The sequence below is a fragment of the Janthinobacterium pasteuri genome, assembly GCF_051380775.1.
GTDB lineage: Bacteria > Pseudomonadota > Gammaproteobacteria > Burkholderiales > Burkholderiaceae_D > Janthinobacterium.
Genome location: NZ_JBNYXS010000002.1, coordinates 167,100 through 224,770, shown reverse-complemented (window position 1 = coordinate 224,770; position 57,671 = coordinate 167,100). Strand labels below are relative to the sequence as shown.

At 62.6% G+C, this 57,671-nt stretch carries 49 protein-coding genes (2 of these 49 cut by a window edge); 11 read left to right on the top strand and 38 right to left on the bottom strand.

Annotated features, from left to right (window positions below; all coding sequences use genetic code 11):
* The 15 genes from ACQ4WN_RS03405 to ACQ4WN_RS03335 form a co-directional block, all read right to left on the bottom strand.
* Window positions 1–623: the 5' end (the start) of a tetratricopeptide repeat protein gene (locus ACQ4WN_RS03405; RefSeq protein WP_436550265.1), read on the bottom strand. Its footprint begins 970 nt before the window's first position; 623 of the gene's 1,593 nt are visible here — the first part of the coding sequence; the start codon lies at window positions 621–623; its stop codon lies beyond the left edge, outside the window.
* A gap of 2 nt (window positions 624–625) precedes the next feature.
* Window positions 626–2,683 (bottom strand): phospholipase D-like domain-containing protein, encoded by a 2,058-nt coding sequence (locus tag ACQ4WN_RS03400; protein ID WP_436550264.1) that lies wholly within the window; start codon window positions 2,681–2,683, stop codon window positions 626–628.
* Window positions 2,684–2,775: 92 nt separating this feature from the next.
* The gene (locus ACQ4WN_RS03395) at window positions 2,776–5,484 is read right to left on the bottom strand and encodes a type VI secretion system Vgr family protein (RefSeq protein ID WP_436550263.1); all 2,709 of its coding nucleotides are present in this window, start codon (window positions 5,482–5,484) and stop codon (window positions 2,776–2,778) included.
* A gap of 145 nt (window positions 5,485–5,629) precedes the next feature.
* Window positions 5,630–7,786, bottom strand: a complete 2,157-nt coding sequence (locus ACQ4WN_RS03390) for a S46 family peptidase (protein WP_436550262.1) — start codon at window positions 7,784–7,786, stop codon at window positions 5,630–5,632.
* 88 nt (window positions 7,787–7,874) lie between these two features.
* On the bottom strand, window positions 7,875–9,983 hold the full coding sequence (locus ACQ4WN_RS03385) for a sensor histidine kinase (RefSeq protein ID WP_436550261.1): 2,109 nt from the start codon (window positions 9,981–9,983) through the stop codon (window positions 7,875–7,877).
* Between the two features lie 306 nt (window positions 9,984–10,289).
* On the bottom strand, window positions 10,290–11,702 hold the full coding sequence (locus ACQ4WN_RS03380; RefSeq protein ID WP_436550260.1) for an efflux transporter outer membrane subunit: 1,413 nt from the start codon (window positions 11,700–11,702) through the stop codon (window positions 10,290–10,292).
* Window positions 11,699–14,950 (bottom strand): efflux RND transporter permease subunit, encoded by a 3,252-nt coding sequence (locus ACQ4WN_RS03375; RefSeq protein ID WP_436550259.1) that lies wholly within the window; start codon window positions 14,948–14,950, stop codon window positions 11,699–11,701. The genes ACQ4WN_RS03380 and ACQ4WN_RS03375 overlap by 4 nt, the downstream gene beginning before the upstream one ends.
* Complete coding sequence (locus ACQ4WN_RS03370) at window positions 14,947–18,072, bottom strand: efflux RND transporter permease subunit (RefSeq protein WP_436550258.1); 3,126 nt, start codon at window positions 18,070–18,072, stop codon at window positions 14,947–14,949. The genes ACQ4WN_RS03375 and ACQ4WN_RS03370 overlap by 4 nt, the downstream gene beginning before the upstream one ends.
* Window positions 18,069–19,472, bottom strand: a complete 1,404-nt coding sequence (locus ACQ4WN_RS03365; protein WP_436550257.1) for an efflux RND transporter periplasmic adaptor subunit — start codon at window positions 19,470–19,472, stop codon at window positions 18,069–18,071. The genes ACQ4WN_RS03370 and ACQ4WN_RS03365 overlap by 4 nt, the downstream gene beginning before the upstream one ends.
* Before the next feature lie 428 nt (window positions 19,473–19,900).
* Window positions 19,901–20,440 carry a GNAT family N-acetyltransferase gene (locus tag ACQ4WN_RS03360; protein ID WP_436550256.1) on the bottom strand — a complete coding sequence of 180 codons (540 nt, stop codon included), beginning with the start codon at window positions 20,438–20,440 and terminating at the stop codon, window positions 19,901–19,903.
* A 75-nt stretch (window positions 20,441–20,515) separates the two neighbouring features.
* Window positions 20,516–22,390 carry a signal peptide peptidase SppA gene (gene sppA, locus ACQ4WN_RS03355; protein WP_436550255.1) on the bottom strand — a complete coding sequence of 625 codons (1,875 nt, stop codon included), beginning with the start codon at window positions 22,388–22,390 and terminating at the stop codon, window positions 20,516–20,518.
* Window positions 22,391–22,480: 90 nt separating this feature from the next.
* Window positions 22,481–23,944 (bottom strand): sodium:solute symporter, encoded by a 1,464-nt coding sequence (locus tag ACQ4WN_RS03350; protein WP_436550254.1) that lies wholly within the window; start codon window positions 23,942–23,944, stop codon window positions 22,481–22,483.
* A gap of 69 nt (window positions 23,945–24,013) precedes the next feature.
* A complete protein-coding gene (locus ACQ4WN_RS03345) occupies window positions 24,014–25,231 on the bottom strand; it encodes a YeeE/YedE family protein (protein ID WP_436550253.1) in 1,218 nt (405 codons plus the stop codon).
* A 178-nt stretch (window positions 25,232–25,409) separates the two neighbouring features.
* A complete protein-coding gene (locus ACQ4WN_RS03340) occupies window positions 25,410–27,353 on the bottom strand; it encodes a PhoX family protein (RefSeq protein WP_436550252.1) in 1,944 nt (647 codons plus the stop codon).
* 199 nt (window positions 27,354–27,552) lie between these two features.
* Complete coding sequence (locus ACQ4WN_RS03335; protein WP_436550251.1) at window positions 27,553–28,764, bottom strand: MFS transporter; 1,212 nt, start codon at window positions 28,762–28,764, stop codon at window positions 27,553–27,555.
* Between the two features lie 144 nt (window positions 28,765–28,908).
* Here ACQ4WN_RS03335 and ACQ4WN_RS03330 point away from each other — a divergent pair, with 144 nt between their 5' ends.
* Window positions 28,909–29,145 carry a DUF3820 family protein gene (locus ACQ4WN_RS03330; RefSeq protein ID WP_436550250.1) on the top strand — a complete coding sequence of 79 codons (237 nt, stop codon included), beginning with the start codon at window positions 28,909–28,911 and terminating at the stop codon, window positions 29,143–29,145.
* A 20-nt stretch (window positions 29,146–29,165) separates the two neighbouring features.
* Here ACQ4WN_RS03330 and ACQ4WN_RS03325 read toward each other — a convergent pair whose 3' ends face one another.
* Complete coding sequence (locus ACQ4WN_RS03325) at window positions 29,166–29,549, bottom strand: glutaredoxin domain-containing protein (RefSeq protein WP_436550249.1); 384 nt, start codon at window positions 29,547–29,549, stop codon at window positions 29,166–29,168.
* Window positions 29,550–29,675: 126 nt separating this feature from the next.
* Here ACQ4WN_RS03325 and ACQ4WN_RS03320 point away from each other — a divergent pair, with 126 nt between their 5' ends.
* On the top strand, window positions 29,676–30,209 hold the full coding sequence (locus ACQ4WN_RS03320) for a hypothetical protein (RefSeq protein WP_436550248.1): 534 nt from the start codon (window positions 29,676–29,678) through the stop codon (window positions 30,207–30,209).
* 45 nt (window positions 30,210–30,254) lie between these two features.
* Here the strand turns inward: ACQ4WN_RS03320 and ACQ4WN_RS03315 are convergent, their stop codons facing one another.
* The 3 genes from ACQ4WN_RS03315 to ACQ4WN_RS03305 form a co-directional block, all read right to left on the bottom strand.
* Entirely contained in the window at window positions 30,255–30,545 is a 291-nt protein-coding gene (locus ACQ4WN_RS03315; protein ID WP_436550247.1) for a hypothetical protein, read from the bottom strand.
* A gap of 70 nt (window positions 30,546–30,615) precedes the next feature.
* The gene (locus ACQ4WN_RS03310) at window positions 30,616–31,437 is read right to left on the bottom strand and encodes an APH(3')-I family aminoglycoside O-phosphotransferase (protein WP_436550246.1); all 822 of its coding nucleotides are present in this window, start codon (window positions 31,435–31,437) and stop codon (window positions 30,616–30,618) included.
* 16 nt (window positions 31,438–31,453) lie between these two features.
* Window positions 31,454–31,942, bottom strand: coding sequence for an Lrp/AsnC family transcriptional regulator (locus ACQ4WN_RS03305; protein WP_436550245.1), 489 nt, complete (start codon window positions 31,940–31,942; stop codon window positions 31,454–31,456).
* Between the two features lie 76 nt (window positions 31,943–32,018).
* On the opposite strand from ACQ4WN_RS03305, the gene ACQ4WN_RS03300 reads away from it, so the two are divergent.
* Together ACQ4WN_RS03300 and ACQ4WN_RS03295 are read left to right on the top strand one after the other, a co-directional pair.
* On the top strand, window positions 32,019–32,915 hold the full coding sequence (locus tag ACQ4WN_RS03300) for an EamA family transporter (protein ID WP_436550244.1): 897 nt from the start codon (window positions 32,019–32,021) through the stop codon (window positions 32,913–32,915).
* A gap of 81 nt (window positions 32,916–32,996) precedes the next feature.
* On the top strand, window positions 32,997–33,131 hold the full coding sequence (locus ACQ4WN_RS03295) for a hypothetical protein (RefSeq protein ID WP_436550243.1): 135 nt from the start codon (window positions 32,997–32,999) through the stop codon (window positions 33,129–33,131).
* On the opposite strand, the gene ACQ4WN_RS03290 is transcribed toward ACQ4WN_RS03295, so the two are convergent.
* Together ACQ4WN_RS03290 and ACQ4WN_RS03285 are read right to left on the bottom strand one after the other, a co-directional pair.
* The gene (locus ACQ4WN_RS03290) at window positions 33,128–35,287 is read right to left on the bottom strand and encodes a putative bifunctional diguanylate cyclase/phosphodiesterase (RefSeq protein ID WP_436550242.1); all 2,160 of its coding nucleotides are present in this window, start codon (window positions 35,285–35,287) and stop codon (window positions 33,128–33,130) included. The two genes, ACQ4WN_RS03295 and ACQ4WN_RS03290, sit on opposite strands and share 4 nt — an antisense overlap.
* Window positions 35,288–35,477: 190 nt before the next feature.
* Entirely contained in the window at window positions 35,478–36,401 is a 924-nt protein-coding gene (locus ACQ4WN_RS03285) for a LysR family transcriptional regulator (RefSeq protein ID WP_436550241.1), read from the bottom strand.
* Between the two features lie 166 nt (window positions 36,402–36,567).
* On the opposite strand from ACQ4WN_RS03285, the gene ACQ4WN_RS03280 reads away from it, so the two are divergent.
* The 5 genes from ACQ4WN_RS03280 to ACQ4WN_RS03260 all read left to right on the top strand — a co-directional run bounded on the left by ACQ4WN_RS03280 (window position 36,568) and on the right by ACQ4WN_RS03260 (window position 40,954).
* Complete coding sequence (locus ACQ4WN_RS03280; protein WP_436550240.1) at window positions 36,568–37,269, top strand: pirin family protein; 702 nt, start codon at window positions 36,568–36,570, stop codon at window positions 37,267–37,269.
* A gap of 27 nt (window positions 37,270–37,296) precedes the next feature.
* On the top strand, window positions 37,297–37,698 hold the full coding sequence (locus ACQ4WN_RS03275; protein ID WP_436550239.1) for a DoxX family protein: 402 nt from the start codon (window positions 37,297–37,299) through the stop codon (window positions 37,696–37,698).
* 159 nt (window positions 37,699–37,857) lie between these two features.
* Window positions 37,858–38,511 (top strand): GTP cyclohydrolase II, encoded by a 654-nt coding sequence (gene ribA / locus ACQ4WN_RS03270; protein ID WP_436550238.1) that lies wholly within the window; start codon window positions 37,858–37,860, stop codon window positions 38,509–38,511.
* A 74-nt stretch (window positions 38,512–38,585) separates the two neighbouring features.
* The gene (locus ACQ4WN_RS03265; RefSeq protein ID WP_436550237.1) at window positions 38,586–39,977 is read left to right on the top strand and encodes a S1 family peptidase; all 1,392 of its coding nucleotides are present in this window, start codon (window positions 38,586–38,588) and stop codon (window positions 39,975–39,977) included.
* Window positions 39,974–40,954: an FHA domain-containing protein gene (locus tag ACQ4WN_RS03260; RefSeq protein ID WP_436550236.1), complete on the top strand. Its 981-nt coding sequence runs from the start codon at window positions 39,974–39,976 to the stop codon at window positions 40,952–40,954. Before ACQ4WN_RS03265 ends, ACQ4WN_RS03260 begins: the two co-directional genes overlap by 4 nt.
* Window positions 40,955–41,038: 84 nt before the next feature.
* Here the strand turns inward: ACQ4WN_RS03260 and ACQ4WN_RS03255 are convergent, their stop codons facing one another.
* Entirely contained in the window at window positions 41,039–41,494 is a 456-nt protein-coding gene (locus tag ACQ4WN_RS03255; RefSeq protein ID WP_436550235.1) for a CCXG family PEP-CTERM protein, read from the bottom strand.
* Between the two features lie 528 nt (window positions 41,495–42,022).
* On the opposite strand from ACQ4WN_RS03255, the gene ACQ4WN_RS03250 reads away from it, so the two are divergent.
* The gene (locus ACQ4WN_RS03250; RefSeq protein ID WP_099378307.1) at window positions 42,023–42,361 is read left to right on the top strand and encodes an MmcQ/YjbR family DNA-binding protein; all 339 of its coding nucleotides are present in this window, start codon (window positions 42,023–42,025) and stop codon (window positions 42,359–42,361) included.
* Here ACQ4WN_RS03250 and ACQ4WN_RS03245 read toward each other — a convergent pair whose 3' ends face one another.
* A complete protein-coding gene (locus ACQ4WN_RS03245) occupies window positions 42,362–42,982 on the bottom strand; it encodes a TetR/AcrR family transcriptional regulator (protein WP_436550234.1) in 621 nt (206 codons plus the stop codon).
* Window positions 42,983–43,073: 91 nt separating this feature from the next.
* Between ACQ4WN_RS03245 and ACQ4WN_RS03240 the strand changes: the two genes are divergently transcribed.
* Window positions 43,074–44,291: an MFS transporter gene (locus ACQ4WN_RS03240; protein WP_436550233.1), complete on the top strand. Its 1,218-nt coding sequence runs from the start codon at window positions 43,074–43,076 to the stop codon at window positions 44,289–44,291.
* Between the two features lie 12 nt (window positions 44,292–44,303).
* Here the strand turns inward: ACQ4WN_RS03240 and ACQ4WN_RS03235 are convergent, their stop codons facing one another.
* From ACQ4WN_RS03235 to nuoG, 15 genes are all read right to left on the bottom strand, one after another.
* Window positions 44,304–44,606, bottom strand: a complete 303-nt coding sequence (locus ACQ4WN_RS03235) for a hypothetical protein (RefSeq protein ID WP_436550232.1) — start codon at window positions 44,604–44,606, stop codon at window positions 44,304–44,306.
* A gap of 57 nt (window positions 44,607–44,663) precedes the next feature.
* Window positions 44,664–45,827: a PQQ-dependent sugar dehydrogenase gene (locus ACQ4WN_RS03230; protein WP_436550231.1), complete on the bottom strand. Its 1,164-nt coding sequence runs from the start codon at window positions 45,825–45,827 to the stop codon at window positions 44,664–44,666.
* 36 nt (window positions 45,828–45,863) lie between these two features.
* The gene (gene ispF, locus ACQ4WN_RS03225) at window positions 45,864–46,364 is read right to left on the bottom strand and encodes a 2-C-methyl-D-erythritol 2,4-cyclodiphosphate synthase (protein WP_436550230.1); all 501 of its coding nucleotides are present in this window, start codon (window positions 46,362–46,364) and stop codon (window positions 45,864–45,866) included.
* Window positions 46,365–46,381: 17 nt separating this feature from the next.
* Window positions 46,382–47,107: a 2-C-methyl-D-erythritol 4-phosphate cytidylyltransferase gene (ispD, locus tag ACQ4WN_RS03220; RefSeq protein ID WP_436550229.1), complete on the bottom strand. Its 726-nt coding sequence runs from the start codon at window positions 47,105–47,107 to the stop codon at window positions 46,382–46,384.
* 20 nt (window positions 47,108–47,127) lie between these two features.
* Window positions 47,128–47,823: a hypothetical protein gene (locus ACQ4WN_RS03215; protein WP_436550228.1), complete on the bottom strand. Its 696-nt coding sequence runs from the start codon at window positions 47,821–47,823 to the stop codon at window positions 47,128–47,130.
* 8 nt (window positions 47,824–47,831) lie between these two features.
* Window positions 47,832–48,389: an NUDIX domain-containing protein gene (locus ACQ4WN_RS03210; protein ID WP_436550227.1), complete on the bottom strand. Its 558-nt coding sequence runs from the start codon at window positions 48,387–48,389 to the stop codon at window positions 47,832–47,834.
* Window positions 48,390–48,563: 174 nt separating this feature from the next.
* Complete coding sequence (locus ACQ4WN_RS03205) at window positions 48,564–48,893, bottom strand: DUF2818 family protein (protein WP_436550226.1); 330 nt, start codon at window positions 48,891–48,893, stop codon at window positions 48,564–48,566.
* A gap of 3 nt (window positions 48,894–48,896) precedes the next feature.
* A complete protein-coding gene (gene nuoN / locus ACQ4WN_RS03200; RefSeq protein ID WP_436550225.1) occupies window positions 48,897–50,399 on the bottom strand; it encodes an NADH-quinone oxidoreductase subunit NuoN in 1,503 nt (500 codons plus the stop codon).
* A gap of 16 nt (window positions 50,400–50,415) precedes the next feature.
* On the bottom strand, window positions 50,416–51,915 hold the full coding sequence (locus ACQ4WN_RS03195) for an NADH-quinone oxidoreductase subunit M (RefSeq protein WP_436550224.1): 1,500 nt from the start codon (window positions 51,913–51,915) through the stop codon (window positions 50,416–50,418).
* Between the two features lie 29 nt (window positions 51,916–51,944).
* Window positions 51,945–54,059, bottom strand: a complete 2,115-nt coding sequence (nuoL, locus tag ACQ4WN_RS03190; RefSeq protein WP_436550223.1) for an NADH-quinone oxidoreductase subunit L — start codon at window positions 54,057–54,059, stop codon at window positions 51,945–51,947.
* Between the two features lie 46 nt (window positions 54,060–54,105).
* Window positions 54,106–54,414 carry an NADH-quinone oxidoreductase subunit NuoK gene (gene nuoK / locus ACQ4WN_RS03185; protein ID WP_010399724.1) on the bottom strand — a complete coding sequence of 103 codons (309 nt, stop codon included), beginning with the start codon at window positions 54,412–54,414 and terminating at the stop codon, window positions 54,106–54,108.
* Window positions 54,411–55,043 (bottom strand): NADH-quinone oxidoreductase subunit J, encoded by a 633-nt coding sequence (locus tag ACQ4WN_RS03180; protein ID WP_034779507.1) that lies wholly within the window; start codon window positions 55,041–55,043, stop codon window positions 54,411–54,413. Before ACQ4WN_RS03180 ends, nuoK begins: the two co-directional genes overlap by 4 nt.
* 65 nt (window positions 55,044–55,108) lie before the next feature.
* A complete protein-coding gene (nuoI, locus tag ACQ4WN_RS03175; protein WP_010399726.1) occupies window positions 55,109–55,597 on the bottom strand; it encodes an NADH-quinone oxidoreductase subunit NuoI in 489 nt (162 codons plus the stop codon).
* A 14-nt stretch (window positions 55,598–55,611) separates the two neighbouring features.
* A complete protein-coding gene (gene nuoH / locus ACQ4WN_RS03170) occupies window positions 55,612–56,694 on the bottom strand; it encodes an NADH-quinone oxidoreductase subunit NuoH (protein ID WP_071076363.1) in 1,083 nt (360 codons plus the stop codon).
* Window positions 56,694–57,671, bottom strand: the end of a protein-coding gene (nuoG, locus tag ACQ4WN_RS03165; protein WP_436550222.1) for an NADH-quinone oxidoreductase subunit NuoG. 1,356 nt of this gene lie beyond the right edge of the window; 978 of the gene's 2,334 nt are visible here — the last part of the coding sequence; the start codon falls outside the window, past its right edge; its stop codon occupies window positions 56,694–56,696. The genes nuoH and nuoG overlap by 1 nt, the downstream gene beginning before the upstream one ends.

Below are 57,671 nucleotides of genomic sequence, written 5' to 3'. Positions count from 1 at the left end.
ATCTTGATTGCCACAGGAATATTACCCCACATTTCGGCGCCAGGATAATCTTTTCCTGCGGTTAGTTTTTCTCCTAAAAAACCCAGCGCTTGGGGGTTGCCCATTTGCGCCGCCTTTTGCCAGAAGGCATAAGCGCGAGTGATGTCGCCGTTGACGCCCGTGCTGTTCGCATAATACGTTCCCATCCGGTCATACGCCGCCGGTATGCCCAGCCGCATCGCCTTTTCCACCAGTTGAACCGCCTCTTCCTCACCATGCAAGGGATCGCGTCCTTCCACATACAGGCTGGCCAGATTGAGCATCGCCTTCCAGTGCAATCGCTCTGCCGCTTGATGCGTCAGATCGACTATTTTTTTGTAATCGCGGTCTTCCACGAAAATTTCAGGATCTTCCATGGCGCGCGCTTCGAGGAACCAATCCTCGGCTTGCGCATCGATGGGCGGCACCTTGCTCGCCTCAATTTCGCAAATGAAATCAGGAACATGCGGATTGAAGAGCGGCAAACTTTGGTTACGTGGCAAGACTTTGTCGTTAGGCATTTTGCAGGCAATCAAAGGAACAAAGAGAAGAACTGCCAACGCAAGAAATGGCAGGCGAAAACAGACGGTATTTTTCTTACTCATGATCAACCCAAACGTATGGTGGAGCTGCGTTTGTCTTCCAGAGGCAGCAAGAAACCGGTCATTTTCTTTAAAATTGCATTTTCAGATTTATCGAATTTTTTCCTGCGATTTGCGCCCATCAACTCCACCCACTTCCGATAAGCATCCACAATCTCCCCCTTCGTCCCACCCCCGCCATCGACCAATCCGCCGCTATGCATACGCCACACCCGCTTGCGCAAATCGCTGGCCACGCGGCGGTCGATAGTGGCGATATTGATTTCGCTGTCGACGGCCATGCTGCGCTGGTTCAGGTTGGCGCTGCCCAGCGTCATGAACACGTCGTCGACCAGCATCAATTTGGAATGGATGTAGATTTCACGGTAACGCCAGCGGTCCTTGTCAAACGCGCTGACATTGAGCATGGCCACCGATACCTTCAGCCCGAATTCGCTTTCGAGCGTCATCACGCCGGGTTTGTTGATGCCGTTGGAATGCTGCACCACGTCGGGCAACTTGACTTCCGCCTCGGTGGAAATGCCGAATCCTGCCCTGACACGCCGGGTTTTGGATCGCTTGTTATAGTCGTCGATCATGGTGTTTTGCCCCGTCATGCCAGCGTGCTGCCCCAGTGTCGCCAGCGTATCGTGGGTGCGCGGCACCATCTGCGCGCGCTCCGGTACCGGAATGACGATGAATACGTGCATGACCGGCATATCTTCAAGACTCTTGCCTGCCTTGACACTGCCGGCCTTCCAAGCGGCGACCACCTTCTTGCGCTCGGCCAGCAAGTGCCGGGCCCATTCTTCATACTGGAAATACTGGTTTTCCACATACAGGTAGCCGGCCGCCAGGCTGGCCTGGGTCACCGCGCGAAAATAGGTTTCCTTGATGGTCTTGTCCTGCTCCTCGGGCTGCGTCAGGACGATCTGCACGGTGGAGTCGTCCGGCCCGGCCTCGCGCAACAGCTGGGCCGGCGGGTTTTTACATGACGAATACCAACTCACGCATTCCCCGGCGGCCTGATGCGTGAGGTCGTCGATAGCACGGTCCCATGCCTTCACGAAATTGTTATAGAGCGCGATGAGCGCCTTGCCACCGTCGATGCGGCAGGCATAATCCTGATACGGTTTCAGCGTGGCAAAGCCGCCGTCCGCGGCCATTCCCTGCAAACACTCGCGCCGCTCGTTGACACCGCCCTGTTCGCGGCGCGTATCGTCGAGCAGATGGGCGGTCGTGTCCCAATAATCGGTCACCGAGTTCAGGCCCATTACATAGCCGACGGCCTTGGATCCCTTTTCGTGGGAGAAATCGATCAGGATCGTCTTCTGGTGATGCGTGCCCAAGTAGCTCATGCCAGGCTTTTCAATTTCCCCCATCGTCAAGCCGTGCGGCTGGCTTGTTTCGGTCGCGATACTCTTGCCTATCGCATGGCTGTCGCCGTGCCGCAGGTGAATCGTCAGGCGCCCCAACAAGCCATGGAACGCGGCCGCATACCAGCTGTGGCAATATTCTTCACGCGCCAGCATAGGGATATCCTCGGGCCGGACGATATCGCCCCTGAAAGCACTGCATAAAACAAGTTTTTTCCTGACTGCCTCCTGCAACATCGCCAGGCTGGCTTTTGCACTGATGTCGTCGGCGCGCTGTCCACCGGTTTTCCATGGCGAGGTGCCGTGCGAATAGCCCGGCATGGTGCGCGCTATCGGCGAGCCGATCCGGTCATGCCAGATCAGCAGGCGCACCCTGAGGTGACGCCGCGTGGTGGCGTCGATCAGCAAGTCGCCAAACGTTTCGCCCCGCGGCCAGGTGGCGCTGTTGCCGCGCACCAGTTCCATGCCCGGGTCGAAGCCCCAGCAGCACAGATCGATGGAATCTTTAGCCCTGGCGATCTCGGCGGCGATGTCGGCGAACCCCTCCTGTCCGCAAATGAACAGCGTCAGCTTGTTGTTATGTGTAATCGGGTGGCTGGCCTTGCCTTTCAGGTTACGATTTTCCAGCAGCCACTGGAGCGAACTGGCCGCAGTGCGTCCGACTTCGTCGATGTGGGTGGTTTCGATGCGGCCGCTCGATTCGGGCATGGCGCTCTCCTGTCAGTGTCGTGAATCAATGAACCCCGCGGCCGTCTCTGGTGTCGTCGAACGCGCGCAAACCGCGGTTCGACAGCTTGTGTTCACCGTCCGGCGCCGCGTTCGGGTCGAAGCGCGCACTCGCCTGCAATGAAAACTCTTCGCCATTGCCAAGGACGACACGGTAGCGCGGCGTGCCGTCCTGATGCGCGATCAGGATGCGGCCGAATTCGTCGGTCAGACCTTGCTCGACTTCGGCTTCCCCGTTGTACAGCGTGTACGGTACATTGGCGTACTGGCCGCCATCCGCATGGGCCTGTATCGTATGCTGCAATTGCCCCGCTACCGGCGCGATGGGGGGGTTCCAGCTCCGGTTGCGGCCGGTTCTTGGGCGCCAGCGTTTCCAGGTTTCCATGGAACAGCGTCGGCGACGCGGTAAAAAACTGAACCTTGTCGCTGATTTCAAGCATGCAATCAGCGCCATGCAGGCGCACGCCTTTACGGCCGCGAATATTCACCCAGTCGGCCTGACTGATCAGCTCCAGCACCTTGTTGGCGACGATTTCGACCGCATCGGTTTGCGCCGCGATCTGCACCGGGCCAGCTGCGGCGATCAGTTTCATGCCAGCCTTGTGGACGAACAGGCGCAGCGCTGCGCCGATGCTGGCGAACAGGCCGCCGCCGGCCGCCAGCGACAGGTCGCACCCGGTTGTCAGCGCGGTGTGCTCGGCGCTGGCGATGTGCGTCGATTGCGCGCTCGTCGTTTCGATACCGGCCGGACTGGCCAGCACCAGATGCGGCTTCGATAATTCGGGAAAGGCGTTTTCGCCATTGCCGGCACCACCCTTGATCCCGGCATGCTGGGCTTTCAGCACATCGGCGGCGGCGCCCTGCTGGGCGGCGCTTTCTTGCGCGCCATAATGCTGCGCCAGGGCGGCAAGCGCCTTGTGCCGCTCAGCAGCCTCGGCCAACCGACGCAAGGTTTCATCCATGCTCTTGATATGCGAGGCGGCGCCAGGGCGCGCTTCGGTGGTCAGCAACATGCCGCGGCCGGCGCGCGCCACGCCCCAGGCGTCTGATGCCAGTTCCCAGCCCTCTCCACGCGCATCCTTGCGCCCGCTGGCGTCTTCGATGCGGCTGATACAGCCGAGCGACAATTGGCTGTGCTGATGATCGCTTTTCAGCTGCGCCTGGATGTGCTGGTGCGTATCGTCGAGCACCAACTGGTTGCCGCGCACGCCGTAGCCGCCGCCAGGCATCAGCTCGGCGCTGCGCCAGCCGCCCAGCATGCGTTGCCCCGGCAAATTCCACGGCGGCGCATGGTTGCCGTTGTACACCGCGCCGACAATGACGGGACGGTCGATATTGCCGTCGAGGAACTGGATCAGCACTTCCTGGCCGATGCGCGGCAACGTGATCTGGCCGAAGGCCTGGCCCGCCCATGGCGTCATGACCCTGATCCATGGCGAACTGCCCGCGTCGAACTTGCCCAGCCGGTCCCAGTGGAATTGCACCTTCACCCGGCCCAGCGCGTCGGTATGGATGGTTTCGCCTGCCGGCCCGGTGACAATTGCCGTCTGCACGCCGGGCAAGGCACAAGGCGTGCTGTTGAACTGCCGCCCTGGATACCAGCGGATGCTCTTGCGGATGCAGCTAAAACGGTTTTCATAATGCGACTTCGCGCCCGTCCCTGCCTGGTAATTGTTGCTGGCGATATGATCGACCGACAGGATCAGGTATTCGCGCGAGCCGATGTCAGCGCGCGCCGCTTCACCTCGGGCCGGCATGGCTTGCTTGCCACTGAAGTGTCCGCCCAGCGTGAAACTGCGCCCGGCCTGGGCGCAGCGGTGATTGCCGCCCGCTTCGAAGGTTTGCGCCTGACAGTTATGCTCCTCCAGGCGGCGTTGCGCCAGCGCTTCGCCGTCACCCATGTCGGCATAGCCATAGCCGGTGTTTTGATACAGTTCATGGGCAAACACGTCGCCCTGCTGGTGCAGCGCATAGCCACTGGCGCGACTGGCAAACGGATGCTTGTAGTTGAAGCTGGCCAGCGTGAGCGAGCCGGAAGCGATCTTCCGTATTGCCTGCCAATCGCGTATGCCGTCGCACTCCAGCGAGCCCGCGTCGCTGCGAAACACCATCTCGTCGGCGTCGCTGGCATCGCGGTTGCCTGGGTCGATGCTGTCGCTCAGCCAGGTATTGTCGCCCAAACAGAGGGTATGACCGTCGGCGCGATGCTCATACCAGTAATGGAGTCCCTGGTCTTCCCAGCGCCGGTGCAGATGGTTGTAATCGGTTTCATTATGCTGGTTGGCGCAGCTTAATATCGCCTGTTCCTCATGCAGCCGGTTTTGCCAGTCGCGCTGCACATAATGATCGAAGGTCGTTTCGCTGATGTCGATGACCGTGCGTTCGTGGAACGAGACGTTGTCCATGCGCAGCCTGGAAAACGCCAGCCAGGGTTGCAGCACCATCTGGTAGAACGCGAAACCGCCATCGCTGCGCAACAAGCGAAATTGGCCGACATAACCATTAAAATAGCGCAAACTGCCGTCATCGCGCACCATCGAAATCGTGACCATGCGTCCCATCATCGCTGTCAGGGGAACGTGGAGATTGTCGGACAGCAGTTCGACGTCAAAGCGGAAGTCGCGTGACATTTCCTCGTGTGCCCGCAAACTGTTGACCAGCAGCGCGGTATTGGGCGGACCATCGTCGCGCGGAAAATCCATGCGCAGCAAGCGGCTATTCTGGATGCGCCAGCTCGCTTCGAAAAGGCGCGCCAGATCGGCTGCCAGCTCGCCATCATCCATATCGCCTCCTTCGGATAGTTCCACTAGCCCATGCTAACCATGGTGAACGCTGGCATATTGATGGAACGCAAACTAGTTGCCCATACGTAAAAAAGCCGCATCAGCCCTGCGGCGGATGCGGCTTTGCGCTAGCGCAAATTAACGCTTACTTCTTGGCAGCCTTCACCGCCTTCGGATACTTGATGGTCATTTCCTGCAGCAAGTTATCCGCATGGTCCACTTCCTTCATCACCCACAGCATGTAGCGGATGTCGAGGTGGATGGCGCGCGTGATGGCCGTGTCGAAATACCAGTCCTTGGTGATCGATTCATATGTCGAATCGAAGTTCAGGCCGATCAATTCGCCACGCTTGTTCATCACGGCCGAGCCGGAATTGCCGCCCGTGGTGTCCGCGCTGGTGAGGAAGTTGACGGGCACCGTGCCCAGCACCGGGTCGCGGAACTGGCCGTAGCGTTTTTCCTTGACGGCGTCAATCAAGCCTTGCGGCGCTTCGAACGGGGCCTTGCCCGTGACTTTCTCGACGATGCCTTCCACCGTCGTGAACGGGCCCTTGGTCAGCCCATCGCGCGGCGAGTACGGCGAGACGGTGCCGTAGGTAACGCGCAGGGTCGAGTTGGCGTCAGGATACACCGGCTTGCCTTGCGATTTTTTCCAGGCGATCACGGCTTGCATGTATTGCGGAATCACGCGTTCCAGGTTGCCGTCGATTTCCTTGCGGCGCTCTTCCAGCGCTGCCTCGACCACGTGCAGCTTGATAGCCAGCTGCATGAAGGCGTCGTCGGACTGAGCAACAGCAGCCTGGTCCTTTTCCAGCCAGGCCAGACGCTTGGCCGTGTCAGCCAGTTGCGTCTGCTGGTACAGGGCCGCTACGGCGCCTGGCGCCGGCAGCAGCGCGTCCAGGCCTTGTGGATGGCTCTTCGCCGCCAGCTGCGCATAACGCTTCAGGCCAGCTTCAAAACGCGCCTGGTCGACCTTGTTGACATACGACTGCTCCAGACGGGCCAGACGGGCCTTGATGAAGGCCAGGTCGCGCTGCTGGAAGCCCGATTCGCGCTCGGCGTCCGCTTTCTGGCGCTCCAGCGACAAACGGTAGATGGTGCGCGCGCTTTTCAGCAAGTCGCTGTTGGTGGCCACCGACCAGGCGAACTCTTCTTCGCTCAAGGCCATGTCGCTGGCGATCGCCGCGTCCAGTTCGGCCAGCAGGGTGGCCGGGACGTTCGGCTGCTTCGCGTACCAGGCGCGGAACTCGGCATCTTGCACGTCCTTGATGGCGGCGATGTCCTTGCGGGCAAAACCGTCGAGCAAGCCCTGGGTTTTCTTCAGCACGTTGTTGATGCTTTTCACCACGCTGGCATAGCGTACGGCAGCGGCCGCGTCGCCATTCGTGGCATCGGCCATCACGGCCAAGTCCGCTTGCAGTTCGGATACTTTCAGGGGGAAGGCCGTATCGCGCGCGAAGCGGATTTCCGCCGGCAGCTTGTAGCGGCTGGTGCGGCCGGGATAGCCCGCCAGCAAGATGCCGTCGCCGGCTTTCAAGCCTTCGGCCGAGACCACCAGGAAGTCCTTCGATTTGTACGGCACGTTGTCGGGCGACGGGTCGGCCGGACGGCCATCCTTGCCCACGTAGGCGCGCAGGAACGAGTAATCGCCCGTGTGGCGCGGCCATTCGTAGTTGTCGATGTCGCCGCCAAAGTTGCCGATCTTGTCCGATGGCGCGTACACCAGGCGCACGTCGCGTATCATCATCTGGCGGATGCGGTAGTACTCGAGGCCGCGGTGGAAGGCGGGCACGGAGCAGCGGTACATCTTGTCCGTTTCGCATTCGGCGATCAGGTCCTTGATGCGCTTTTCCACCGCTTCGTGGCGCGCGCGGCCGCTCATGTCGGCCGTCAAACCTTTCAGCACGCGCTCGCTGACGTTCTCCACCTTGTCCGTCACATACACCAGGCTGTTCGGACCGCCCGGCAGCTCGCTAGCGCGCGTCTTGGCCAGGAAGCCGTCGGTGATGTAATTGTGTTCCGGCGTGGAATTGCGCTGCACGGCGCCATACGCGCAATGGTGGTTCGTCACCACCAGGCCAGCGTCGGAAACGAAAGCGGCCGAGCAGCCGCCCAGCGACACGATGGCGCTCATCGGGTGCTTGCTCAGGTCGGCCAGTTTTTCTGCAGGAATGTCGATGCCGACCCGTTTGAGTTCGGCTTTCAGCTGTGGCAGCTGGTGTGGTTGCCACTGCCCTTCGTCGGCGTGTGCGCCGGCGAACGCGCCCAGTAAGGCGACTGGTAAAACGATTGTTTTGAACAAGATATGCCCCTCCATAAATAGCAGGCGAAAGTATAGCCTGTCCAGGGAGCCTGAGTCGGCAAAAAATTAACCCATTGCCATTGCTGCATCAGGCGCCAGGCCGCCCCGCCCCCGGCAAGGGAATCTGCAGGAACAGGCGGCAACCGGCGCCCGACGCCGGCACGCCCACCTCGAAGTGGCCGCCCAGCGTCGTCACCCGCTCGGCAATGCCGATCAGGCCAAAGCACTGCTTTTTGCGCTGCTGCTGCGGCGTGATGCCGATGCCGTTGTCGCTGATGGCCGCATACACGGCGCAGGCATCCGAACTGAGCTCGATCTCGACCTGGCTGGCCTGGGCATGGCGCATGACGTTGCTGAGCGCTTCCTGCACGATGCGGAACAGTACGATCTCGACCTGGCTGCCGATGGCGGAAAACAGGGCCTCGTCGCGTATCAGCAGGCGGCAAGCGACGCCGCTGCGCTTGCGGAAGTCGCCCACCTGCCATTCGATGGCGGCTTGCAAGCCCAGGTCCAGCGCCATCGGGCGCAGCTCGTTCATGATGCCGCGCACGCTCTTGATGGTGGTGTCGACATTGCTGAGCACAGCGCCGACCTTGCGATGCAGGCGCGGATGGGAACTCTCGGTGCGCGCGCTAAGCATGGAAATATCGATGCGCAGCGCCAGCAGGTTTTGCCCCAGTTCATCGTGGATATCGCGCGAGATGCGCTTGCGCTCGTCTTCCTTGGCCGTTTCCATGTGCAGCGCCAGCTGGCGCAGCTGCGCGTGCGACTGGCGCAGTGCGCCATCCATCAGCTTACGTTCGGTAATGTCCGTGTGCGCCACCACCACGCGCAGCGGCCCTTCGCCCAGGAAACGGCTGACCCTGGCCTGTGACCAGCGCGGGCCTGAGCGCGTGGCAAATTCATACTCGAGCGCGAACGTGTCGGCAGTGCCGGCAATGACGGAGCGGATGCCGGCGGCCAGCTCGCGTCCGGCGCTGCGCTTCCAGCGCGGGTCCGTCTCGCAGAATTCCAGATACTGCAGCGGCCGTGGCGTGTGCCCGACGAAGGCCAGGCATGCCTGGTTGGCATGCACGAGCGTGCCGGCCTGGTCCAGCACCAGTACCCGATCCGTCAGCGAATCGATGGTGGCGTGAAAGAAGCGCTCGGCATCGCGCAAGGCTTCCTGTGCCCGCTCGCGCTGCTGCACTTCCATCTGCAGATGCTGGTTGGCGCGCAGCAATTCGGCCGTGCGGTCGATGACCCTCTGGTCCAGCTCGCGGTGCAGTTCACGCAAGTCCGCCTCGGCCAGCTTGCGCTCGGTGATATCGGAAAACACGCCGACAAAGTGGCTGATGGCGCCATCCTGGTTGCGCATGGGCGTGATCGACAACGATTCGACGAAGCGCTCGCCATTCTTGCGCCGATTCACCAGTTCACCATACCAGCTGCCATTCTGGTGCAGGCTGCGCCACATGGTGGCATAGAATGGCGGCGCGTGTGTACCTCCGCCCAGGAAGGAGGGATCGCGTCCGATGGCCTCTTCTGCCTGATAGCCAGTGATGGCGGTAAATGCCCGGTTCACGGAAATGATGCGGTTATCGCTGTCGGTCACCAGCACGCCTTCGCGGATAGTGTCGAGAATCACGAAGGCACGCCCCAAGGCCGACTCGCGCGCAGACTCGTCGCCCAGGTCCGTCACCAGCATACGCACGCTGGCGCTGTCCACATCAAAATTGGCCTCGATGCGCACGATGCCGCCGCCCAGCACATCGTCGAATAGCCGCGCTTCCAGCACTTGCCGCGTACCACTGCTACAAATGGCATCGAGGAAGCGGCGGAAGCTGGCCAGCGCCTGCGGCGCGATGAATTGCTCGAAACGTCGCCCCAGCAATTGATCCTTGTCGCGTTGCAGCAAACCGCTGGCGGCCACGTTGACGCGCGTGATAACGCCATCGCGCGCCAGTGAGAAGTAGCTGACAGGCGCCTGTTCATACAGCTGCGCATAACGGTCGCGGCTGCTTTTAAATTCATTGTTGCGTTTTTCCAGCTCCGCCAATCCGGCGTTCTGCATTTCCAGCTCGATCTGTCTCACCTGCAACTCATGCAGGTGGCGCCTCATCTCTTCGCTCGACAAAGATGCTGCCACTAGCTGCGCCTGCTCCTCAGAATCGCGCAAGTTCTTGTCAGCGGGTACGCTGTGGAACGGTTCATTCATGGCGTGCTCTCACCTGCCCCTCTGTTCGCCGCTGCACCCGCCTGTATCAGGCGCAGCTCGGCTTCCAGCAACTTGGACTCGGTGGTCGAGACCGCCAGCCGACGCGCCGATGGCCACCACCGGGAAATCGAAGGCGGCCACCTCCTGCGCTGGAGCGGTGCTGTGTTTGCTGCGTGTCATCGTCGGCAAGAATGCAGCCGCGGCACGTACGCCAGGCTGGCGGATGGATAATCTTGCATTTTAGCACCCAAGCCGCGCGTGAAAACGCGAATTTGGCCCGGGACTCTACCCGGCGCCGTCCGCCGGCTACTGCGCCTGCCAGCCGCCGCCCAGCGACTGGATCAGGGCCACGGCCGTCGTCTGGCGGTCCGCCTGCGCCTGCACCAGCGAACGGCGCGCCGACAGCGCCGTCACTTGCGCCGTCACCACGTCCGTATAGCCGACCTGGCCCGCGTTGTAGCGGTTCAGCATCTGCTGCTCCACCTGGTCGGCAGCCGATGACGCCTGCTGGCGCAAGGCCAGCTGCTCGGCCAGCGCGCGCGTGGCCGACAACTGGTCTTCCACGGCGCCAAAGGCGGCCAGTACCGTCTGGCGGTAGCGCGCCACGGCGGCCTCATGCCCCGCCTTGGCCGCATCCACGCTGGCCGTGGTGGCGCCCGCGTTGAACAAGGTTTGCGCGGCCGACACGCCCAGCGACCACAGGCTCGACGATGCATTGAACAGATCGCCCACACGGCTGGCGCCGGAACCGTAGGAACCCGTCAGGTTCAGGCTCGGATAGTAGGCCGAGCGGGCGATGCCGATCTGCTCGTTGGCCACGGCCACCCTGCGCTCGGCGGCGGCGATGTCGGGGCGGCGCTGCAGCAGGGTCGACGGCACGCCCAGTGGCACCTCGGGCACGGTCAGGGTCCACGGCGCCACGGCCAGGCTGAAGTCGGACGGCGCCTTACCCAGCAGGATGGCGATCGCGTGTTCGAGCTGCGCGCGCGCGCGCACCTGGCTGGACAGGTCGATCTGCGCATTGGCCAGCTGCGTCTGCGCCTGCAGCAGGTCGGACTTGGCGGCGATGCCGGAGTTAAAACGGTTGCTGGTGATGTCGAGCACGCGCTTGTAGCCGGCGATGGTGGCGTTCAGCAGCGTGATCTGCGCATCGCTCTGGCGCAGCGAAAAGTAATTCGTCGCCAGTTCGCCCTGCGCCGACAGGCGCGCGGCGGCCAGGTCAGCCGCACTGGCGCTGGCGCTGGCATCCGCCCCCGTCACGCCGGCGCGCAGGCGGCCCCAGATATCCGGTTCCCACGAGGCGCCGATGGCGGCCTTGAAATTATTGTTCGCCTGCTGCTCGCCCCCGCCACCGGAACGGGCGCCACTGCCCGTCAGGTTCACGCTAGGGAACAGCGAAGCGCGCTGTTCGCGCACCAGCGCGCGCGCCTGCTCGTACGAGGCGATGGCTGCCGCCACGTTCTGATTCGATACTTCAACGCTTTCAGCCAGCTGGTTCAATTGCGCGTCGCCGAACAGGGTCCACCAGGGACCCCGTTCCAGGGTATCGGCCGGCACGGCCGCTTGCCAGCCGGCCGCCTCCTTGAACGCTTGCGGCGCGGCGGCCGTGGGCACTTCATAGGTCGGACTGACGGCGCAGCCGGCCAGCAGGACAGCAGCGGCCAGTGCCAGCAAATGGCGTGCGGGTACGGCGGACGGGATAGGTTTTACTTGCTTCATGATTGTGTGCTCGGGTTATCTGGCCCAGGAATGCGGCTCAATTGCTGCTCGTCGGCACTGCGTGTGCGCAGCTTGTCGAGCAGGATGTAGACCACCGGGGTGGTCAGCAATGTGAGTAACTGGCTGGCAATCAGGCCGCCGATGATGGCGACCCCCAAGGGCTGGCGTAGCTCGGACCCTTCGCCGAAACCGATCGCCAGCGGCAAGGCGCCAAGCGCCGCCGCCAGAGTGGTCATCAGAATGGGGCGGAAACGCAGCAAACATGCCTCGCGCACCGCCTCCACCGCTGTCAGCCCGCGCGAACGCTCGGCCTCCAGCGCGAAGTCGATGATCAATATAGCATTTTTCTTCACAATACCGATCAACAGGAACACGCCGATCAGGGCGATGATGGAAAATTCCATGCGGAACAGCAGCAAGGCCAGCACGGCGCCCACCCCTGCCGACGGCAAAGTCGACAGCACGGTAATCGGATGGATCAGGCTTTCGTACAGGATGCCCAGCACGATGTAGATCACCACGATGGCCGCCAGGATCAGCAGCGGCTGCTCCTTGTTGCTGTCCTGCGCGCTCTTGGCCGAACCCTGGAAGCTGCCGCGCACATTCACCGGCATGCCGATTTCCGACTCCGCCTGGGCCACGGCAGCCTGCCCGTCGCTGAGCGGATAGCCGTCGGCCAGGTTGAACGACACGGTGGTGGCCAGTTCCCCACCCTGGTGGTTGATGGACGTGGCCGTCGCGCTTTCGGCAAAGCTGCTGAACGACGATAGCGGCACCATGCGCGCCAAGGTGGTGGACAGGGCCGAGCCGCTGGATGGGTCGCGCGCCGCCGTCGTATTCGACGCTGCAGGCACGCTGGCGCTGGCCGTGGCGGCGCTGGTGGCCGTCGTGCTGGTGGTGGCGACGGCGGCCGCATTCGACGCCGGCACATACACGGAACGCAGCGCTTCCGGGCTTTGCGCATAGCGGGGCGCCACTTCCATGATCACGTGGTACTGGTTCAGCTCATCGTAGATGGTCGCCACCTGGCGCTGGCCAAAGCTGTTGTACAGCGCATTGTCGATATCCTTGACTTGCACGCCCAGCTGCGTGGCACGGTCCTTGTCGATGGACACAAATGTTTCGACGCCGTTTTCCGCCTGGTCCGTATCGACGTCGATCAGGGCTGGCTGCAGCTTCATCTGGTCGGCCAGCTTCGCCGCCCATTTCTTCAGGTCCGCCTGGTTGTCGCTGATCAGGGTGTACTGGTAGGTGGAATTGCTGGAGCGCCCGCCCATGCGCAAATCCTGCACAGGGTTGAGGAACAGCGAAATGCCCGTCACCTTGGCCAGTTGCGGGCGCAGGCGCGCGATGACGGCCTGGCCCTTGTCCGTGCGCTGCGAGGCTGGTTTCAAATCGATGAACATGAAGCCACCCCCTGCCCGTCCGCCACCGGTGAACCCCACGACGGTGGCGACGGCCGGATCGTCCTTGATGATGTCGACCAGCTGGCGCAGCTTACCCTGCATGGCCTGGAACGAGATGCTCTGGTCGGCCCGCATGCCGCCATTGATCTGACCCGTATCCTGCTGCGGGAAGAAGCCCTTGGGCGCAGCCGCGAACAGATACACGTTCAGACCGACGACGAACACCAGGATGGTCATCACCAGCGCGGCGCTGGACAGGGCCCAGTCCAGGCAGTGCTCATACACTGTCAGCATGCGCTCGAAACCGCGTTCGAACCAGCGCGCCACTCTACCTGGCACCTTGTGCTGCTGGCCGCTTTTCAGCAGCCAGGCGCACATCATCGGCGTGGTCGTGAGCGAAATAACCAGCGAAATCATCACGGCGGCCGACAGGGTGACGGCAAACTCGCGGAACAAACGCCCCACCTGGCCGCCCATGAACAGCAGCGGGATGAAGACGGCCACCAGCGACAGGCTGATCGACAGCACCGTGAAACCCACTTCGCGCGCGCCCAGCAGGGCTGCCTTGAAGCGGTCCATGCCCGCCTCGATGTGGCGCTGCGTATTTTCCAGCACCACGATGGCATCGTCGACGACAAAGCCGGTGGCCACCGTGAGTGCCATCAGGGACAGGTTATTCAGGCTGAAACCCAGCATGTACATCACGCCGAAAGTGCCCAGCAGGGAGACGATGGTGGCCACGGCGGGGATGATGGTGGCGCGCACGCTGCGCAGGAAGGCGCTGACGACCAGCACCACCAGCACGATGGAGAGGATCAGCGTGAACTCGATCTCGTGCAGCGACGAGCGGATGGAATTGGTGCTGTCGGACGCCACTTGCAGCTTGATGTCGCCGGGCAGCTGCGCCTGCAGTTGCGGCAGCAGCGCGCGCACGCCGTCCACCGTGGCGATGACATTGGCGCCTGGCTGGCGCGTGATCAGCACGATGACGGCCGGGTCGCCGTTGAACAGGCCCAGGGTATTCGTGTTTTCCACGCCGTCGACCACTTCGGCCACGTCGTCGAGGCGGATGGCGGCACCATCGCGCCAGGCCACCACCAGGCTGCGGTAGTCGGCTGCGCTGCGCCCGCCCGAGGCCGTACTGGCGCCCGAATAAATCTGCAGGCTGCGCTCGTCGCCGGAAATCGCTCCCTTGGGCCGGTTGGCATTGGTGGCCTGGATGGCCGCGCGCACGTCTTCCATCGACACGGCATAGTGATTGAGCTGGTACGGCAGCAATTCCACGCGCACGGCCGGCAGCGAGCCGCCGCCCAGCTCCACGTCGCCCACGCCTTTGACTTGCGCCACCTTCTGCTGCACCAGGTTTGACACGGCGTCATATATCTGGCCCGGCGTGCGCGTTTTTGATGTCAGCGCCAGGATGATCACGGGCGCGTCGGACGGATTGGCCTTGCGGTAAGTGGGGTTGCTGCGCAGGGTGGCCGGCAAGTCCACGCGCGCAGCGGCAATGGCCGCCTGCACTTCGCGCGCGGCCGAATCGATCTTGCGGTTCAGGTCAAACTGCAAATTGATGCGCGCCGAGCCCGTGCCCGACGACGAGGTCATCTCGTTCACGCCCGAGATCACGCCGAGGCGCCGTTCCAGCGGCGTGGCCACCGACGTGGCCATGGTCGCGGGGCTGGCGCCGGGCAGGCTGGCGCTGACGGAAATGGTCGGATAATCGACCTGCGGCAGCGGCGAGACAGGCAGCACGAAGAACGCGCCGATGCCCGCCAGCGCGATGCCGATAGTCAGCAGCACGGTGGCGATGGGCCGCTTGACGAACGGTTCGGACAGATTCACGCGGCACTCCCCGCATTATCGGCTGGCTTGTCCAGGTTCACTCCAGCTGTCTTCGGCTTGCCCGTAAAGCGCTGACCCAGGCGGTCGAAGCCCAGGTAGATGACGGGCGTGGTAAACAGTGTCAGCACCTGGCTGACAATCAGGCCGCCAAAGATGGCCAGGCCCAGCGGACGGCGCAACTCGGCGCCCTCGCCCCAGCCCAGCATCAGCGGCACGGCCGCGAACAGGGCCGCCAACGTGGTCATCAGGATCGGGCGGAAACGCAGCAGCGCCGCCTGGTGGATGGCTTCCTGCGCACTCTTGCCCTCGTCGCGTTCGGCCTCGATGGCGAAGTCGATCATCATGATGGCGTTCTTCTTGACGATGCCGATCAGGAGGATGATGCCGATGATGCCGATCACGCCCAGGTCCTGCCCGGAAATCATCAGCGCCAGCAAAGCGCCCACGCCGGCCGACGGCAAGGTCGACAAAATCGTCAGCGGGTGGATATAGCTTTCATACAACACGCCCAGCACGATGTAGACGCAAACGACGGCGGCCAGGATCAGCCACAGCTGGTTCGACAGCGAGTTTTCATACGCACCGGCTGCGCCCAGGAAGGTCAGGGTGACCGATGGCGGCAAGGCGATATCCTTTGCCGCCTGACGGATGGCGTCGACGGCGCTGCCCAGCGCCACGCCTTGCGTGGTATCGAAGCCCAGTGTCGTGGCCGGGTATTGCGCCACGTGCGTGATCTGCAGCGGCGCCTGTTTTTCGCTGACGCTGGCAAAGGCAGACAGCGGCGTCGACTTGCCGGAACCCGTGCGTACCTGCAGTTCCGACAGGTCGGCCGGCGTGGTGATAATGCCGGGCTGCGCTTCGAGAATCACACGGTACTGGTTGGTTTCCGTGAAAATCGTCGAGATGATGCGCTGGCCGAAGGCGTTGTACAGCGCGTCGTCGACGGTAGCCGTGGTGACGGACATGCGCGCGGCGCTGTCGCGGTCGATGGCCACCACGACGGCGGCGCCCGTGGCACCCGCGTCTGTGACCACATTGCGCAACTGCGATTTTTCACGCATGCGGGCCGCCAGCTTGCCGGCCCATTCGGTGACGGTGGCCGTGTCGGCCCCTTCGAGCGAGACGCGGTATTGCGTCGGCCCCGATTCCGCATCGATGGTCAAATCTTGCGTCGGCTGCAGATACAGGGTCACGCCGGCCACCTTGGCGACGCGGTTGCGCAGGCGCTCCATGATGTCGTCCTGCTTGCCGCTGCGCGAGCGCTTCAGGTTGATCAGCATGCTCCCCGTGTGCAGCATCGTATTGTTGGCGGCATCGACGCCCACCAGGGAACTCAGGGTATCGACATCGGGGTCCTCCAGCAGCGCGCTGGCGGCGGCCTGCTGCAAGGTGGCCATGCGTTCGTACGACACGGCTTGCGAGGTTTCGATGCGCGCCTGCAGCTGCCCTGTGTCCTGCGTGGGGAACAGGCCTTTCGGAATCGTGATGTACAAAATCACCGTCAGCAGCAAGGTGGCCAGGGCCACCAGCAGGGTCAGGCCCTGGCGTTTCAGCACCCACACCAGCGCATGGTCGTACTGATGGATGACCTTGTCGAGGAAAGCCTGGATGCGCTGGCCCGTGGCGCTGACTTTTTCATCGGCGTGGCTTTTCAACCAGCGCGCCGACATCATCGGCACCAGGGTCAGCGAGACGACGGCGGAAATCAGGATCGTGATGGCCAGGGTCATGGCAAATTCGCGGAACAATCGGCCCACCACGTCGCCCATGAACAACAGTGGAATGAGCACGGCGATCAGGGAAACCGTCAGCGAGATAATGGTAAAGCCGATCTGCGACGCGCCCTTAAGGGCGGCGGCCATCGGCGTTTCACCCTCTTCAATGTAGCGCGCGATGTTTTCGATCATGACGATGGCGTCATCGACGACAAAGCCGGTGGCAATCGTCAGCGCCATCAGGGACAGGTTGTTCAGGCTGTAGCCGAGCAAGTACATGACGCCGCAGGCGCCGATCAGCGAGATCGGCACGGACAGGCTGGCGATCACGGTGGCGCGCATGCTGTGCAGGAAGGCGAAGATCACCAGCACCACCAGCAGCACGGACAATAACAGTTCCATTTCCACGTGCTCGACGGAAGCGCGAATGCCCGTCGTGCGGTCGCTGAGCACGTCGAGCTTCATGGCCGCCGGCAGGCTGGCCTGCAGGTCGGGCAGCAGTGCCTTGATGGCGTCGACCGTCTTGATGACGTTGGCGCCGGGCTGGCGCTGCACGTTCAGGATGATGGCCGGCTGCTTGCCCGACCAGGCGCCCAGGCGCGTGTTTTCTGCGCTGTCGACGACATTGGCCACATCGAGCAGGCGCACGGGCGCGCCATTTTTATAGGTGATGATCAGGCGCTTGTAGTCTTCCGCCGTCACCAGCTGATCGTTGGCGTTGATGGTAAACGAGCGCGTGGGGCCATCGAAACTGCCCTTGGCACTGTTGACGTTGGCCGCCGCGATGGCCGTGCGCAGGCTGTCGAGACCCAGGCCGTACGAGGCCAGTAATTTGGTGTCACCCTGGATGCGCACGGCGGGACGCTGTCCGCCCGACAGCGACACCAGGCCCACGCCATTGACCTGGCTGATCTTCAGCGCCAAACGCGTGTTGACGATGTTTTGCACCTGCGTCAGCGGCATCGTGTCGGAGGTAATCGCCAGTGTCAGCACGGGCGCGTCGGCCGGGTTGATCTTGGCGTACACGGGCGGTGCCGGCAAGTCGGTGGGCAGCAGCGAGCCGCCCGCATTGATGGCCGCCTGCACTTCCTGCTCGGCCACGTCCAGGGTCTGGCCCAGGGTGAACTGCAGGGTGATGAGGGAGACGCCGGCCGCGCTGGTAGAACTCATGCGCTGCAAGCCCGACATTTGCCCGAACTGGCGCTCCAGCGGCGCCGTCACCGTCTGCCCCATGACTTCGGGACTGGCACCCGGATACAGCGTCTGCACCTGGATGGTGGGGAAGTCCACCTGCGGCAAGGCGGCCAGCGGCAGAAACTTGAAGCCAACCAGCCCCGCCAGCACGATGGCCAGCATCAGCAGCGCCGTAGCGACGGGGCGCTTGATGAAGGGAGTCGATGGACTCATTGCGCTGCGCCCTTCGCCGGCGCGGTGGCTGGCACTGCGGCTGGCGCACTTGCCGGCGCGGATGCGGAAGCCGCTGCCGCTGCCGATGCACTGGCCGCGCCGTCAGCCTGCTGGCGGCGGTGGCGGCGTTCGCCGTTCGCGCCAGTGGCACCGCCCGCGCCGGCACCGCGCGCGCCGGCCGGCTTGTCGCCAGCCAGGGTGACTTTCGCGCCTTCCTTCAGGCGGTCGGCGCCTTCCGTGATGACTTGCTCTCCCGCTTCCAGGCCGGCGCGGATTTCCACCATATCGGTGGTGGCCTGACCGCGCGTGACCATGCGCACGGTGACGGTTTTATCCGCTTTCAGCACATACACGAAGTCGCCATTATTGCTGTGACGCAGGGCCGTGACGGGTACCAGCACGGCGCCCGTGATATTGCCCAACTCCAGGCGCACGTTGACGAACTGGCTGGGGAACAGGGCCATCTTGTCATTCGCGTAGCGGGCCTTGGCGCGCACGGTGCCCGTCTGCACATCGACCTGGTTATCGAGCGCGCTCAGGCTGCCCTTGTCCAGGGTATGCGTGCGCGTGCGGTCCAGCGCCAGCGCCGCCAGGGCCGTGCCGGCATTCAGGCGCTCCTGGATGGTCTGCACTTTATCCTGTGGTACGGAAAACTGCACGTCGATGGGCGACAGCTGCGTCACCACCACCACGCCGCCCGCGTCGCTGGTGCTCACCAGGTTGCCGATATCGACCACCTTCAGACCCGCGCGGCCGCTGATCGGCGACACCACTTTTGTATAACCGAGGTTCAGTCTGGCCGTGCCTTCTGCGGCGCGGTCCGTCATCACCGTGCCTTCCAGCTGCTTGACCAGGGCGGCCTGCGTATCGACGTCCTGGCGCGCGATCGAGTCCTGGCCCAGCAGGGTTTGATAGCGCTTCAGTGTCAGGCGCGCGTTTTCCAGCTGCGCTTCATCGCGCTGGCGCTGGCCCGTGGCCTGCATCAGCGCCATCTCGAACTGGGCAGGATCGATCTGCGCCACCACCTGGCCCGCCTTGACCATGCCGCCTTCCTTGAATTTCAATTCCTTCAAAATGCCCGACACTTGTGGGCGCACGGTCACGGTGGACGCCGCCGTCACGGTACCCAGCGCGTCGAGCACCACGGGCAGGTCCGATTTCACGGCCGTGGCCACGCCCACGGTGGTCGAGGGCGCGCCACGGCGCCCGCCGGGGCCACCAGGACCACCTGGCCCGCCGGGTCCACCCATGCCGGGGCCGCCCTGGGCGCTAGTGCCGGAGTGGGTCAGGTACCAGGCACCACCGCCCAGCGCGGCCATGACGGCCAGCGCGATGACACTGCCGACGATTTTCGAGCGGCGGCTGCGCCGCGGGGTGTTGGGTGTTGTCTGCGAATCCATCGCTTATCCTTGTATAGGCCGCTGGCACGGCGAGTCTGTGGCGCCGGCCGAGGTGGGACACACTCAGGCCGGACGACCGTTTTTCGGGGTTGATTCCTTACAAAGCCGGGGGAGTCAAGAGCTGAAAATCAGCTAAAAAAAACATCGCTCCCTAGCTTGAAACGACTCTAGCATAGTCATGTTTCTGTTTCATTTCTACTTGAAACAATTACATACAGCCGGGCAGGCATGGGAGGATCTGTCGGGCCGGCAGGCATACCGTCCCTTTAGGGAATAGTGGAAAAATCAGGCTTGCGGGGCGTCTCGCCCCGGCGCCAGCGGCGCACGGGCGACTCGCATGCAGATACAAACTCGCTACAAATCTCCCGCCATCGGCCTTGACGCGGCGCCATGCGGCTGCTCAGGCGGAGGAAACTCTTTACCTCGATTTACAAGGCCATGCCGAGGATGACATCCTGGTAGTCGGCGCGGCCCACGCGGAAAGTGCGCAGCCCCACTTGCGTAAAGCCGCAGCGCGCATAGAACGCCAGCGCGTCGTGGTTTTCCGCGTACACGCCCAGCAGAACGCGCCCTGCGCCGCTGGCGCGCGCCTGCTCCACGGCCGCCTGCATCAGGCGCTGCCCCACGCGCTGGCCCTGGAAGCGGTGCAGCAGGTAGATGCGCTTGATTTCCAGATCATTCGGTCGCGGATCGGCCACCGGCAGGCTGGCGGGACTGAGCACCAGATAGCCCACGGGCGCGCCGCCGGGCATGGCTTCGGCCAGCCACAAACGCATGGCAGGCAGCGCCAGCCAGTCGCGGTAAAGCTGCGCGTCGTGCTGGCGCTGGCAATGGGCGATGACGTCGGCGCCATCGAGGATGCCGGCAAACGCTTCCAGGAAGGTGGCCTGCCCCACCAGCGCCAGCGCCTGTTCATCGCCCTTTGCGCAAGGGCGTATGGTGAGCGCCGTGTCAGTGTGCGTACTCATGTCGGTTGCCATGCCTTGCTCCTCATATGAAACAAGCCGGACGAAGCCGGCTTGGATATGCTGTTGATGTGGCTGTTACTTGCCGCCCAAAGGCACCTCGCACAGGCAATGCGTGAGCGCCATGAACGGTTTGTGCTCGCGCGTGATGCCCGACAGCCAGGAGAGGTCCTGCGCCATGCCCAGCGCCGCGTCGGCCGGCAAGCCCGTGCTGGCCAGGCCCAGCTTCACGTGCTCGCTCAAGCCCAGCGAGACCATGGCCTTCGAGCCGAACATGCCGATCAAACGGTCCACGTTCGACGTTTCCTGCTCCAGGTAAGTCACGCGGTAGTCGCTGCCCAGCTTGGCGCGTTTGGCCGCCGAGGCCAGCGCATCGCCATAGCTGCCGATACGGTCGACCAGGTTGCGCTCTTTCGCCTGCAAGCCTGTCCAGACGCGGCCCTGCGCCACGTCATTGATTTTTTCCGGCGTCGTCTTGCGCGCCTTCGCGGCCAGGTTCAGGAAGTCGCCATACACGTGGTTGATCGAGCCCTGGATCACTTGTGCAAAACGGGGGTCGAGCGGACGCAATGGATTGCCTGCGTCGGCCAGCCAGGTGGTCGGCGAACCTGCCGTGTGGATGCCCAGCTTTTCCACTACCTTGTCGGCCGTCGGCAGAATCGCGAACACGCCGATGGAGCCGGTAATGGTGGCCGCGTCGGCGATCACTTCATCGGACGAGGTGCTGATCCAGTAACCGCCCGAAGCGGCCACGTTGCCCATCGAGACGACCACCGGCTTGCCGGCGGCGCGCGTCAGTTCCAGTTCGCGGCGGATCAATTCCGAGCCGAAGGCGCTGCCGCCCGGCGAATCGACGCGCAGCACGATGGCCTTGATCGATTTGTCTTCGCGTGCCTGGCGGATCAAACGCGAGGTGGACAGGCCGCCGATGGCGCCCGGTGGCGCGATGCCGTCGCCGATTTCACCGGAGGCGATGACCACGCCGACGGCGTCGCCGACGTGCACGGGGCGCAAACGCGCCAGGTAATCCGTGTAATTAATCTGGCGGAAGTTCGTGCCTTCCGTATTCTTCGCGCCGCGCGCCATCATGAACTGGCGCAGTTCATCGCGCGTTTTCAAGCCGTCGACCAGCTTGGCGTCCAGCGACAGCTTGCCCAGGTCGCCGCCGGCCGCCGTCATCAAGGCAGGCAGGTTGTCGATCGATTGCATGATGGCGCCGGCCGGCAGCTTGCGCGCCTTTTCCACGTCCGTCGTGTAGGTGGTCCACAAGCCATTGTTCAGGTAGCGGTCCGCTTCGGCCGCCGCTTCGGACGGGCCGTTGGCGATGAAAGGCTCGGCCGCGCTTTTATACGTGCCCACTTTCAGCAGGTTGACCGTCACGCCCACTTTGTCGAGCGCGTCGCGGTAGTAATTGCGGTAGCGGCCGAAGCCTTCCAGCATGACGCCGCCCATCGGATGCAAGTACACCTCATCGGCCTTGGCCGCCACCAGGTACTGGCGCTGGTTGTAGCTCGAACCCCAGGCCGTGACTTTCTTGCCGGTGGCGCGGAAGCGTTCCACGCCGGCCGCCACTTCGCGCAGCGACGCCAGGCCGCCGCCCTGCAATTCGTCGAGCAGGATCACCATGGAACCGATGTTCTTGTCCTTGGCCGCCGTGTCGAGCACCGCCAGCACGTCGCGCAACTGCACGCTTTTCTTGACTTCGCCGCTGACATTGGCCAGCACCGCCTCACGCACGCCGCCCGGGGTTTCCTCGACCAGCGGGCCTTGCAAGTCCAGCACCAGCGTGGTCTTTTCCGCCAGGGGCTTGGCGCCGCCGCCAAAGATGGCGATCAGGATGGCGATGACGATCAGCAGGAAAATCAGATTGATGACCGCGCGGCGGGTGGCGTCCAGCGCGCGCCAGAATGCGCCAAAGCCGCGGCGCAGCGGCGGGAAGGGGTTGAGTGACATTGATGCTCCGTGGGTTTATGTACCTAAAGGAAATCAATATAGCTGAAAATGGCCGCAGTCGTCTTGGGATTCGTCTTATTTTGACAAGTATTACGCGCTCTTGCCGCCCTGCCCCGCCGGCGTGGAAATGAGGAAGAGGCCGCCCAGCACCAGGGCGCCATTCAGGATCAGCAATTCCAGGCCGATGCGGTAATGCTCGAACAGCCGCGCCTGCTCCCCTTCGATCAGCGCGCACAGCAATGGTCCGGCGATGGCCACCAACGGTACCCAACGGTCGCGCACGCCGCGCCGGCTCAGGAGGCCGAAGGCGAACAGGCCCAGCAGCGGCCCATAGGTATAGCTGGCCAGCTTCAGGATCACGCCTATCATGCTGGGACTATCGATCCACTTGAAGGCCATGATCAGGATCAAAAACAGTGCGGCAAACCCCAGGTGCACCTTGCGGCGCCAGCGCATCTGCGCCGCGGCACTCAAATCCTGCCTGCGCTGCAGACCCAGGATGTCGATGCAAAAGGTGGACGTCAGGGCAGTGAGCGCCCCGTCCACGCTGGGAAACAGGGCGGAAATGAGAGCGATGAAGAAAATCAGCTGCACCACGGCGGGGAAGTGCCCGAGCACCACGGCAGGGAACAGTTTATCGCCCGTGGCCGTCACGCCGGCCAGCGGCGCATACAGGTGCAGCAAGCCGCCGAGGAAGAGGAACAGCAGCAGCACGCCCGTCAGCACGACGGTCAGGCTGAGCATATTCTTTTGCGAGTCGCGCAAGGTCCGCACGGAAATGTTCTTTTGCATCATTTCCTGGTCCATGCCGGTCATGGCGATGGTGATGAACATGCCGGCCACAACATGCTTCCACACATAGGCGGGGCTGTCCGGGTCGACATTGAACATGCGCGTAAGTCCCTGCGCGCGCATGCGTTCGAGACTGTCGATGAGGGACAGGTCCATCTCGCGCAGCAAAAACACGCTGCAAATCACCAGCCCCGCCAGCATGCACGCCGTTTGCAGGGTATCGGTCCAGACGATGGTTTTCACGCCGCCTTCATACGTGTAGAGCAGGATCAGCAGCAGCACGACACCGGCCGTCAGCCAGAACGGCACGCCGAAGCTGTCGAGAATGGTCGCCTGTAGGATATTGACCACCAGATACAGCCGCGCCGTGGCGCCCAGCAGGCGCGACAGGATGAAAAACGCCGCCCCGCTCTGGTAGGAACGCCGTCCCAGGCGCAGCTCCAGGTAGCGGTAAATGGAGGTCAGCTGCAGCCGGTAGTACAGCGGTAGCAGTATAAACGTGATGGCAAGGTAGCCCAGCACATAGCCTATCATCAGCTGGACGTAGCCGAAACCGTTGCTGCCCACGGCGCCAGGCACGCTGATGAAAGTGACGCCCGTGAGCGTGGTGCCCACCATGCCGAAGGCCACCAGCATCCAGTTGCTATCCTTGTTGCCGATGAAAAAACTGTCGTTGGTGGCGTGACGCGAGGTGCGCCACGCCACGCCCAGCAGGATCAGGAAATAGGCAAGGACGACGGCAAACAGGATGAGGGGGGACATGGGCGTTGCGCTGGCGGCAAAGTGGAACAGGGGCAGAAATATACAGCAAAGCCCCTATTTACGCCGGCCTCAGCAGCCGGTCGGTTTCACGCGCTCCACTTCCAGGCCGAACCACGGACGCAAGCGCGTGCCGACGACGTTGCCGACGAAAGCACAGACCAGCCACAGCCAGCCGTGCAGGCTGCCCGAGACGATGCCGCTGAAATACGCGCCGATATTGCAGCCGTAGGCCAGGCGCGCGCCGTAGCCGAGCAGCAAGCCGCCCACGATGGCGGCGATGATCGAGCGCCGCGGGATGCGCCACACGGGCGCATAGCGGCCGGCCAGCGCCGCCGCCAGCATGGCGCCCAGCACGATGCCGATGTCCATCACGGACGTCTTGTCTTGCGTCAGCGGCGCAGCCAGGGCAGCCGCGTTGGCCTTGGTCGACCAGTAAGCCCAGCTGGCCGTGTCGATGCCGACCACGGACGCCGCTTTCGCGCCCCACAGGGCAAACGCGGACGTCACGCCCCAGGGCTTGCCCGACAGCGCCAGGGTGGCGAAGTTCAGCACGACGAGGGCAACGGCGCCCGCCACCAGCGGCCAGGGACCGTGCAGCCAGGGCGACGCCTGCGCCGGGCGCAGCGGTGTCGCGACGAGCTTGCCGTGACGGCGCTTTTCAACGAGCACCGTGATGCCGGCGATCAGCGCAAAGACGATCCAGTTTAGCGCCAGCGCGGGTACCAGGCCCAGGGTCGTGACGAGGGAAATGGGCTTGAGTTGCGGCAACGCGGTCCAGAATGGCATATGCGCCGTGCCGATCACGGAGCCGACGATGAAGGCGGCCAGCGTAATGAGCATGCGCGTGCTGCCCCCACCGACTGTATATAAGGTGCCGGAAGCGCAGCCGCCGCCCAGCTGCATGCCGATACCGAAGATGAAGGCGCCAAAGATGACCGAGGTGCCGGCGGGGGAAACCAGGCCCGCGACGGGCGTGCCGAACAGGGTGCCGGCCGACAGCGCGGGGAAAAACAGCGCCACGCCGACGGCCAGCATCAGCATTTGCGCGCGCAAGCCGTCGCCGCGGCCATCTGCAATGAAGACGCGCCAGGCCGACGTAAAGCCGAAGGCCGCGTGATACAGCGTAATGCCGAGCAAGGCGCCCACCACATACAGCGCGGCCTGGTTGATGCCCACGGTGTGCGCCAGATACCACGCACCCAGCAGGATGAGCACAAGCGCAACGCCCAGCGGTTTCGGATTGATATCGGTGCGCAGGCGTAGCGATGAAGCTGCAGTATCGGACATGGTAGGGAACGCTAAAGGAAGGGAAGCGCCATTTTCCCCCGTTTTGCTGTTTTCTGCCAGAAAGTTACTTTGCCTTCAAGCCCAGGCCATGCAGCAATGTCCCCAGCCGCGCGCGCAGGGCAAGGAAGGCCAGCGCCTCCCTGCCCTGCATGCCCGCAGCCATATCAGCTGATGCGCATCATTTCGACAGTTTCACCTGCGTCAGTTCCGCCGTCAGATAGCCGACAGCGCCACTGGCCTTGCTGTTGTAGTTGGTGTTGATGATGATGTTGATCTGATCCTTCAGCGCCGATGGCAGCCCGGGGAAGCGGTTCCACTCGTCACCCGGATGCTGGAAGTTGCTCATCACATAGGTCCAGCCATTGATCTCATCGACCGCATGCAGGCCGGTCGATTCCGCGCCGGCCGGGCAGGACAGCAAACGTTCCAGCTTCTTGGTATCGACGTTATACGCCCACAGGAAGTTGTTCAGGTGGTTGCCGCTGTCCTCGCCGATGAACAGGGTGCGCAGTTTTTCCGAGAACTTCAAGTTGTCGGGACTGGCGATCTTGGCCGGGTTGGCGGTATTGCCCAGGCCATCGGCCGCGATGTCTTCACCTGCGATCAGCAGGGTCGATTCGCTCGGCACCCATTCGCTGTCGATCGCCGCGCCGGTGTCATCCTTTTGTCCGCCTGCCAGCTTGTGCGACACAACGCCACCCGCCACCAGTTTCTTGAACTTGACGTTGTTGCCGGCCACGTAGCCCGCACCGCCTTCGACCATCGAGTCCTGGATGTTGGCATACGCCGAGTAGGCAATCTTGTCTTTGGCGTTGACCGTCGTGCCTTCGTTCTTGGTAAAGGCCATGCTGCCACCCTTGAGGGCGGCGTACCGGTGGGTTTCCAGGAAAGCGGCGGCTTTTTCCTGGCCGGCCTTGACTCTGACCCAGGCAGTTTTCTTGTTCAGGACGATCTTCGTGTAGCTGGCATCGGACGGATCGACCAAGGTCGAATCCATGATGTCGGTGGCCTTGATGCCGCCGTCGACCAGCGCCTTGATCTCGGCGTGCGTCGCATGGCCCAGCTTGACCCATTGCAGCTTGCCGGTGGTGGTCTCGGTCAGCTGGGTGGTGTATTTGGCGACATACAGGGTGCCGCCTGCCGCCAGGTCGGCGACCTTGTCGGCCACAAACATGAACAGCCCGCCATTCGTATAGTCATCGCCGCCCAGGATGGTGCGCTGGTCCGGCATCACCTGCACCAGTTCGCGCGAGTAGCGGCCCAGGCAGTAGTGCTTCTTGATGCTGCCGGTGCCGTCCGGGTTCACCGACACTTCCGGCAGGTGGCCGTAGTCATATGGATTGGCGGTAGTCGTATCGCCGAAGACGTTCTTGCTGAATTCCTTGAGCACGGCCAAGGTCTGGCCGCCCAGGCCCTGGTCGAAGGCATCGGGCTCATACTCTTCGCTCGACAGATGGGTGTTCCATGGCGACAGGCTCGCGCCGCAGGTAATCCACAGGCCTTTGACGGACGAGGTATCGACATTGTGGTATTTCACCAGCGACAGCTTGCCGGTGGTCTGGTCCTGGTCCAGGGTCAGCACGGCGATCGGCGACGGCAGCGTGCCGTAGGTGGACGCGCCGGCCTGGTTGAACGAATTATATTCAAACTGCACCACGGCAAACACAGGCTTGCCCTTGACGCCGGTCACGGCGGCGTTGGCCACCGTCAGCATCGAACTGCCGTCTGGCGAGTCCGAGAAGAACTGGCGCTCCTTGCCCGGCACCGAACTGTCGATGATAGGCTGGTTTCTGATGTCGAGGTAGCCGCCCGCAATCACGGTACCGCCCTTGCCATCCGGCACCCGGTCGCCGGTCAGGAAGAAAGGCTGGTACGCCAGGTTGTAGCTGTTGCTGCTGCCATCGCTGAAATTGACCTTGAGCTTGGAGCCGACGGTGGTGGTGGCCAGCGCGGCAGGCGCGCTGGCCAGTGGTGCCGCCATGCCGGTGAATTCTGCCGTGGTAAACGTCGCGGCCGGGGTGTCTGTGCCTGGCGTGGTCACCGGCGGCACGTCGTTATTCGAACTGCCGCCACAACCGGACAGAAAAGCGCTGACACCGGTCAAGCCAGCCAAAGGGAGCATGGGTGCACCGGCAAACAGTTGCAACAGGCGGCGACGTGAGGACTCAGGGGCGTAATTCGACATTTTTTTCTTCCGTTATAAATAAATATCGTGGGACAGACCAGCGTGCATACGAGGCAGGAGCATAAACGACAAATATGTCAGCTTGATTACCAGGCAAACTGAAACGTGAAGCAAGGGCAAGCGGTCACTCGGGGGCTCAATGGCCTGTCGCATGCATCGATTTTTCGCCAGCAACCCGCACGGGAATCGGGTTCAATCGGTCGAGGCGGCCGCTCAGGACCGTCAAGCCGAACGCGCCCAGCACGACGATGGCGCCGATCCAGCCCGTGTGCACGAGACCCAGGTGTTCCACGATCAGGCCGCCGCCCCAGGCGCCGCCGGCGATGCCCAGGTTGAAGGCGGCGATATTCAGGCCCGAGGCCACGTCGACGGCGCGCGGCGTGAAGTGTTCCGCTTGCTGCACCACATACACTTGCAATCCGGCCACGTTGCCGAAGGCGACGGCGCCCCACAGCAGCACGGTGATGATGACGAGCACCGGATGCGGCGCCGTGAAGGTCAAGACCAGCAAGACGGCCGCCAGCAGCAAGAAGATCAGTTTCAGGGCGCTGACGGGGCCTTTCTTGTCAGCCAGCTTGCCGCCCCAGATATTGCCGAACGCCACGGACACGCCATACACGAGCATCACCGCGCCCACGGCACCGGCGCTGAAACCCGCCACTTGCTGCAAAATCGGCGCAAGATAGGTGAAGGCGATGAAGGAGCCGCCATAGCCGACGGCCGTCATGGCGTACACCAGCAGCAGGCGCGGCTGGGCCAGCACCTGTACTTGCTCCAACAAGGAGGCCGGCTTGCTGTGGGCAATATTCGATGGCACGTACAGCAGGCTGCCGACAAACGCCACTAGTCCCAGCGCCGAGACGGCGAGGAAAGTTTCGCGCCAGCCGAAATGCTGGCCGATGAAGGTGCCCAGCGGCACACCCGTCACCAGGGCCACGGTCAAGCCCGTAAACATGATGGCAATCGCGCTGGCCGCCTTGTCTTTCGGCACCAGCGAGGTGGCGATGGTCGAGCCGATGGAAAAGAACACGCCGTGCGCCAGCCCCGTCAGGATGCGGGCGATGACCAGGGTTTCATAGCCGGGCGACTTCCAGGCCAGCAAATTACCCAGGGTGAACAAGACCATCAAGGACAGCAGCAGGGTCTTGCGCGGGATCTTGCCCGTCAGGGCCGTCAGCACGGGCGCGCCCACGGCGACGCCCAGCGCATACAGGCTGACCAGCAGCCCAGCCGATGGCAGGTTGACGCCCAGGTCGGCGGCGATGGTGGGCAACAGCCCCACGATGACAAACTCGGTGGTTCCGATGGCAAATGCGCTGAGGGTCAGCGCGAGCAAGGCTATGGGCATGACAAACTCCGATAAAAGATGTAGTCATGCAGTATCGGGGTTTTCTTTATGGCGAAAAATACCTGCTCAGGCAGAAGATAATTGCGCTGAAATCAACAATATGCGGATCTGCTACACTGGCCGGATCAAAACCGGAGCTGTCGCATGAATTCAGAAAAACTGGCGCTGCTGGTCACGCGCGAAATGCCATATGGGAAATATCAGGGACGGCTGCTGGCCGACTTGCCGGGACACTACCTGGGCTGGTTCGCGCGCGAGGGCTTCCCCTCGGGCGAACTGGGCAGTTTAATTGCGCTGATGTACGAGCTCGACCACAACGATTTGCGCGGCTTGCTCGAGCCCTTGCGCACGCGCAAGTCGCCATGGCGGCCGGGCGAGTAAGGACAGTCGTAAGGCGGGTCTTAAAACTGGCGCACCTTCTTCGCCAGCATGGCGCTGAACTCGCCATTTTCCACCAGTTGTTGCAGCTCGCTGGCGCCGCCGATGAGCACGCCGTTCACAAAGACCATGGGGAAAGTTGGCCAGCCCGTCCACATTTTCAAGGCATTGCGACGGTGCCACTGGTTCAGATAACTGCCGTATTGCAGGTACTGGTAGGGCGTGCCCAGCACGTCCAGGATCTTGCGCGCCTTGCGCGGAAACGGATTGAGCGCCATGCCGACGACGACCACCTGGTGCGCGGCGATGGCAGCCTGCACCTCGCGCACAATGTCCGTATGTTTGCTGCCGATCAAAGGGCGGGCGGCGGGATGGATCTGGGCTTCGTCAAGGATGGCGCGGGTCATGAAAGTCCTGTGGTCAGTGGCACGTGGCGTGCGGATCACGCATTGTGCCACGCGTGCAGGCCGGCGTGGGCTACACTGCGCTTCCCGTCTCTTCACGTATGAAATTGTATGCAAGGAATCCATCCCATGTCTGAATGGCGCCGCACCCGCCGCCTGCTCGGCTCGCTTCTGCTCGCCGCCTGCTCCTGCAGCGCCCTCGCCGCTGCCGATCCGGCACTCGAAAGCGGCCTGATCCGGGCGCTGCACCTGAAAAAGGGCACGACGGACAGGGTGGGCACCGCCGGCGAGGCCATCCGGGCCTACATGCGTGAAGGCTACCTTGGCAAGCACCCCGACCAGCGCGCCGACTACACTGATTACTACCTGCTGAAAAAGCCCGCCAGTTTCCTGGGGCATGAACTGGTGCTCATCGAAGAAGAATACATCACGCAATACATCGGCTGCTGCGTCAGCCCCGGCGCCGGCGTGACGGTGAAGGTGCGCGGCAGCACCCAGAAGCTGCAAGCGTTCGCCCGCGCCCAGCGCTGTACCTTGACCGACCCTGTCGATATCCGCAACAAACTGAGCGAAGTCGCCATCAAGACCAGGATGCCCAAGGGCCATTACGCCGCATTGAGCTGCCGCGAACGCGATGCCGAGCGCGATGAGTCTGAGCCGTAACATGGCCGCCCGGCATCCACGCTGCGCAGGTACGGTATCGCCACCTTAGGTAATCGCGGCCGTCGAATACGGTGATTGAATATGCCAGCCCAGGCTCGCATACAGTGTCAAGCCATCCTCGGTTGCCACCAGCACCCGGCGCCGATGGGCGGCTTCGGTGACGATACGGTCAAAAACAAAGACGCTGGAATATTGCACGGCGTAGCCGCTGGCGGCAACAGCACCGTCGCCGGTGACAATACGCACCGTCGTGATGGCCAGCGACGTTGCGACGTCAAGCCGGTAGCCGGCCGGCAAGGCTGACGCATGCAGATGCGCATTTTCTTGCGCCCCCATCGTCAGGCTCCCACATTCGTCCCCGCGGATGATGCCAAAGTGCAGGCGACAGCTACCCGCTGGATCGCATTCAGAACAGCTCATCGAGCAGCAAGTGAAATTGCAGCTTGCCTTGATCGGCATCAAGGATCCCATATTGCTGCACAAACCTTTGCTGTAGCGCGGCGTCCAACTCACCGAGACTACGCCAGACGATGGCCAGGTCCTGGTAGCGGTCGGCAACGCCGGCCCGTCCCACGTCGATACAGCCGACGACGGCGCCTTTCTGCATGAGGATATTCTCCAGCGAAAAATCGCCATGCGTCACGGCGAGGTCGGGCACCAGGGGCAGGCAATCCTGCAGCGCCGCCCACACCTGCTCTGCCGTCCAGCCTTCCCGCCCGGCATCGAAATCCTCGGCATCGACCAGGCCCGCATCGATGCGCTGGCGTGCCTTGGCCAGCCGAACAGCATGGCCGGCATTGAACGGGCAGTCGCTCACGGGCAGCGCGTGCACGCGGCGCAGAAAGGCCGCCAGCGCGTCGACCACGGCGGGACCCAGCGCGGGGTTCGCTTCCAGCACCTCGGACGCCGTCGCGCCAGGCAGCGCAGTCATCAGCAGCCATGCCTGGTCCGGGTCGGCCACGCGGGCGAACTGCACCACGGCCGGCACGGGCAGGTACTGCGCAAGCCAGCGCAGGCGCGCCATTTCATCGGCAATGTCGGCGGCGGCGCTACCCCTGCCGTGCTTCAGGTACAGGTCCGGCGCACCGTCCCTGCCCTGCAGCCGGTAAACGGCAGCGTCCGACTCACCGACGCTGTCGCGCGCCCACGCATACGCTGCCAGTTCGGCGTGCAGGTGGGCGGGCATGGCGGCCATCACGGAGGCTTGTTTCTTTTTGGAGATAGTCATTTGCCTGGACTGTGCCCTATGCCAGCGGCACGTGCAAGTCCATCTTGAGGCAGGTCAATGCCACCGAGGTGCGGTAGCGCCGGATATTGTCGTCGCCGCCGAACAGGCGCTCCGTCAGCGCCTCGTATTCGGCCATGCTGCTGGCAGTAATGATCAGCAGGTAATCGGCCTCGCCCGTGATGCCGTAGCACTGCTGGATGGCCGGTTCGGCCATGATGCGTGCGCGCATGCCCGCCGTGCGCTGCGGGTGCTCGTCGTGCAAATGCACTTCCACCGTCAAGATCAGGGGACGGCCCAGGCGGCTCGCGTCGAGCACGGCCACCTCGTTACGGATCACGCCGCTCTCGCGCAGGCGGCGGATGCGCCGCTGCACGGCAGGTGCGGACAAATGCACGGCCTGGGCGATTTCGCGCTGCGAGGTCGTGTTATCGCGCTGCAAGATGTCGAGGATCGCCAGGTCGAAGGCATCAAGGGCAAGGGAAGGCGTGAGCGAAAGTTGCGTCATAAGCGTCAAAATGCAGTGCAAATATCAGAGCAGACACAATAAACTTTCATGCTTCCGATATCAAGCCATACTCGCCATGCCACAGCACCGCTACTCTTCTTTTATCCCCTTGCTGGCCATCCTCGGCTCCGTCACGTGTCTGGGACTGGGCACGTCGTGGGCCAAGCATAGCCTGTTCCCGCTGGTCGGCGCACAGGGCACGACGGCCGTGCGCGTGGGCTTTTCCGCCCTGTTGCTGTTGCTGTTCTGGCGCCCGTGGCGCTGGCAGCTGAGCCGCGCCGACTTGCGCACGGTGGCCCTGTACGGCGCCGCGCTGGGTTTGACGAACCTGTGTTTCTATATGGCCTTGCGCACGATACCGTTCGGCATCGCCGTGGCGATCGAATTTTCCGGCCCGCTGGCCGTGGCGCTGCTGGCCTCGCGCCGTCCGCTCGACTTCGTCTGGGTGGCATTGGCCGTGGCGGGACTGGCGCTGCTGTTGCCGCTGGGCCACGATATCAGCAATCTGGACCCCACTGGCGTGCTGTTCGCCCTGGCCGCCGCCGTCTGCTGGGCCACCTATATTATCTTTGGCAAGCGCGCCAGCCACTTGCATGCAGGCCATTCGGTATCGCTGGGCCTGGCGATGGCCGCGCTGGTGGTGGTGCCCGTGGGCGTGATGCATAGCGGCGGCGCCCTGCTCTCGCCGGTCGTGCTGGCCGTGGGCCTGGGCGTGGCGCTGATTTCCAGCGCGATACCGATCTCGCTGGAAATGGTGGCCCTGAAACGGCTGACGCCGCAAGCGTTCGGCATCATGAGCAGCATGGAACCGGCCGTGGCCGCGATGCTGGCCTTCATCCTGCTCGATGAACGCCTGGACGCCGCGCAATGGCTGGCCATCGCCATGATCATGGCCGCGTCGATGGGCAGTTCCTACATGGCGCAGCGCCAGAGACGCGGTGCGCCGGCGCTCAGGCCCGAATATAAATCGTGAAGCGCGCGCCGCCCAGCGGCGAGTCGTCGATGGTGATGGCGCCGCCGTGCAGCGCAATAACGAGCAAGGCCAACGATCCCGGTGCCGCAGGACTATAACCCGGGCGACACGGAACTCGTGCACGCCGTCTTCGTGGGACCGGGCTTGCAAGTGCCGGCCCGCGTGCGCGTCATGCTCGATTATCTGCTGGAAAAAGTGAAGCTGGGCAGTGCTTAAACCGCCACCGTTTCCAGGCGCAGTTGGCGGCCCTCGCCCAGCATCACTTCGAATTCCGCCGCCGGCACGGCTGGACTGAACAGGTAGCCTTGCAGCTGGTCGCAGCCCAGTTCGCGCAAGAAGCGCATCTGCTCGGCCGTTTCCACCCCTTCGGCGACGATTTCCTGGCGCAACTGCTGCGCCATGGTGACGATGGCGCGGGCGATGGCGCAATCGTTTTCCTCGAACGGCAAGCCGATGACAAACGAGCGGTCGATCTTCAGGGTGCTGATGGGGAATTTCTTCAAATACGCCAGGCTGGAATAGCCGGTGCCGAAATCGTCCAGCGCCAGCGCCAGGCCCATGGCCACCAGCTGGTTCATGATGTCGATCACCTTGTCCGCGCCCCGCATCAACAGGCTCTCGGTGATTTCCAGCATGATCTGGTCGGGACGCACCCGGTAGCGCTCCAGCACGGCCGCTATGCGCGCCGGCAACTGCTCATCGAACTGGCGCGCCGACAAATTGACGGCGATGGCCGGCATGTGCAGGCCACGGTCCTCCCAGCTGCGGATCTGGCGGCAGGCCTCGTCCAGCACCCAGGTGCCCAGTTCCAGAATCAAACTGGTTTCCTCGGCAACGGGAATGAAGACACCGGGCGAGACCATGCCGCGCATCGGATGCTTCCAGCGCAGCAAGGCTTCCGCGCCCACGATGCGCCCGCTGGCCAGGCTCACTTTGGGCTGGTAATGCAATTCCAGCTCCTTGTCGCCCAGCGCCAGGCGCATTTCGCTTTCCAGGCGCAAATGTTCCTTGGCGCGCCGGTTCATGTCTTCGCGGTAAAACAGGAAGGTCGATTCGATGGTCTGCCCCGCCTTGGCCACGGCCACGTCGGCAAAGCGGAACAGGGCCGGCGCTTCCAGGCCATCTTCCGGATACACGGTGATGCCGATGCTGGCGCCCACGTGCAGGGCGTGCGCATCGATATTGATCGGTGCTTCGAGCAGGTTGAGCAGTTTTTGCGCCACATTCGCCGCATGTTCGCGCTTTTCGATGTGCAACAGCGCGACGACGAATTTGCTGTTGTCGACCCTGGCTAAAATGTCGGCATCGCGCAGGGCGCCACGGAACAGCTGCCCGATGGCAATCACCAGCTGGTCGCCCACTTCATGGCCCAGGGTATCACTGATGGAACCGATGCGGCTGATGTCGATGACCATCAGCGCACCATGCGTGCCCTGCCGTTTCGCTTCAGCCAGGCCCTGGTCGACCAGCTGGTTCAGCAGGCAGCGGTTGGGCAAGCCCGTCAGGCTGTCGTAGTTGGCCATGCGCTGCATGCGCGCCTCGGCATCCTTGTGCACCGAGATATCGGAAAACAGGGAAAACACATGGCTGATTTCGCCGAATTCGTCGCGCACGACGCTGATGGTGACGTCTTGCGGGAACAGTTCGCCATTCTTGCGCTTGCCGATGATTTCGCCGCGCCAGGAACCGTGTCCGCGCATGGCGGCGCGCACCTTGGCGCGGAAGTCGGGGTCGTGCACGCCCGAGCGCAGCAAGTCCGGCGTGCGGCCGATGGCTTCGGCCGGCGAATAACCGGTGATGCGGGAAAACGAACTGTTGATGGAGACGATGCGCTCTTCCGCATCCGTGATCAGCACGGCTTGCTCGCTGTCTTCGATGATGCGCGCGTGCAACCTCACCTTGTCCACATCGGACAGCGGTTCGCTCATGGCCGACAGGCGCACGGCCATGCCGCACGCCTTGCCCGCCTGGTCGTGGATCACGTGGCGGTGCATGCGCAGCCACGTCACCATGCCCGACTTCTTGCGCCGGCGTACATCGGTGGCCACGTCGCCCTGTTTGAAATGCAATTCCAGCACGCTCGCTTCCGCGTCGTCTTCCGGATACAGGAACAGGATGTGCTGTCCCAGCGCTTCCAGTTCGGAATAGCCGAACATCTGTTCGGCGCCATGGTCCCAGCCGATCAGGAAGCCATCGGGATCGATTTCCAGCAAGGCGTCGGCCGGCGCCACGCGCACCACGGGCCGGCTGGCGCCGCGCAGCCGCTCCAGTTCTTCCTGCAGCCGCACCAGGGTGGCGGCCTGCTGCTGCCCCGCCTGCTCACGGGCATCCTGGGCCAGGCGCAGGCACAGCGCAACCTTCGCCTCAAGCATGGCAACCCCACTCTTGGGCCTGGTCAAGGGAACATATCAGGGGCGCTGCAGTGTGTGTAATCATCAAAATCCCACTATGGGGCATGGAGGTCAGGGCAGAAGGACGGTCAAAATACTGTGAATATGGTAACTTAAAAATGTTGGCGTATGTCAACATTTTAAGACCACCGCAGAACGGCTGGGTGCTGCGTCAGGCCCGCCCCGGCAGATGCTGCGCCAGGCGGGCAAACACATCCGGCTCGCGCATGCGCGCCATCCACCAGCGCAGCGCGGCGCCATCCTCGCCCACGCGCCACGCCAGGTAAAACGTTTCCGATGGTTTTGGCTCTTCCACAGCCTTTTCCACCAGCAGGCCGCGCGCAATGGCGGCGCGCGCGCACGGCCCCGGCAGGAAGCCAAAACCCAGCCCCAGCACCTGGTAATCGAACTTGACCTGCATGTTCGGCACGCTCAAGGCATCTTGCCCCAGCAACAAACCCACGGTGCGCGGCGCCATCTGGCGCGCCGAGTCGGCCACCACCACGGCCCGGTGCTGCTGCAAGTGGCCGCGCGACAAAGGTTTCGCCACCTGCGCCAGCGGGTGCGTGGGCGCCACGGCAAAAACGAAATCGAGCATGCCGATCGGTTGCGCGATATAGCCGCCGCCCGCCGGACCGTCGCCGGGCGCGCCCACCAGCAAGTCGACCCTGCGGTCCAGCAATGCTTCCCAGGTGCCCGACAGGGTGTCTTGCGACAGGCGCAGGCGCGTCTGTTGCGCTACCTCATAAAAGGCGCGCACATCGTCGGCCAGGGCCACGGCGGAAAACATGGAATCGATGCCGATGGACAACTCGGTTTCCCAGCCAGACGCCACCCTGCGCACGCGGTGCTCGAGGTCCTGTGCCGCCTTCAGCAGGTAGCGGCCCTCTTTCAGCAACTCCTGGCCAGCCGCCGTCAGCATGACTTTCGGACCATTGCGCTGGAACACCTGCACGCCAAGATCGTCCTCCAGCTTGGCCACCGTATAGGAAATGGTGGACGGCACTTTATGCAGCTCCTTGCCGGCCGACGAGAATGATCCGCGGCGGTCGATAGCATCGACGATTTGCAAGGCTTCCAGGCTCAGTCTTAACATTCGATTTTTTCGATCATAGTGCGGTAGATTTTCCGTTTTTCTTTCCGGGCTGGCCGGCCTATACTTTCTCCATCGTACAGCGAAGGGAAGCAAAGGCGCCACGGCAACTGCCAGGCAACGGCCCTTCGAAATTATCGCACATTCACTGATAGAAACGGAGTCCACCATGTTACAGATTCGTCATAGCGAAGAACGCGGCGCCGCCAACCACGGCTGGCTCAATTCCCACCACAGCTTTTCCTTCGGCAGCTACCACGATCCGCTGCACATGGGCTTTGGCCCCTTGCTGGTGATCAATGAAGACCGGGTCACGCCAGGCCAGGGTTTCGGCACGCACGGCCACCGCGACATGGAAATCATTTCGTATGTGCTCGACGGCGCGCTCGAACACAAGGACAGCATGGGCACCGGTTCCGTACTGCACTACGGCGATGTGCAGCGCATGAGCGCAGGCAGCGGCGTGCGCCACAGCGAGTTCAACCATTCTGCCACGGATGGCCTGCACTTCCTGCAAATCTGGATCCAGCCGAACGTGACGGGCATTCCACCTAGCTATGAAGAGAAACACTTCACGCCGGACAGCAAACGGGGCAAGCTGCGCCTGATCGCCTCCTCCGACGGCCGCCAGGGCTCCGTGCTGATCCACCAGGATGCGTCCATCTACGCCAGCATCCTGCAGGAAGGCGAGCAGGCCGAGCATGCGCTGGACGAAGGCCGCCTCGCCTACGTGCACCTGATCCGCGGCAGCCTGGTGGTCAACGGCACGCCCTTGAAAGCGGGCGATGCGCTGAAACTGACGCAGGAAACCAGCGTGACAATTAGCCAACCGGAAGACGCTGAGTTTCTGCTCTTCGACTTGCCTAAATAATTGTTCAATATACAGAAAGAGAAAATCATGGAAAACAAAACCAACGTATTGCTGCCTCTCGGCCGTGCCGCCCTTGGCGTGTTGTTCTTTGTCTCGGGCTTGCTGAAAATCGGCAGCTTTGCGGGCGTGGCCGGCTACATGGCCAGCCAGGGTTTGCCGATCGCCAATATCTTGCTGGTGGGCGTCATCGCCCTGGAAGTGGGTGGCGGCTTGCTGCTGATCACGGGCTGGCAGGCGCGCTGGGCGGCGCTGGCGCTGGCGCTGTTTTTGATCCCGACGACGCTCATCTTCCACGCCTTCTGGAGCGCCGATGCGGCCCACTTCCAGGACCAGCTGACCAACTTCCTGAAGAATCTGTCCATCTTTGGCGGCATGCTGTTACTGGTGGAACGGGGCTTCGGCAAGGCCAGCCGTCTTGCAAAAGGCTGATCCGCCCGCAATTAGAGGGACAGTACCAGGCATTACTGCCTTCAAATGTCAGCCAGGGGAAATGGTTTCCCCTGCTTTTTGGTATGATGACAGGGCGCGCCGGCACCGCAGTGGTACGGCGCGCCTCCATTTTTGAACATTACCTATATGAGCACAACCATGCAAAGCGGCGCAGACCTCCTGGCGACAGGCGAATTGGATTACACGACTTCCTGCGCACTGCCGACGCCTTGGGCCCAGTTCACCCTGCACGCCTTTGTCGAACACGCCACGGGCAAGGAACACCTGGCCATGGTGCTGGGCGATGTCGGCAACGGCGAACCGGTGCTGGCGCGCGTGCATTCCGAGTGCCTGACGGGCGACGTGCTGTTTTCCCAGCGCTGCGATTGCGGCGCCCAGCTCGAAGGCGCCTTGAAACGCATCGCCGAGGAAGGCCGCGGCATTTTGCTGTACCTGCGCCAGGAAGGGCGCGGCATCGGCCTGATCAACAAAATCCGCGCCTACCGCCTGCAGGAAGCGGGCGCCGACACGGTGCAGGCGAATGAACAGCTGGGCTTCAAGGCCGACGCGCGCAACTACACTCTGTGCAAACCCATGTTTGCGCAATTCGGCATCCACAGCCTGCGTTTGATGACGAACAACCCGCGCAAGATCGCCGCCATGGAAGCGCTGGGCATACCGGTGGCCGAGCGGGTGCCGCTGCTGGTCAACCGCAACGCCTTCAACCAGCACTACCTGAATACCAAGCAAAGCAAGCTGGGCCACATGATGACGCCGGAAACGGCGCCGGCACTGGAAGACGGCGCCCTGTAATTCCCTGAGCCGGCGCAGCGCGTGCACGCCGCCGCGCCGGGCCGGCCTCGCTCCTGCTCACGCACAAAGGATGCATGAAATTATCTAACTTCGCCTTCTTGCTGGCCAGCCTGTGCGCTGCCGCAGGCGCACAGGCGGCCCCGGCGCCTGCGCCAGCCGCGCCCCCCACCGCTTCGACTCCCCCCGCCAAACCGCCACCGGCCAGCGCCGCGCCAGCCGCCACCGAACATGCAGCCTTGCCGCCGCCCTCGTCTGCCGCGCAAAAACTGTACACGGCCGCGCGCGCCGACATCCTGCAAGTGCGTGTGCTGCTGAAAAATGGCCGCACGCAATCGTCGGTCGGTTCCGGCTTCCTGATCGGCACGGGCGACCTGGTGGTGAGCAACTATCACGTCGTGTCGCAATTCGCGCTCGACCCCGATACCTACGTCGGTGAATGGGTGGACACCAGCGGGCAGCGCGGCAATGTGGAATTGCTGGCCGTCGACGTGCTGCACGACCTGGCCGTCTTGCGCGTGAACCGCCACGGCACGGGATTTTTCAAGATGCCCGAGCCGCTGGCACCCCTGACCCAGGGCCAGTACCTGTATTCGATGGGCAATCCGCTGGACCTGGGCTTCGCCATCTCGGAAGGCTCGTACAACGGTATCGTCACGCGCAGCTTCTACGACCAGCTGATGTTTACGGGACCGATCAATTCCGGCATGAGCGGCGGCCCCAGCGTCACGGCCAGCGGCGACGTGGCCGGCGTGAACGTGTCGAAACGCCTCGATGGCGAACTGGTCAGTTTTCTCGTGCCGGCCCGCTATGCCCAGCAATTGCTGACCAAGGTGGCCCAGCAAGGCAAGCCGCCGAAAGACTTCAAGCCGCTGGTGACGGCGCAGTTGCTGGCGCACCAGGACGTCATGCTGGCGCGCCTGCTCGACACGCCATTGAGCCTGAAAGCCATGGGCCCGTACCGCGTGCCCGTGCGCGAGTCCGATCAGATGCGATGCTGGGGCAGCTCCAACGTGAAGTCCGACAAGCCCTACATGCTCGACAACACCAGCTGCGCCATGGAATCGGCCATCTTTATCTCGGGCGCCCTGCAGACGGGGCAAGTGTCGATGCGCCACGAATTCCTGCGCAGCAGCGAACTGGGTGCGTTGCGCTTTTCCGAGCTGGCCAGCGCCTCGTTCAAGAATGAAAGTTTCGGCAGCTACAAAAGCGTGCACCTGACGGGACCCCATTGCACCGAACAGTTCGTCAAGAACAAGACCTTGCCCCTGCGCGCCGTCCTGTGCGTGCGCGCCTACCGCAAGTTTACCGGCCTGTACGACTTTGCCCTGCTGGCCGCCAGCACCGATGAGCCACTCATGAGCCTGCAAAGCCGCATCGACGCGCGCGGCGTGTCCTACGCCAACGGCATGCGCGTCACGCGCACCTTCCTCGAAGCGCTCTCGCGGGAAAGCGGACGCACGCCATGAAACCGCCCTATTTCATCGAAATCCTCGCCGAGAATGGCGAAGTGCAGCAACGCCAGCGCATCGCCACCCTGCCGATCAGCATCGGCCGCAGCTACGACAACGACTTCATCCTCGACGACGCGCACACGGCGGCCCGCCACGCCGTCATCGAGGACGATGGCGCGGAAGGCTTGCTGCTGCGCGACCTGGGCAGCCAGAATGGCGTGATCCACCGGGGCCAGCGGCAACTACAAGTGGCCTTGAGCGGCAACAGCATCGTACGCCTGGGCCACACGCGCCTGCGCGTGCGCGCCAGCGATCACCCTGTTGCGCCCGAGTTGAGCGATACCACCAGGCACGACTGGGAAGGCTTGCGCCCCGCCGTCGCCGGCCTGGCCATGATTGGCGCCTCGGCCGCCTTCAGCAACTGGCTGGGCGACGCGGAACCCTTCGACCCGATTTCCTACCTGATGATCATCGCCTACGCGCTGGCCGGCGGCCTCGTGTGGGCGTCGATCTGGGCCGTGGCAAACCGCCTGTTCGGCCATGTGGCGCGCTTTGGCCGCCACCTGTTCATCATCGGCTGCGGCTTGCTGGCCATGGAAGTGTGGGAACTGGGCAGCAATGTGGCGGCGTATGCGCTATCGTTGGAAGTGCTGACGCGCTACGGGCGGCATATGTTCATCGTCATCGTATGCATAATGATCTACTACCATTTATGCACGATCAAACCCCAGCATCCGCGCCGCTTCGGCCTCGTTGCCGTCGTGCTGGCCATCGTCGGCTCGACCCTGATCCTGCTGAGCAACCTGCAGATCAGCGGCCGCCTGGCCGACGAGGCCTATATGTCGGTGATCTACCCGCCGGCACTGCGCCAGAGTCCAAATCACACGGCGGCTGCCTTCTTCCGCGATGCGGCCAGCCTGCAGCGCGCCGTCGACGCCGAGCGCGGCAAGGCGGCCAAGGGGGCCGATGAAGACGAAGACAGCAGCGACTGACAACGCGCATGCAAAAAAGCCCACCGTGTCCTGACAGACCGGTGGGCTTTTTGACGTGCGCCGCGAGGCGCAGAATATCGTGACTTAGAACTTGTCGTCCTGCCTGCGGCGCGCCGTGAAGCCCAGCAAAGCCAGGCTGGTCAGCAGCATGGCGTAGGAGCTCGGTTCCGACAAGGCCGGTACCGGGCCATCGGTGCTGGAAAAACTGGCGAAATTGCTGTTGTCCGCCGTGAACTGGACTTGCTGGCCGCCATCGCAGCATCCCTCCAGGCCATCGATGCTCAAGGAATGGTTACCTGCCGACAAGGCGCTGGAACCATCGAGGAACTGGCTGCTGTCATGGTAGTTAGCAGTCCACCACAGGTCGCTGCTCTTGACGTCCAGCGCCCCGCCGGCATTCACCACGGACGGGTAAGCGGCAGCGGCAGCTTGCAAGCCAGTATTCGAGTAAGCGGTGGAGACGGTAATGGTGCTGGCATTCGCGTGGGAAAACACACCAGCAGCGATCAGGGAGAGAGCGATTTTAGACAAGTTTTCCATGATATGTATCCAGTCATAAGTATTCAACGGGCGCAGCAGGCGTAAGGGCGCTTGAGCTGAATACACGCTGCATTGAGGCGTGTCGGCATAGCGCTGGCAGTTGCAAGGATGAGCGGTCGGGGGCGTAGCCTCCGCAGAACTTCGCGGACTTGCGGCATGCCATGGCGGCACTGCAAGCGTCATGGAAAGGGTTCGGGTTCCCGGGACAAAGCCAGACAGTTGACGGGTCAGGTAAAACGTTGAATCTATTGTATCTTAAATTCCCTGAAGGAAAAGTTTTTTTCTTTTTACCATGTAAGATATTTTTATAGCAATCATGCGCCAGACAGCTAAAACGGCCTGGACAACCGTACCGCTCGGGCGACACCGTCGTCGCGCAGGCTGGAGAGGTGTCGCACCAGCACCACAAAGGGCCACGCCAGTGTCGCATCTTGCGCATTTCTTTTCGCATGCCGCTGCACCACGCGGCGAAACAGCATGGCAAAATGCAGTCATGCAGCTATCTGTCCGATGAGGGGGAAAGAGGAAATGGTCGACCTGGAAGAACTACGCTATCTGGCACTGTCGTTTCCCGACGCCACCGAGGAAGAACACCACGACCGTCCAGCCTTCCGCGTGGGCGGGAAGATCTTTGCCACCCTGCCCGATGACGAGCACATCAACGTGCTGCTCGATGCGGAAGCGGCGCATATCGCCACCGTCATCACGCCGTCCGGCTGCGAAAAACTGTGGTGGGGCGAACGGCTGGCCGGCATCACGGTGCGCCTGGCGGACGCCGAACTGGACATGCTGGCGGCCGCGCTGACGGCCGCCTGGCGGCGCAAGGCGCCCAGCGACCTGGCCAAGACCATCGCCCCGACCGGGTAGTTACAGCGGCCAATTGCGCAGCAGCAATCCCACCATGTGCTGCAATTGCTCGCGCGATACGCCCGCCGCTGCCTGGATGGCCATGCCCTGCGACAGGGTCACGACAAAGCGCGCCTGCTGCTCGGGACAGGAATCGGGCGGCAAATCCCCCTCATCCTTTGCGCGCCGCAAGCGGTCGCGCAACTTGATTTCACCGCGCAGGCGGCGCGCAAACAATTCATCGCGGATCGGCAAGGCATCGTCGCTGCAGGCGAGCGCCGCATTCACGCCCATGCAACCGTGCGGACCGTCGGGCATGGTTTGCGCGTCGACATACTGCGTCAGCAAGGCTTCCACCACCTGGCGCGCCGTCGGCTGTTCCAGCGCCGCATCGAAAAACCGCATGCGCGTATCGCTGTAGCGCTCCAGCGCCTTGTGGAACAGTTGCTCCTTGTTGCCGAAGACGGCATACAGGCTGGGCCGGTTCATGCCCATGGCTTTCGTCAATTCCGGCAGAGAACTGCCCTCATAGCCTTTTTCCCAGAACACTTTCATGGCGCAATCGAGCGCCTCTTCCGCGTCGAAGGTGCGTGGCCGCCCCGTTTTCGCCTTGGCTACTTCCTCTTTTTTATCTTGTTTCATACCGTTCGGTAAAAAATTATTGACAACAATGTCTGCCTGCCCTGATTATATACCGACCGGTTAAAAACCTCCCGGCTTTTCAGGAACCCCTATGCACATACCTTCCAACGCTAGCAGCGACGATACCACCGTCGCGCCATGGCTGGCCGTCCTATCGGTCGGCATCGGCGCCTTCGCCCTCGTCACCTCCGAATTCCTGCCCGTCGGGCTGCTGCCGGCCATGGCCGCCGAACTGGCCATCAGCAAGGGCCAGGCGGGACTGATGATCACCACGCCAGGCATCGTTGCCGCGTTTGCCGCCATCTTCGTCACCGTCGGCTCAGGCCGCCTGGACCGCCGCATCGTGCTGCTGGCACTCACGGCCCTGCTAGTCGCTTCGAACCTGCTGGTGGCGCTGGCGCCCTCGTATGCCTCGATACTGCTGGGCCGCGCCATGCTGGGCGTGGGCGTGGGCGGCTTCTGGGCCATCGGCAGCGCCATCGGCCCGCGCCTGGTGTCGCCGCAGCATGCATCGCGCGCCATGTCCATCATCTTTGCCGGCGTCTCGCTGGGCACGGTGGCGGGCGTGCCGGCCGGCGCGCTGGTGGGCGACCTGGTCGGCTGGAGAGTCGCCTTCGGCGCAGCCAGCGCCATTGCCGTGCTGGTCTTCATCGGCCAGCTATTGCTGTTGCCCAAGCTGCCACCGACACAGGCCATCCGCCTGCGCCAGTTGCCGATGATTTTCGGCATCCGCAAGGCCAGGCTGGGCCTGATCGCCACGGCCATGCTCTTCACGGGCCAATTCGCCGCCTACACGTATATCGCGCCGTTCCTCACGCAAATCTCGCACCTGGCGGCCGGCACGGTCAGCGCCATGCTGCTGGTGTATGGCACCTCCGGCTTCATCGGCAACCTCGTGGGAGGCTGGGCCGCCGGCCGCTACGAGCGGGCCGCGCTGATGCTGACGGGCGCCGTGCTGGGCCTGTCCACCCTGGCCCTGGCCGCGTTCGGCAGCCATTCACTCACCGCCATGTTGCTGGTAGCCGTCTGGGGCTTCGGTTTCGGCGCCATGCCGATCGCCGTGCAGACGTGGATGTTCAAGGCTGCGCCACACTTGATGGAAGGCAGCAGTGCGCTGTTTGTGGCTATCGTGCAAGTGTCGCTGGCGTCGGGCGCCTTGCTCGGCGGCATGGCCGTCGACCGGCTGGGCGTATCGAGCGCGATGGTGGTGGGCGGCGTGTTCGCCCTCGGCTGCGCGCTGACGATCGCGCTCTTCGGCAAGCCGCAGGCCAGCGCCAAGACGGGCGCCGGCGCGGCTTGCGAAGCCTAGCAAGGAAGTCGCTTAGATGCGCCCGCGGCGAAATTCCCCGAGGAATTTCGTCACTTCGGCCGGCGTCATCACCACGTCCGCGTCGCCATGATATGCATACAGGAAAGGCGTGCCGCCCAGGCGGTCCGTCAGCTTGGCAAAGAGCAAAAAACAGCTGCCCAGCGGGTAGCGCTGCAGGTCAGCCAGGCGGCGCGAACACTGCACGGCCAGTTCCGGAGAAAAGGCCTGGCCCGGCACGGGGCGGATTTCCACGCGGCCATGAATGGCGCGCGATTCGACGGCAACGTGCCGGTATGCATAAGTATCACGGGCCATGCCGCCACCTTGTCTTGAGTAAAGGCGCCATCTTAAGCGAAGTGGGCGCCTGCCGTGTTACTGCGCCACGATGCGCAGCAGGCGGCCATTGTCTTCATCCGTCAGCGCATACAGGTAGCCGTCCGGCCCCTGGCGCACGTCGCGCACGCGCGCGCCGATGGCCAGGCGGTCCTGCCCCGTCACCTTGCCGTTCGCATCGACGGCGATGCGACGGATATCCTTGGCCGCCAGGCCGCCGCTGAAGATGCTGCCACGCCAGGCGGCAATCTTGTCGCCCGTGTAGACGGCCAGCCCTGACGGCGCCGGCGATGGCACCCAGGCCACGCTCGGGTTGAGCATGCCCGCCACTTCATGCTTGCCGACCGGTTCATGCGTCTTGTAGTCGGCGCCATAGCTTTGCAGGGGCCAGCCGTAGTTGCCGCCTGCCACCACCAGGTTCAGCTCGTCGCCGCCGTACGGGCCATGTTCCGTGGCCCACACGCGGCCGGAAACGGGGTCGAGTGCCAGGCCCTGCACGTTGCGGTGGCCAAGCGACCAGATTTCCGGCAAGGCGCCCTTGGCCGCCAGCGGATTGCCGGGCGCCGGCTTGCCGTCTTCCGTCAGGCGCAGGATGGAACCCTGATGCGTGGCCAGGTTTTGCGCCTGCTCGCGTGCCAGGCGGTCGCCGATGCGCAGCGGCGGATTGCCGCCGTCAGCGACGCTCATCAGCAAAGTGCCATCCGGCAGCCACAGCAGTCGCGAACCGAAGTGCTGGCCGCCGCTCTTGTCGGTCGCCACTTTGAACAGGGTCTGGATGCCCGTCACCTTCTTGCCATCGAACACGCCGCGCACCAGGGTCGTGCGATTCGCGTCATTCGTGCCTGTCGAAAGCGTCATGTAGACTCTGGGCGCAGCCTTGCCCGCATCCTGCGGGTGAATGACGATATCGAGCAAGCCGCCCTGCCCGCCCGTGAAGACTTTGGGCATGCCTTCCAGCGCCACATCCTCGAATTTCTTGCCATTCAGCAAATGCAAGCTGCCCTGCTTGCTGGTGACCAGCGCACGGCCCTCGCCCAGCCAGGCGATGCCCCACGGCTGGCGCACGCCCTGCGCGACGGTCTCGGCCTTCCAACCCTGCCTGGCGGCGGGCGGCTCGCCAGTGGCTTGCAATTCGGCCCAGGCCGATGGTGCGGCGGCCAATGCCCATGCAAGCAAGATGCTGATACGGCGTAGCTGAAACATGCTCCCTCCTGTCAGTGGTCGATCATCGGTGGCGTATCAGGCGCGCAGCAGCAAGGCCACGGCTTCGGCCGCGATGCCTTCTTCTCGACCCAGGTAGCCCAGTTTTTCATTTGTCTTGGCCTTGATGTTGACCTGGCCCACGGCGACGCCCAGGTCGTCGGCCACGTTGGCGCACATGGCGGCGATGTGCGGCGCCATCTTCGGGCGCTGGGCGATGATGGTGGCGTCGATATTGCCGATGATATAACCGGTGGCTTGCACGCGGCGCACGGCTTCTCGCAGCAGGGTGCGCGAATCGGCGCCCTTGAATTGCGCATCCGTATCGGGGAAATGGCGGCCGATGTCGCCCAGGGCGGCGGCGCCAAAGATGGCATCCGTGATCGCGTGCAGCAGCACGTCCGCGTCGGAATGGCCGAGCAAGCCCAGATGATGGGGGATTTTCACGCCGCCGATGATCAGGTCGCGGTGCTCCACCAGCGCGTGGCAGTCATAGCCCTGGCCGATGCGGAAAGGGAGTACGGGAGTCGTTGTGTTCATGCGTGTCTCTCTGGAATTCAAGGATGGGCCAAATACAGCTCGGCCGTGTGTATGTCGCGCGGCAAGGTTACCTTCAGGTTGCGCGGGTGGCCTTCGACCAGCCTGGGTGCCAGGCCCAGCGCTTCGACGGCGCTGGCGTCGTCCGTGATGGCGTGCGGATCGGGCGCTTCAGATAAAGCCCGGTGCAGCAAGGCATAGGAAAACATCTGCGGCGTCTGCGCCAGCCACAGGCCGTCGCGCGGCACCGTCTGCGCCGACATGCTGGCGCCACCCGCGCCCGGCCCCGCCCGCTTGACGGTATCGACCACGGGCAAGGCCAGCAAGCCACCGGCCGGATGGTCGCCCACTTCGGCAATTAACTTGCCGATCAGCGCTGGCGTCAGGCCGGGCCGGGCCGCGTCGTGCACCAGCACCTGGTCATGCGCGGCTATGCTGCCGTGCAAGGCGTGCAAGCCATTCAGGATGCTTTCCATGCGCGTGGCGCCGCCGCAGCGCAGCACCGTCACGCCATGGTCTGCGCCCTGCTCCGGCACGACGCCGTCGATCTGGCCATCGTCCGCACTGACCACGATATACGTGTGCGCGATCAGGGGGCTCGCAAGAAAGGCGTCCACGGCGTGGCGCAGCATGGGCTTGCCGGCGATGGGCAAGTATTGTTTGGGACTGCCCGCTTCCATGCGCGCACCCACACCGGCGGCGGGGATCAGCGCAAAGTAGCGGACGGTGTTCGGTGCTGCTGTCATGCCATTCCTCATCTAATTTCCTAGTTGGCGGGCGCTGCCTTGCCCGCCAGGATGTTCTGAATCTCGCCCTTGCACGCCTTGCCCAGGCGCGCATATTCCTGCGGCGAATCGATGGCCGCCTGCAACACTTCCACCTTGCGCATCTCGGCCTTGATATACGGCAACCAGCCCGTATCGATCTCACGCGCCAGCGCCGCCTTGGCCGTGCCGCTGGGCGCGTACAGGGGCCGCGCCTCGAAACGCCTGGCCAGCGCGGCGCGCACGGTCTTTTCCACGCGCGGCAAATGTTCCATATAGGTTTTCATGTGCCGCAGCTCGTGCGCGAGGATCTCATCATACGCGCAAGTGCCGGGCGCGAACTCTCGGCCGATATAGATCACCACGGGCGCATATGTGAGGGTCACGGTAATTTGCGGCGCCACGCATTCATAGCCGCTGGCCGGGTCTTGCAGCATGGGACCGGCCAGGGCGATGGCCACGCGCGAATCCGTCTTGGTCAATCCCAGCACCCAGGTATTCGCGCGCGCCGTGCCCTTCATGACGGTCAGGGCCTTGTACGGCAGATGCGTATCGATGCTGTAGCCGTTCTGCTGCGCCGTCAGCACGGACACCGTCTTGCTGATCGTGTCTTCGCAGCGCACCTGGAACGCCGTGCGCGCCTGCGCCTGCACACCGAAGGTGACACCGGCCAGCAGCAGGAAAAGAGCCGTGCGCATGCGCAATATCAAACCGGTTGCCAGGCGCCGCTTGTGATCTTGTCGAGCCAAAAGATGCCGATGACCGTTTTCACATCCGTGATGGTGCCATCCTTGACCCAGTCGAGCAACTGCGGCACGGTGGCCGTGAACGTTTCCAGGAATTCGCCCTCGTCTAGCTGGCGTTCGCCGGCCACCAGGCCGCGTGCCAAAAACAGTTCCAGGTGCTCGTCCGAATACGCGATGGCGTTATGGATAGTGGAAACGAATTGCCAGTCTCTGGCCGTGTAGCCCGTCTCTTCCATCAACTCGCGCTGGGCGCAGGCCAGGTGCGATTCTCCTGCATCGATCTTGCCGGCCGGGAATTCAATGAAGACCCGGTCCAGCGGATAGCGATACTGGCGCTCCATCAGCACCGTGCCGTCGTCGAGCAGCGGCAGGATGACGACGGCGCCCGGGTGCAGGATGAATTCGCGCGCCGTGATCTTGCCGTCCGGCAGAGCGACCCGGTCGCGCTGCACGCGCAGGAAACCACCCTCGTAGACGAGCTCGCCGTCCACCTTGGTTTCAATCAGATTCGTATCCATGGGATTCCTTTATTCAATAAAAAACGGCGCCAGAGGCGCCGCTTTCGGAGGGGAGGAACACTGACAAAACCGTAGCGAGCGGCAGTGATTTGTGGCTGAGAAGCGGAACTGTGCTTGAGCACAGTGAGCATCGCAGGCCGCAAAGCGCGACGCGCAGCAGGTTTGGTCAGCGTTCTAGCGGCGTTTGCGCAGGTAACGAGTTACGAAGCCGGGAAAGGCCAGCACCAGGAACAGGCAGCCGGTGATGGCATAGAACTCCCACGTCTGCGGGAAACCGTTGCCGATGCGCGCTTCCAGCGCGAACGCCACGGCACCGACGATGAAGTACAGAATCACTATCTCCAGCAGGCGCAGTGCCAGCGGCTTGCGCCAGCCTTGGTCCCCGTCTGCCTGCGCCGCTTTTTTCAGGGGCACGGCGGCAAACAGTTTCTCGTTCAAGAATGGCAGGTTGGCGCCCAGGATGCCCAGGGCGATCACCAGCCAGCTCGAGGCGGTGACATCCATCGGTCAGGACGCCAGGGTCTTGGTGATGGCCGTCGCGCAGGCAGCCAGGATGCTATTAGGCATCACGCCCAGCGCCAGGACGAACACGCCGTTCAGGGCCAGTACGACGCGCATGTCGCCATGCACGACCAGCGCGTTGCTGTCCGTCGGCTCGTCGAACCACATCATTTTCACGACGCGCAGGTAGTAGAAAGCACCGATCAGCGAGAACAGCACGGCAGCGATGGTCAGCCACAACTGGCCGGTGGCCAGCACGGAGGCCAGTACCGAGTACTTGGCCATGAAGCCCATCAGCGGCGGCACGCCGGCCAGCGAGAACATGAACAGGGTCATCACCAGCGCGAAGATCGGGCTGCGTTTGCCCAGGCCCTTGAAGTCGGCCAGTTCTTCTGCTTCGAAACCATTACGTGCCAACAACATGATCACGCCAAAGGTCCCCAGGGTGGTGAACACGTAGGTGATGACGTAGTACATCGAGGCGCCGTAGGCGGTGGCTGCGCCAGCTGCGTTCAGGGTGTTGTTCGGTGCGTCCACGGTGCCCGACAGCAGGCCCAGCAGCACGAAGCCCATTTGCGCGATGGTCGAATACGCCAGCATGCGCTTCAGGTTGGTTTGCGCGATGGCGGTAAAGTTACCGATGGCCAGCGACATCACGGCCAGCACCAGCAGCATTTGCTGCCAGTCATGCGCCATCGGCAGCAAGCCTTCGGCCAGCAAGCGCAGGGTGATGGCGAACGCGGCCAGTTTCGGCGCCGCGCCCAGCAGCAGGGTCACGGCCGTCGGCGAACCTTGATACACGTCAGGCACCCACATATGGAATGGCACGACGCCCAGTTTGAAGGCCAGACCTGCAACCAGGAAGACCAGGCCGAAGACCATGATGGTGCCGTTGGTCTTGCCGTTTTCCAGTGCCACGCGCAGTTCGCCCAGATCCAGCGTGCCGGAGGCGCCGTACAGCATCGAGATACCGTACAACATGAAACCGGAAGCCAGCGCGCCCAGGATGAAGTATTTCATGGCCGCTTCCGTGGCCTTGGCATTGTCACGGCGCAAGGCGATCAGTGCGTACAGCGACAGCGACATCAGTTCCAGACCCAGGTAGATGATCAGGAAGTTGTTGGCCGAAATCATGATCATCTGGCCCAGCAGTGCAAACAGGGCCAGCACGTAGAACTCGCCGCCCAGGTTACCCGACAGCATGTTGCGGTCGGTGGCATAAGCACGCGAGTAGATCAGGGTCAGCGCCACTGCGCCGTACGAGAACAGTTTCAACAGCTGCGACATCGGGTCCGACACGAACATGTTATGGAACGTGTAGACGGTGGTGCCCGCGTTGAAGTCGCCCACGGTCAGCAAGGCGCAGCCGGCCAGGATCAGCAGCGACAGCGCATAGGTGATCGAACGCTTCGCCGCAGGCAAGAACATATCGATCAGCAAGAGCGCCGACGTGGCGATCAGCAGAAAGATTTCCGCGTACAGCGGTACCAGATTAGGTGCATTAGTCATGTTATCGGTCTTCTATTTAAGGCAACTTGCTGATGGCGACATGCTGCAGCAGGTCGGCAACCGAAGTTTGCATCGTGTCGGTGAACGGGGCTGGGTACAGACCCATTACGAGCACGGCGATGGCCAGCACAGCAAGCATGAAGAATTCACGTTTGTTGATGTCGGTCAGTTCGGCCACATGCTTGTTCTTGATCTTGCCGAACACCACGCGCTTGGCCATCCACAGCGAGTACGCCGCGCCCCAGATCAGTGCCGTTGCAGCGAGCAGACCAATCCAGAAGTTGTATTGCACCGCGCCCAGGATCACCATGAACTCGCCGACGAAGCCGGACGTCGCTGGCAGACCGCAGTTGGCCATCGAGAACAGCACGAAGAAGGCGGCAAATTTCGGCATGCGGTTCACCACGCCGCCGTAGTCGGCGATGTTGCGGGTATGCATGCGGTCATACAGCACGCCAATGCACAGGAACATCGCGCCGGAGATGAAGCCGTGCGAGACCATCTGCACGATACCGCCCTGCACCGAGATGTCGTTGAACATGAAGAAGCCCAGGGTCACGAAGCCCATGTGCGCGATCGACGAATAGGCGACCAGTTTTTTCATGTCTGTTTGCACCAGGGCAACCAGACCGATGTAGATGACGGCGATCAGCGACAAGGCGATCATGAAGCCCGACAGGTAGTGGCTGGCGTCCGGCGTGATCGGCAGCGAGAAACGCAGGAAGCCGTAGGCGCCCAGTTTCAGCATGATGGCGGCCAGCACGGCGGAACCACCGGTAGGCGCTTCCACGTGGACATCCGGCAACCACGTGTGGACGGGGAACATCGGCACTTTCACCGCGAAGGCCATCAGGAAGGCCAGGAAGATGAAGATCTGTTCGTTCATCGTCAGCTTGAACGCATGCCAGGCCAGGATGTCGAAAGTACCCGTCACATTGCGCAGGTAGATGATGGCAACCAGCGTCAGCAGCGAACCGAAGAAGGTGTACAGGAAGAACTTGAACGAGGCGTACACACGGTTCGAACCGCCCCAGATACCGATAATGATGAACATCGGGATCAGGGTTGCTTCAAAGAAGAAGTAGAACAGCAAGCCGTCCAGCGCGCAGAACACGCCGATCATCAAGCCCGACAGGATCAGGAAGGCACCCATGTACTGGGCGATGCGCTTCTCGATCACTTGCCAGGCGGAAATGACGACGATGACCGTGATGAAGGCCGTGAGTGGCACGAACCACAGCGACAGGCCGTCGATACCCAGCGAGTACCAGATATTGAAGGTGGCTATCCACGGAGCTTTTTCGACGAATTGCATGCCGTGTGCGGCGTTGTCGAAATGCTGGATCAGCGGCAAGGTGCACAGCATGCTGAGCACGGCGCCAGCCAGCGACAGCCAGCGGGTAAAGCCCGCTTTGCTGTCACGGCCGAGAGCCAGGACCAGGACGCCGCAAATGATCGGCACCCAGATCGACAGACTCAGGTAAGGAGGTAGTGTAGAAATCGTAGACTGCATCATGGTTCTCAGTATTCTTTTATCAGGTCAGCTTACTTAGCGGGCCAGAATGGCAGGAAATAGATCAGGAAGCCCAGCACGCCCAGGATCATCACGAATGCATAGTGATAGATGTAGCCGGTCTGCAGCACTCGCGACAGCGAGGACAGCCAGGCGACGACCTTGGCGCTACCGTTGACCAGCAGGCCATCGATCAGCTTCTTGTCACCGAAGTTCCACAGGCCATTACCCAGCAAGCGGGCACCGCCGGCGAACACGACTTCATTGAACTTGTCCATGTAGTACTTGTTGTCCAGCAGGGTGTGGATCGCGTGGAACTTGGCAAAGAACCAGGCCGGTACACGCGGGTTGACCATGTAGCAGTAGTAGGCTGCCACCACGCCGGACAATGCCAGCCAGAACGGTGCCGTCGACAGGCCGTGGATCGCCATCGCCATCGCGCCGTGGAATTCATGCGACAACTCTTCCATTGCTGGATGGTTTTCGCCGACGAAGATCACGCCCTTGAAGAAATCGCCATGCAGCATCGGGCCGATCGTCAGGTAGCCGATCAGCAGCGACGGGATCGCCAGCATCACCAGCGGGAACCATACGACGAATGGCGATTCATGCGGCTTCTGGCCAGGTTCCAGACCGTGATGCGCGTGGTCGTCTTCGGAATCGTCATGCGATTCCTCTTCATGATGGTCGTCATGTGCATCGCCGTGCGCGCCATGGGCCGCTTTCGGTGCGTGATGGTCGTCATGACCATGCGCGTGCGCCTGGCCGAAACGTTCCTTGCCGTGGAAGACGAGGAAATACATGCGGAACGAGTAGAAGGCGGTAACGAACACGCCAGCCAGCACGGCGAACTGGGCAAAGCCAGCACCCCAGATGTGCGTCGCTTCGACGGCTTCGATGATGCTGTCTTTCGAGTAGAAGCCGGAGAACAGCGGCGTGCCGATCAGGGCCAGCGAACCGACCAGGGAGGTGATCCAGGTGATTGGCATGTATTTGCGCAGGCCACCCATGTTGCGGATGTCCTGGTCATGGTGCATGCCGATGATGACGGAGCCGGCGCCCAGGAACAGCAGTGCCTTGAAGAATGCGTGTGTCATCAGATGGAATACGGCCACGGAGTACGCGGACGAACCCAGCGCGACAGTCATGTAGCCCAGCTGCGACAGGGTCGAGTAAGCGACGACGCGCTTGATGTCGTTCTGGATGATGCCCAGGAAACCCATGAACAGCGCCGTGATGGAGCCGATCACCAGGATGAAGGACAGTGCCGTGTCGGACAGTTCGAACAGCGGCGACATGCGCGAGACCATGAAGATACCGGCCGTCACCATCGTCGCGGCGTGAATCAGTGCCGAGATCGGGGTAGGACCTTCCATCGAGTCAGGCAGCCACACGTGCAGCGGGAACTGCGCCGATTTGCCCATCGCGCCGATGAACAGGCAGATGCAGGCAACGGTCAGCAGGGCCCAGTCGGTGCCTGGCAAGCTCAACAGCGCCAGTTCGTCTTTCTTGGCAAACACTTCCTGGTAGTTCATGGTACCGGCGTAAGCCAGCAGCAGGCCGATGCCCAGGATGAAGCCGAAGTCGCCCACGCGGTTGACCAGGAAAGCCTTCATGTTGGCCACGATGGCCGTCGGACGCTGGTACCAGAAACCGATCAGCAGGTAAGAGACCAGGCCCACGGCTTCCCAACCGAAGAACAGTTGCAGGAAGTTGTTGGCCATGACCAGCATCAGCATCGAGAACGTGAACAGCGAGATGTAGGCGAAGAAGCGGTTGTAGCCTTCGTCGTCCTTCATGTAGCCGATCGTGTAGATGTGCACCATCAGGGAGACGAAGGTGACCACGCACATCATCATCGCCGACAGCGAATCGATCTGGAAGCCCACTTCCATCTTCAGGGTGCCGATCGTCATCCAGTTATAGATCGTGCCATTGAATGTCGCGCCATCCATCACTGCCAGCAGTGTCTGCACGGACAGGATGAACGCAATCAGTACGCCAAGGATCGTCGCGGTATGCGACGTCTTGCGTCCGACCAAATTACCCAGGAACTGGGTGCCAAGCAAACCTGCAATCGCGGCACCGGCCAGCGGCGCCAGCGGTACGGCAAGAAGGAGGTTAGGGTTGAGGAGTTGCCCCGCCATGATGAACCTTAATCGTTATTATTCGAGAGATCGAGTCTGAAAAACATCAGCCTTTAAGGCTGTCCAGGTCTTCGACGTTGATGGTATCCAGATTACGGAACATCACCACCAGAATAGCCAGACCGATAGCCGACTCAGCGGCGGCAACCGTCAGGATGAAGAAAACGAAGATCTGACCGGCCGCGTCGCCCATGAAATGGGAGAACGCGATGAAATTCATATTCACCGCCAGCAGCATCAATTCGATTGCCATCAGCAATACGATGATGTTCTTGCGGTTCAGGAAAATACCGACGATCGAGATTGCGAACAGGATCGCGCCCAGGACCAGAAAATGTGTGAGCGATAATGTCATGGTGCCTCCTTAACTTCCGGCTCAGCCGCAGGACGCTCGACAACCGCGTCCATCTTGATGATCTTCAGGCGGTCGTTGCGCTTGACGCGTACCGCATCGCCTGGAGCAAAATGCTTGGTATCCTTGCGTTTGCGCAGGGTCAGTGCGACTGCGGCAACGATGGCCACCAGCAGCACGACGGCAGCGATCTCGAAGGCGAACACATATTTCGTGTAGATCAGCAGGCCCAGTTCCTTGGTGCCGCCCAGGTTGACGTTCACCGGAGCGATGCTAGGCGCAAAGTTGCGGAAACCGTGCCACAGGACAGCAGCCATTTCCAGCACGATGATCACGCCCACCGTCACGGACAGCGGCAGATAGCCCCAGAAACCTTCGCGCATGCGGTCGATATTGATATCGAGCATCATGACCACGAAGAGGAACAGCACCATCACGGCGCCGACATACACCAATACCAGCACGATGGCCAGGAATTCAGCTTGCAGCAGCATCCAGATGCCCGCTGCGGAAAAGAAGGACAGTACCAGGAACAGTACTGCGTGGACCGGATTACGGGCCGTGATGACGCGCGTCGCTGCCAGAATCAAGATCAGCGCGAAGGCGTAAAACAAAATTGTTTTAAAGTCCATAAAAAACCCAATAGACGTACAGATGAACGAGGGGCGCGCCGCAGCCTAGGGCTACGGCGCATCCATCAGCGATAAGGTGCGTCGGCGGCGCGCGCAGCGGCGATGTCATTTTCATAACGATCACCTACGGCCAGCAACATCTCTTTCGTGTAATACAAATCCCCGCGTTTCTCGCCGTGGTATTCCAGGATTTGCGTCTCGACGATCGAATCGACCGGGCAGGACTCTTCGCAGAAACCGCAGAAGATGCACTTGGTCAAGTCAATATCGTAACGCGTGGTGCGGCGCGAACCGTCGTCACGCTGTTCCGATTCGATCGTGATGGCCATCGCCGGGCAAACTGCTTCACACAGTTTGCAGGCGATGCAACGTTCCTCGCCGTTCGGGTAGCGGCGCAGCGCGTGCAAGCCACGGAAACGCGGCGAGATCGGTGTCTTCTCTTCCGGGAATTGCACCGTGATCTTGCGCGAAAACATGTACTTGCCTGTCAGCGCCATGCCCTTGATCAGCTCGCCTAACAAGAGGCTGCTGAAGAAATCTTTTACCTTATCCATTCGTATGCACTCTCTTACTTCCAAATATTCCAGGATGTCTGCATCCAGGCAGCGACGAAGACCAAGTAGACCAGCGTCAACGGGATAAACACTTTCCAGCCGAGGCGCATGATCTGGTCATAACGGTAGCGTGGGAAAGTACCGCGCACCCAGATGAACACCGACACGATGAAGAAGGTCTTGGCAAACAGCCAGAAGAAGCCGCCGAAACCACCCCAGAACTCAAGGAAAGCAAATGGTGCGGACCAGCCACCGAGGAACATGATCGAAGCCAGCGCGCCGATCAGTATCATGTTGGCGTATTCGGCCAGCATGAACATGGCGTAGGCCATGCCCGAGTACTCGACCATGTGGCCGGCAACGATTTCCGACTCGCCTTCGACGACGTCGAACGGGTGACGGTTGGCTTCAGCAAGGCCCGACACCAGGTAGATGACGAACATCGGCAGCAGCGGCAACCAGTTCCACGACAGGAAGTTCACGCCCTTGTCGGCGAAGAAGCCGATTTGCTGGCCGCCAACGATGTCGATGAAGTTCAGGCTGCCCGAGACCATCAGCACGATGACCATCACGAAGCCCATCGGGATTTCATACGAAATCATCTGTGCCGAAGCGCGCATGGCGCCCATGAACGAGTACTTCGAGTTCGACGCCCAGCCGGCGATGATGATGCCGTAGACTTCCATCGAGGTAATCGCCAGCAGCATCAGCAAGCCCGCGTTGACGTTGGCCAGCACGGCTTGCGGGCCGAATGGCACGACCGACCAGGCGGCCAGGGCCGGCATGATGGTCATGATCGGGCCGATCACGAACAGGCCCTTGGCGGCCTTGGACGGGATGATGATCTCTTTGAACAAGAGTTTCAGCGCATCGGCGATCGGCTGCAGCAAGCCCAGCGGACCGACGCGGTTCGGGCCGACGCGGATCTGGATCCAGCCGATCAGCTTGCGTTCCCACAAGGTCAGGTAGGCAACCAGGCCCATCAGCGGCAACAGCACGCACAGGATCTTGATCAGGGTCCAGAAGAACGGCCAGGAGCCGCCCAGCAAATCCTGGCCGCTGCTGTTGATGACGTTTACAAATTCAGGCAGAGCCATCAGATTTTCCCCTCTGCTGTTTCAACTGTGATGTCACCGAACATGCCGCCCAGGCTAGCCGTCGAGGAATGCGCCGCCGACACTTTGACCACATTGGCTGGCAGGCCGGCATGGATTGCCGCCACCAGGATGGCACTGCCGGCGCCTTGCGCCACTTTGACCTTGTCGCCTGCCTTGATGCCCAGCTTGCCAGCCAGTTCGGCGGACAAATGTGCTTGCGGCGCAGCGCCATCGACCGTGCGTTGCAAAGGTTCGGAGCGGCGCACCAGCGCGTCGGCGAAGTAGATCGGCACGTCAGCGATGCGTTGCAGTGCCGGCGAAGCCGGTGCGTAGCTTGCCGCTTCCGGCGCGTTCCTGGCGATATTGTTCAGCTGTGCCGACAGATCGGTCACGCCGGCACCAAACGCTTCGTCGCGGATCGCTTCGGAAGTGTCGTAATCGAAACCGGCCAGGCCCAGGATGTTGCCCAGCACGCGCAGCACTTTCCAGGCTGGACGGGTTTCCGCCAGCGGTTTCACGGTGCCGTTGAAGCTTTGCGCGCGGCCTTCGCAGTTGACGAAGGTACCCGAGGTTTCAGCGAACGGCGCGATCGGCAGCAAGACATCGGCGTAATCCATGCCGTGCTTGAAGGCCGACATCGCCACGACCATGTCGGCGCCATCCAGGGCGGCGCGGGCCGCTTGTGGATTGGCAGCATCGAGTTCCGGCTCGGCGTGCAGCAGCACGTAAGCTTTCTTCGGCACGGCAAAGGCAGCTTGCACATTGGCGCGCGGCTTGGCGACCAGGTGCGCGCCAACCGTATTGGCCGCTTCCGTCAGGTAACCGAGCTTGGCGCCCGTCTGTTCGGCGATCCATTGCGCGGCGGCATGCAGTTGCGATGCTTGCGGGTGTTGCGTTGCCGCGTTACCCAGCAGCACGGCGCCGTTGTCGCCGGCCATCAGACTGGCGGCGATGGCGACAGCCACGTCCGAAGCGGT

Coding starts and splice junctions, on each gene's coding strand:
- ACQ4WN_RS03400 (WP_436550264.1), bottom strand. CDS start 2,683: ATGCCCGAATCGAGCGGCCGCATCGAAACCACCCACATCGACGAAGTC.
- ACQ4WN_RS03395 (WP_436550263.1), bottom strand. CDS start 5,484: ATGGATGATGGCGAGCTGGCAGCCGATCTGGCGCGCCTTTTCGAAGCG.
- ACQ4WN_RS03385 (WP_436550261.1), bottom strand. CDS start 9,983: ATGAATGAACCGTTCCACAGCGTACCCGCTGACAAGAACTTGCGCGAT.
- ACQ4WN_RS03380 (WP_436550260.1), bottom strand. CDS start 11,702: ATGAAGCAAGTAAAACCTATCCCGTCCGCCGTACCCGCACGCCATTTG.
- ACQ4WN_RS03370 (WP_436550258.1), bottom strand. CDS start 18,072: ATGAGTCCATCGACTCCCTTCATCAAGCGCCCCGTCGCTACGGCGCTG.
- ACQ4WN_RS03365 (WP_436550257.1), bottom strand. CDS start 19,472: ATGGATTCGCAGACAACACCCAACACCCCGCGGCGCAGCCGCCGCTCG.
- ACQ4WN_RS03360 (WP_436550256.1), bottom strand. CDS start 20,440: ATGAGTACGCACACTGACACGGCGCTCACCATACGCCCTTGCGCAAAG.
- sppA (WP_436550255.1), bottom strand. CDS start 22,390: ATGTCACTCAACCCCTTCCCGCCGCTGCGCCGCGGCTTTGGCGCATTC.
- ACQ4WN_RS03350 (WP_436550254.1), bottom strand. CDS start 23,944: ATGTCCCCCCTCATCCTGTTTGCCGTCGTCCTTGCCTATTTCCTGATC.
- ACQ4WN_RS03345 (WP_436550253.1), bottom strand. CDS start 25,231: ATGTCCGATACTGCAGCTTCATCGCTACGCCTGCGCACCGATATCAAT.
- ACQ4WN_RS03340 (WP_436550252.1), bottom strand. CDS start 27,353: ATGCTCCCTTTGGCTGGCTTGACCGGTGTCAGCGCTTTTCTGTCCGGT.
- ACQ4WN_RS03335 (WP_436550251.1), bottom strand. CDS start 28,764: ATGCCCATAGCCTTGCTCGCGCTGACCCTCAGCGCATTTGCCATCGGA.
- ACQ4WN_RS03330 (WP_436550250.1), top strand. CDS start 28,909: ATGAATTCAGAAAAACTGGCGCTGCTGGTCACGCGCGAAATGCCATAT.
- ACQ4WN_RS03325 (WP_436550249.1), bottom strand. CDS start 29,549: ATGACCCGCGCCATCCTTGACGAAGCCCAGATCCATCCCGCCGCCCGC.
- ACQ4WN_RS03320 (WP_436550248.1), top strand. CDS start 29,676: ATGTCTGAATGGCGCCGCACCCGCCGCCTGCTCGGCTCGCTTCTGCTC.
- ACQ4WN_RS03315 (WP_436550247.1), bottom strand. CDS start 30,545: ATGGGGGCGCAAGAAAATGCGCATCTGCATGCGTCAGCCTTGCCGGCC.
- ACQ4WN_RS03310 (WP_436550246.1), bottom strand. CDS start 31,437: ATGACTATCTCCAAAAAGAAACAAGCCTCCGTGATGGCCGCCATGCCC.
- ACQ4WN_RS03305 (WP_436550245.1), bottom strand. CDS start 31,942: ATGACGCAACTTTCGCTCACGCCTTCCCTTGCCCTTGATGCCTTCGAC.
- ACQ4WN_RS03300 (WP_436550244.1), top strand. CDS start 32,019: ATGCCACAGCACCGCTACTCTTCTTTTATCCCCTTGCTGGCCATCCTC.
- ACQ4WN_RS03290 (WP_436550242.1), bottom strand. CDS start 35,287: ATGCTTGAGGCGAAGGTTGCGCTGTGCCTGCGCCTGGCCCAGGATGCC.
- ACQ4WN_RS03285 (WP_436550241.1), bottom strand. CDS start 36,401: ATGTTAAGACTGAGCCTGGAAGCCTTGCAAATCGTCGATGCTATCGAC.
- ACQ4WN_RS03280 (WP_436550240.1), top strand. CDS start 36,568: ATGTTACAGATTCGTCATAGCGAAGAACGCGGCGCCGCCAACCACGGC.
- ACQ4WN_RS03275 (WP_436550239.1), top strand. CDS start 37,297: ATGGAAAACAAAACCAACGTATTGCTGCCTCTCGGCCGTGCCGCCCTT.
- ribA (WP_436550238.1), top strand. CDS start 37,858: ATGCAAAGCGGCGCAGACCTCCTGGCGACAGGCGAATTGGATTACACG.
- ACQ4WN_RS03265 (WP_436550237.1), top strand. CDS start 38,586: ATGAAATTATCTAACTTCGCCTTCTTGCTGGCCAGCCTGTGCGCTGCC.
- ACQ4WN_RS03260 (WP_436550236.1), top strand. CDS start 39,974: ATGAAACCGCCCTATTTCATCGAAATCCTCGCCGAGAATGGCGAAGTG.
- ACQ4WN_RS03255 (WP_436550235.1), bottom strand. CDS start 41,494: ATGGAAAACTTGTCTAAAATCGCTCTCTCCCTGATCGCTGCTGGTGTG.
- ACQ4WN_RS03250 (WP_099378307.1), top strand. CDS start 42,023: ATGGTCGACCTGGAAGAACTACGCTATCTGGCACTGTCGTTTCCCGAC.
- ACQ4WN_RS03245 (WP_436550234.1), bottom strand. CDS start 42,982: ATGAAACAAGATAAAAAAGAGGAAGTAGCCAAGGCGAAAACGGGGCGG.
- ACQ4WN_RS03240 (WP_436550233.1), top strand. CDS start 43,074: ATGCACATACCTTCCAACGCTAGCAGCGACGATACCACCGTCGCGCCA.
- ACQ4WN_RS03235 (WP_436550232.1), bottom strand. CDS start 44,606: ATGGCCCGTGATACTTATGCATACCGGCACGTTGCCGTCGAATCGCGC.
- ACQ4WN_RS03230 (WP_436550231.1), bottom strand. CDS start 45,827: ATGTTTCAGCTACGCCGTATCAGCATCTTGCTTGCATGGGCATTGGCC.
- ispF (WP_436550230.1), bottom strand. CDS start 46,364: ATGAACACAACGACTCCCGTACTCCCTTTCCGCATCGGCCAGGGCTAT.
- ispD (WP_436550229.1), bottom strand. CDS start 47,107: ATGACAGCAGCACCGAACACCGTCCGCTACTTTGCGCTGATCCCCGCC.
- ACQ4WN_RS03215 (WP_436550228.1), bottom strand. CDS start 47,823: ATGCGCACGGCTCTTTTCCTGCTGCTGGCCGGTGTCACCTTCGGTGTG.
- ACQ4WN_RS03210 (WP_436550227.1), bottom strand. CDS start 48,389: ATGGATACGAATCTGATTGAAACCAAGGTGGACGGCGAGCTCGTCTAC.
- ACQ4WN_RS03205 (WP_436550226.1), bottom strand. CDS start 48,893: ATGGATGTCACCGCCTCGAGCTGGCTGGTGATCGCCCTGGGCATCCTG.
- nuoN (WP_436550225.1), bottom strand. CDS start 50,399: ATGACTAATGCACCTAATCTGGTACCGCTGTACGCGGAAATCTTTCTG.
- ACQ4WN_RS03195 (WP_436550224.1), bottom strand. CDS start 51,915: ATGATGCAGTCTACGATTTCTACACTACCTCCTTACCTGAGTCTGTCG.
- nuoL (WP_436550223.1), bottom strand. CDS start 54,059: ATGGCGGGGCAACTCCTCAACCCTAACCTCCTTCTTGCCGTACCGCTG.
- nuoK (WP_010399724.1), bottom strand. CDS start 54,414: ATGACATTATCGCTCACACATTTTCTGGTCCTGGGCGCGATCCTGTTC.
- ACQ4WN_RS03180 (WP_034779507.1), bottom strand. CDS start 55,043: ATGGACTTTAAAACAATTTTGTTTTACGCCTTCGCGCTGATCTTGATT.
- nuoI (WP_010399726.1), bottom strand. CDS start 55,597: ATGGATAAGGTAAAAGATTTCTTCAGCAGCCTCTTGTTAGGCGAGCTG.
- nuoH (WP_071076363.1), bottom strand. CDS start 56,694: ATGGCTCTGCCTGAATTTGTAAACGTCATCAACAGCAGCGGCCAGGAT.